The sequence below is a fragment of the Paenibacillus sp. ClWae2A genome (assembly GCF_032452295.1).
Taxonomy (GTDB): Bacteria; Bacillota; Bacilli; order Paenibacillales; family Paenibacillaceae; genus Paenibacillus.
The window spans coordinates 1,095,760-1,153,430 of sequence record NZ_JAULSQ010000001.1 but is presented as its reverse complement, the minus strand read 5'-3'; the positions used below and the strand labels follow the sequence as shown (position 1 = coordinate 1,153,430).

Annotated in this window: 45 protein-coding genes and 1 other annotated feature (2 of these 46 only partly in view); of the genes, 31 read left to right on the top strand and 14 right to left on the bottom strand. The window is 44.9% G+C overall.

The genetic code is table 11. The features are described 5' to 3' along the window. Together QVE09_RS04775 and QVE09_RS04770 are read left to right on the top strand one after the other, a co-directional pair. Positions 1 to 8,866 carry the 3' portion of a non-ribosomal peptide synthetase gene (locus QVE09_RS04775; protein ID WP_315935894.1) on the top strand. It extends 956 nt beyond the left edge of the window, so the window shows 8,866 of its 9,822 coding nt (coding positions 957–9,822); its start codon lies beyond the left edge, outside the window; the stop codon is at positions 8,864 to 8,866. A gap of 306 nt (positions 8,867 to 9,172) precedes the next feature. Next, positions 9,173 to 9,355, top strand: a complete 183-nt coding sequence (locus tag QVE09_RS04770) for a YjfB family protein (protein WP_017687885.1) — start codon at positions 9,173 to 9,175, stop codon at positions 9,353 to 9,355. A gap of 144 nt (positions 9,356 to 9,499) precedes the next feature. Here the strand turns inward: QVE09_RS04770 and QVE09_RS04765 are convergent, their stop codons facing one another. The 5 genes from QVE09_RS04765 to QVE09_RS04745 form a co-directional block, all read right to left on the bottom strand. Next, entirely contained in the window at positions 9,500 to 10,237 is a 738-nt protein-coding gene (locus tag QVE09_RS04765) for an HAD family hydrolase (protein ID WP_315935893.1), read from the bottom strand. A 71-nt stretch (positions 10,238 to 10,308) separates the two neighbouring features. Further along, positions 10,309 to 11,358 (bottom strand): zinc-dependent alcohol dehydrogenase, encoded by a 1,050-nt coding sequence (locus tag QVE09_RS04760; protein WP_315935892.1) that lies wholly within the window; start codon positions 11,356 to 11,358, stop codon positions 10,309 to 10,311. 202 nt (positions 11,359 to 11,560) lie between these two features. Then, a complete protein-coding gene (locus QVE09_RS04755) occupies positions 11,561 to 12,799 on the bottom strand; it encodes an aspartate aminotransferase family protein (protein WP_315935891.1) in 1,239 nt (412 codons plus the stop codon). Between the two features lie 90 nt (positions 12,800 to 12,889). Beyond that, entirely contained in the window at positions 12,890 to 14,098 is a 1,209-nt protein-coding gene (locus tag QVE09_RS04750; protein WP_315935890.1) for an MFS transporter, read from the bottom strand. A gap of 343 nt (positions 14,099 to 14,441) precedes the next feature. After that, positions 14,442 to 15,074, bottom strand: coding sequence for a DUF1963 domain-containing protein (locus tag QVE09_RS04745; protein ID WP_315935889.1), 633 nt, complete (start codon positions 15,072 to 15,074; stop codon positions 14,442 to 14,444). 204 nt (positions 15,075 to 15,278) lie between these two features. Here QVE09_RS04745 and QVE09_RS04740 point away from each other — a divergent pair, with 204 nt between their 5' ends. Then, positions 15,279 to 15,980, top strand: a complete 702-nt coding sequence (locus QVE09_RS04740; protein ID WP_315935888.1) for a pseudouridine synthase — start codon at positions 15,279 to 15,281, stop codon at positions 15,978 to 15,980. A 71-nt stretch (positions 15,981 to 16,051) separates the two neighbouring features. Here QVE09_RS04740 and QVE09_RS04735 read toward each other — a convergent pair whose 3' ends face one another. The 3 genes from QVE09_RS04735 to QVE09_RS04725 form a co-directional block, all read right to left on the bottom strand. Further along, a complete protein-coding gene (locus QVE09_RS04735; RefSeq protein ID WP_315935887.1) occupies positions 16,052 to 16,981 on the bottom strand; it encodes a DMT family transporter in 930 nt (309 codons plus the stop codon). Then, a complete protein-coding gene (locus QVE09_RS04730) occupies positions 16,978 to 17,829 on the bottom strand; it encodes an AraC family ligand binding domain-containing protein (RefSeq protein WP_315935886.1) in 852 nt (283 codons plus the stop codon). Before QVE09_RS04730 ends, QVE09_RS04735 begins: the two co-directional genes overlap by 4 nt. 226 nt (positions 17,830 to 18,055) lie before the next feature. Continuing rightward, positions 18,056 to 19,171 (bottom strand): NADH:flavin oxidoreductase, encoded by a 1,116-nt coding sequence (locus QVE09_RS04725; protein WP_315935885.1) that lies wholly within the window; start codon positions 19,169 to 19,171, stop codon positions 18,056 to 18,058. A 223-nt stretch (positions 19,172 to 19,394) separates the two neighbouring features. Between QVE09_RS04725 and QVE09_RS04720 the strand changes: the two genes are divergently transcribed. From QVE09_RS04720 to tyrS, 7 genes are all read left to right on the top strand, one after another. Beyond that, on the top strand, positions 19,395 to 19,976 hold the full coding sequence (locus tag QVE09_RS04720) for a TetR/AcrR family transcriptional regulator (protein WP_315935884.1): 582 nt from the start codon (positions 19,395 to 19,397) through the stop codon (positions 19,974 to 19,976). A 53-nt stretch (positions 19,977 to 20,029) separates the two neighbouring features. Beyond that, on the top strand, positions 20,030 to 20,329 hold the full coding sequence (locus QVE09_RS04715; RefSeq protein ID WP_315935883.1) for a Dabb family protein: 300 nt from the start codon (positions 20,030 to 20,032) through the stop codon (positions 20,327 to 20,329). Positions 20,330 to 20,374: 45 nt separating this feature from the next. Continuing rightward, positions 20,375 to 21,154: an NRDE family protein gene (locus tag QVE09_RS04710; protein ID WP_315935882.1), complete on the top strand. Its 780-nt coding sequence runs from the start codon at positions 20,375 to 20,377 to the stop codon at positions 21,152 to 21,154. Between the two features lie 323 nt (positions 21,155 to 21,477). Then, the gene (locus QVE09_RS04705) at positions 21,478 to 22,794 is read left to right on the top strand and encodes a nucleobase:cation symporter-2 family protein (RefSeq protein WP_315935881.1); all 1,317 of its coding nucleotides are present in this window, start codon (positions 21,478 to 21,480) and stop codon (positions 22,792 to 22,794) included. 317 nt (positions 22,795 to 23,111) lie between these two features. Beyond that, complete coding sequence (locus QVE09_RS04700; RefSeq protein WP_315935880.1) at positions 23,112 to 24,581, top strand: protein adenylyltransferase SelO; 1,470 nt, start codon at positions 23,112 to 23,114, stop codon at positions 24,579 to 24,581. Positions 24,582 to 24,673: 92 nt separating this feature from the next. Beyond that, entirely contained in the window at positions 24,674 to 25,417 is a 744-nt protein-coding gene (locus QVE09_RS04695; RefSeq protein WP_315935879.1) for a DMP19 family protein, read from the top strand. 99 nt (positions 25,418 to 25,516) lie between these two features. Further along, positions 25,517 to 25,745: a binding site (T-box leader), on the top strand. Between the two features lie 116 nt (positions 25,746 to 25,861). Continuing rightward, positions 25,862 to 27,124 carry a tyrosine--tRNA ligase gene (gene tyrS, locus QVE09_RS04690; RefSeq protein WP_091011938.1) on the top strand — a complete coding sequence of 421 codons (1,263 nt, stop codon included), beginning with the start codon at positions 25,862 to 25,864 and terminating at the stop codon, positions 27,122 to 27,124. 159 nt (positions 27,125 to 27,283) lie between these two features. Here the strand turns inward: tyrS and QVE09_RS04685 are convergent, their stop codons facing one another. The 4 genes from QVE09_RS04685 to QVE09_RS04670 form a co-directional block, all read right to left on the bottom strand. Further along, the gene (locus QVE09_RS04685) at positions 27,284 to 27,562 is read right to left on the bottom strand and encodes a YxcD family protein (protein ID WP_017687903.1); all 279 of its coding nucleotides are present in this window, start codon (positions 27,560 to 27,562) and stop codon (positions 27,284 to 27,286) included. Positions 27,563 to 27,567: 5 nt separating this feature from the next. Then, complete coding sequence (locus QVE09_RS04680) at positions 27,568 to 28,065, bottom strand: hypothetical protein (RefSeq protein ID WP_315935878.1); 498 nt, start codon at positions 28,063 to 28,065, stop codon at positions 27,568 to 27,570. A gap of 98 nt (positions 28,066 to 28,163) precedes the next feature. Continuing rightward, on the bottom strand, positions 28,164 to 28,730 hold the full coding sequence (locus tag QVE09_RS04675; RefSeq protein WP_253437997.1) for a PadR family transcriptional regulator: 567 nt from the start codon (positions 28,728 to 28,730) through the stop codon (positions 28,164 to 28,166). A gap of 172 nt (positions 28,731 to 28,902) precedes the next feature. Beyond that, positions 28,903 to 29,478, bottom strand: coding sequence for a beta-class carbonic anhydrase (locus QVE09_RS04670; protein WP_315935877.1), 576 nt, complete (start codon positions 29,476 to 29,478; stop codon positions 28,903 to 28,905). 349 nt (positions 29,479 to 29,827) lie between these two features. Between QVE09_RS04670 and QVE09_RS04665 the strand changes: the two genes are divergently transcribed. From QVE09_RS04665 to glnA, 19 genes are all read left to right on the top strand, one after another. Continuing rightward, entirely contained in the window at positions 29,828 to 31,342 is a 1,515-nt protein-coding gene (locus tag QVE09_RS04665) for a carboxypeptidase M32 (RefSeq protein WP_315935876.1), read from the top strand. A 159-nt stretch (positions 31,343 to 31,501) separates the two neighbouring features. After that, positions 31,502 to 32,506, top strand: a complete 1,005-nt coding sequence (locus tag QVE09_RS04660; RefSeq protein WP_315935875.1) for an ABC transporter substrate-binding protein — start codon at positions 31,502 to 31,504, stop codon at positions 32,504 to 32,506. A gap of 29 nt (positions 32,507 to 32,535) precedes the next feature. Then, entirely contained in the window at positions 32,536 to 33,330 is a 795-nt protein-coding gene (locus tag QVE09_RS04655) for an ABC transporter ATP-binding protein (protein ID WP_315935874.1), read from the top strand. Positions 33,331 to 33,368: 38 nt separating this feature from the next. Next, positions 33,369 to 34,160, top strand: a complete 792-nt coding sequence (locus QVE09_RS04650) for an ABC transporter permease (RefSeq protein ID WP_347388738.1) — start codon at positions 33,369 to 33,371, stop codon at positions 34,158 to 34,160. A 349-nt stretch (positions 34,161 to 34,509) separates the two neighbouring features. Next, the gene (locus QVE09_RS04645) at positions 34,510 to 35,487 is read left to right on the top strand and encodes an aromatic acid exporter family protein (RefSeq protein WP_315935873.1); all 978 of its coding nucleotides are present in this window, start codon (positions 34,510 to 34,512) and stop codon (positions 35,485 to 35,487) included. Positions 35,488 to 35,562: 75 nt separating this feature from the next. Then, positions 35,563 to 36,123, top strand: coding sequence for an outer spore coat protein CotE (locus QVE09_RS04640; protein WP_315935872.1), 561 nt, complete (start codon positions 35,563 to 35,565; stop codon positions 36,121 to 36,123). A gap of 201 nt (positions 36,124 to 36,324) precedes the next feature. Beyond that, on the top strand, positions 36,325 to 37,575 hold the full coding sequence (locus QVE09_RS04635) for a putative amidoligase domain-containing protein (RefSeq protein WP_315935871.1): 1,251 nt from the start codon (positions 36,325 to 36,327) through the stop codon (positions 37,573 to 37,575). 204 nt (positions 37,576 to 37,779) lie between these two features. Next, complete coding sequence (gene mutS, locus QVE09_RS04630; RefSeq protein WP_315935870.1) at positions 37,780 to 40,584, top strand: DNA mismatch repair protein MutS; 2,805 nt, start codon at positions 37,780 to 37,782, stop codon at positions 40,582 to 40,584. Between the two features lie 21 nt (positions 40,585 to 40,605). Continuing rightward, complete coding sequence (mutL, locus tag QVE09_RS04625) at positions 40,606 to 42,822, top strand: DNA mismatch repair endonuclease MutL (protein ID WP_315935869.1); 2,217 nt, start codon at positions 40,606 to 40,608, stop codon at positions 42,820 to 42,822. 17 nt (positions 42,823 to 42,839) lie between these two features. Next, entirely contained in the window at positions 42,840 to 43,625 is a 786-nt protein-coding gene (locus QVE09_RS04620) for a class I SAM-dependent methyltransferase (RefSeq protein ID WP_315935868.1), read from the top strand. Then, positions 43,606 to 44,562: a tRNA (adenosine(37)-N6)-dimethylallyltransferase MiaA gene (gene miaA / locus QVE09_RS04615; protein WP_260632777.1), complete on the top strand. Its 957-nt coding sequence runs from the start codon at positions 43,606 to 43,608 to the stop codon at positions 44,560 to 44,562. The genes QVE09_RS04620 and miaA overlap by 20 nt, the downstream gene beginning before the upstream one ends. Before the next feature lie 373 nt (positions 44,563 to 44,935). Then, positions 44,936 to 45,178 (top strand): RNA chaperone Hfq, encoded by a 243-nt coding sequence (gene hfq / locus QVE09_RS04610; RefSeq protein WP_017687918.1) that lies wholly within the window; start codon positions 44,936 to 44,938, stop codon positions 45,176 to 45,178. Between the two features lie 168 nt (positions 45,179 to 45,346). Continuing rightward, entirely contained in the window at positions 45,347 to 48,007 is a 2,661-nt protein-coding gene (locus QVE09_RS04605) for a transglycosylase domain-containing protein (RefSeq protein WP_315935867.1), read from the top strand. A 289-nt stretch (positions 48,008 to 48,296) separates the two neighbouring features. Continuing rightward, a complete protein-coding gene (locus QVE09_RS04600; RefSeq protein WP_036672757.1) occupies positions 48,297 to 48,860 on the top strand; it encodes a ribonuclease FAU-1 family protein in 564 nt (187 codons plus the stop codon). Positions 48,861 to 48,970: 110 nt separating this feature from the next. Continuing rightward, positions 48,971 to 49,942 (top strand): AAA family ATPase, encoded by a 972-nt coding sequence (locus tag QVE09_RS04595; protein ID WP_062834999.1) that lies wholly within the window; start codon positions 48,971 to 48,973, stop codon positions 49,940 to 49,942. A gap of 119 nt (positions 49,943 to 50,061) precedes the next feature. Further along, entirely contained in the window at positions 50,062 to 51,348 is a 1,287-nt protein-coding gene (hflX, locus tag QVE09_RS04590; protein ID WP_315935866.1) for a GTPase HflX, read from the top strand. Positions 51,349 to 51,431: 83 nt separating this feature from the next. After that, the gene (locus tag QVE09_RS04585; RefSeq protein ID WP_315935865.1) at positions 51,432 to 52,685 is read left to right on the top strand and encodes a methionine gamma-lyase family protein; all 1,254 of its coding nucleotides are present in this window, start codon (positions 51,432 to 51,434) and stop codon (positions 52,683 to 52,685) included. Positions 52,686 to 52,767: 82 nt separating this feature from the next. Next, positions 52,768 to 53,181, top strand: coding sequence for a MerR family transcriptional regulator (locus QVE09_RS04580; protein ID WP_056689944.1), 414 nt, complete (start codon positions 52,768 to 52,770; stop codon positions 53,179 to 53,181). Between the two features lie 129 nt (positions 53,182 to 53,310). Then, positions 53,311 to 54,639: a type I glutamate--ammonia ligase gene (gene glnA / locus QVE09_RS04575; RefSeq protein WP_315935864.1), complete on the top strand. Its 1,329-nt coding sequence runs from the start codon at positions 53,311 to 53,313 to the stop codon at positions 54,637 to 54,639. Between the two features lie 17 nt (positions 54,640 to 54,656). Here the strand turns inward: glnA and QVE09_RS04570 are convergent, their stop codons facing one another. After that, positions 54,657 to 55,022 carry a tyrosine-type recombinase/integrase gene (locus QVE09_RS04570; RefSeq protein ID WP_315936097.1) on the bottom strand — a complete coding sequence of 122 codons (366 nt, stop codon included), beginning with the start codon at positions 55,020 to 55,022 and terminating at the stop codon, positions 54,657 to 54,659. Beyond that, on the bottom strand, positions 54,991 to 55,467 hold the full coding sequence (locus QVE09_RS04565; protein ID WP_315935863.1) for a site-specific integrase: 477 nt from the start codon (positions 55,465 to 55,467) through the stop codon (positions 54,991 to 54,993). The genes QVE09_RS04570 and QVE09_RS04565 overlap by 32 nt, the downstream gene beginning before the upstream one ends. Before the next feature lie 936 nt (positions 55,468 to 56,403). On the opposite strand from QVE09_RS04565, the gene QVE09_RS04560 reads away from it, so the two are divergent. Continuing rightward, a complete protein-coding gene (locus QVE09_RS04560; protein ID WP_315935862.1) occupies positions 56,404 to 56,550 on the top strand; it encodes a hypothetical protein in 147 nt (48 codons plus the stop codon). Between the two features lie 277 nt (positions 56,551 to 56,827). Continuing rightward, a protein-coding gene (locus QVE09_RS04555; RefSeq protein ID WP_315935861.1) for a phosphotransferase enzyme family protein crosses the window boundary here: on the top strand, positions 56,828 to 57,671 show its 5' portion. The gene runs 176 nt beyond the window's last position; 844 of the gene's 1,020 nt are visible here — the first part of the coding sequence; the start codon lies at positions 56,828 to 56,830; its stop codon lies off the right edge, out of view.

The following is a 57,671-nucleotide window of genomic DNA, read 5'->3' as shown; positions in this document are numbered from 1 at the left end:
GCGCTCGCTTGAGATGATCGTAGGTTTATTCGGTATTTTAAAAGCCGGGGGAGCTTATGTTCCAATCGATCCGGAATATCCGGCAGACCGTATTCACTATATCCTTGAGGATTCAAAAGTGGATTGGCTGCTGCATCAAAGTCATATACAGAAACCTGAACATTTTGCAGGGGAATGTGTCATTCTGGATTCTGAAATAAATCACTATGAGGATCATTTAAATTTGGTAGATGGAGCGATCTCCAGTGATTTGGCATACATGATCTACACGTCTGGAACAACAGGCCATCCAAAAGGCGTGATGATTGAACATGCCAGCATTGCGAATTCCCTGCAATGGAAATCGGATTTTTATCATTTTACCGGAGATGATCGGGTATTAATGCTGAATCCTTTCGTTTTTGATTCATTTATTACTCATTTCTTTGGTCCGATGATATCTGGCTCGACAGTGTATTTGTTAAACCAGCAACAGTGTAAAGATGCTGTAGCCATCAATATGATGATAAACCAACAGGAGATCACGCACATCCAAAGCCCACCCAGTTTCCTGATGACCCTATTGGAACAAGTAAACGCAGAAGATTGGGCATCCATGAAAAATGTGGTTGCTGCGGGAGAGAAGATTGTTCCTGCATTAATACACAAATTGAAGCGCATCAATCCACTCATTGAAGTTTGTAATGAGTACGGGCCAACCGAAAACAGTGTCGTATCCACCGTTCTGTCGATCAACTCCGCAGATCAAAATATCTCAATCGGGAAGCCTATCGCGAACAATAGAGTCTACATTTTAGGAGAACGGAATGAATTGCAGCCTATTGGAGTTCAGGGACAATTATGTGTAGCCGGAGCAGGGATATCCAGAGGTTACTTGAACCGTCCAGATCTGACGGCGGAGAAGTTCGTAGATGATCCATTTGTTTCGGGAGAGAAAATGTACAAGACGGGTGACTTCGCAAGATGGTTGCCCGATGGGAACATTGAATATATGGGAAGAATGGACCATCAAGAGAAAATTCGTGGATACCGGATTGAACTTGGTGAAATAGAGACAGCTCTTTTGAACATGACCAACATACAAGAGGTCATCGTTCTGGCCAGAGAGGATGAAACGGGAACAAAGCAATTATGTGCATACCTGGTAGGAGAGGATGTACTCACGATTGGGGAACTGCGGGAGGAACTGTCCCAGCAACTGCCAAACTACATGATTCCGTCCTATTTTGTACAATTGGATCAGATGCCGCTCACGTCCAATGGGAAAATCGATCGCAAAGCGTTACCTGCTCCGAAAGAACATATGTTGAAGGGAATGGAGTACGAAGCACCCCGAACGATGGTGGAACAACAACTCGTATCCATCTGGGAAGAGGTACTTGGCGTAGAGAACATCGGGATTTTGGATAATTTCTTCGAGCTAGGTGGAGATTCGATTAAATCCATTCAAGTTTCTTCAAGATTATATCAAGCAGGCTACCAGGTACAGATGGATCATCTGTTTAAAAATCCAACCATTGCAAGCTTGGTTCCCTATGTTCAACCCATAAGTATCATGTCAGAACAGGGAATCATCACTGGAAAAGTGATGCTGACTCCAATCCAGCATTGGTTTTTTGAGCAGTACAAGGTGGACGCCCATCATTATAATCAGTCCGTGATGTTGTATCGGAAAGAAGGTTTTCACGAAGCCACCCTTCGCCGTGTATTCGATAAACTGAGTGAGCATCATGATGCACTTCGTATGGTATATCGCCATACGGAGCAGGGGCATGAAGCGTGGAATGAAGGGTTGGCAATGGAACCCTTATATACACTTGAAGTGATGGATTTTAAGTCATTAGCAGATCCGTCTCAACAGATCGAGAAGAAAGCAAATGAAATGCAAAGCACGTTCACTTTGGAACGTGGACCCTTGATGAAGCTGGGTGTATTTCAATGTGCAGACGGAGATCATCTATTGATCGTTATCCATCATCTAGTCATCGACGGGGTTTCATGGCGAATTCTGATCGAAGACCTATCGAGAGGTTATGAACAATTAAGACGTGGAGAACCCATTCAACTACCGCAAAAAACGGATTCCTTCCAATTATGGGCAGAACATCTCCAGTTGTATGCGAACAGTGATGCGATAACACAAGAGCTTGCATTCTGGAATGAAATTGAACAGACATCCTATACGCCGTTACCTACAGATTTTAAAGCGGATCATGCACTGGAAAAAGAAATTGAAGATATCACGGTGGAATGGTCAGCGGCAGAAACGGAGCAATTATTAAAACAAGCGAATCGTGCTTATAAAACGGAGATTAACGATTTGCTGCTCCATGCATTAGGCATGTCTATTAAGCAATGGACTGGCATGGATAAATTGCTGGTCAATCTGGAGGGACATGGAAGAGAACAAATTTTACCGGATCTCGATATTACACGAACGATCGGATGGTTTACGAGCCAGTATCCAGTTGTACTTGAGCTGGAAGCAAGCTCAAATATGTCTCTTCTCATCAAGACAAACAAAGAAATGATTCGTCAAATCCCTAAAAAAGGGATTGGTTATGGTATTTTAAGATATTTAAGTGCACATAAGCAAGAAACTCCATTTACCTTAAATCCTGAAATTAGTTTTAACTATTTGGGACAATTTGATCAGGATCTTCAGAATAGCGGGATGCAGATCTCTCCCTATCCAGGCGGAGCAACAGCAAGTGACAATCACAGAAGAAATGTTCTTATTGATATGAATGCCTTAATTGTGGAAGGGAAATTGACGTTGTCACTTCGGTATAGTCGCACCCAATATCGAAAAGAAACGATGGAGCGAGTGGCAACATATTTTAGAGATCATCTGCAAGAAATCATGATGCATTGTGTGACAAAAGAGAAGCCGGAATGTACACCAAGTGATCTAACGTTAAAAGGAATTACCATTCAAGAATTAGAAGGATTTGTTCAAGAATCGGAACATATTGGTGAAATCGAAGATATATATGCTTTGTCACCGATGCAAAATGGGATGTTCTTTCATCATTTGCTTCATTCAAAATCTGAAGCGTATTTCCTTCAAACGACGCTCGATCTTCATGGCTCGTTAGACGTGGAGGCTTTTACGAAAAGTCTGGATCAGTTGATGCAACGTAATTCGATTCTCAGAACGAATTTCCACAGCAAATGGAAGAATGGACCTCTGCAAGTCGTATACCGTCATAAACGGAATGGGCTAATATACGAAGATTTGCGTGAGATGAATGAAGAAGATCGTGAAGCATGCGTGGCAGAATATACAAGAGCAGATAAAATAAAAGGTTTTGACCTGTCTCAGGATGTGTTAATGCGTATCTCTATCTTGCATACTCATGATCAAACCTATCGTTTCATTTGGAATTATCATCATATTTTGATGGATGGCTGGTGCCTGTCTCTTGTAATCCAGGAGTTGTTTGATGGATACTTTGCTATTCAGGAACAACGAAAACTGGAGGAAAAGAGTACGATTCCATACAAACACTATATTGAATGGCTGGACAACCAAGATCATGAAGAATCCCTGAAATACTGGCGTGACTATTTGCAAGGTTATGATGAACAAACCACATTGCCAAAAGAACATATAATAACGAAGAGTGATGAATATCGTTCAGAGCATATGATTTGTACACTTAGTCAGGAATTAACCGGACAAATCGCACAAGTTGCCAGTCAGAATCAGGTGACGCTGAATACGTTCATGCAGACAGCCTGGGGAATGTTGTTACAGATATATAACGGTAGTGAGGATGTCGTATTCGGAAGCGTGGTATCGGGCAGACCCGCGGCGATTGTCGGAGTGGAGCGAATCATTGGTTTATTCATCAATACCATTCCAGTACGCGTTCAGACTCAAGGTAACGAGACATTTGCAGCGGTTATGAAGCGGAATCAAGAACAAGCTGTCGCTTCGCATCCACATGACACGTATCCGTTATACGAGATTCAAGCGGAAACATCGCAAAAGCAAAATTTGATTGATCATATCCTGATATTCGAGAATTATCCTGTACAGGGTATTATGGAACAGTTTGGGGATCAGGAGGAGACAGCTCTTCGGATTACGAATGTAGAAGCAGATGAACAAACGAATTATGACTTTAACCTGATTATCAAACCAGGCCAATCGATGAAATGCATGTTCTATTACAATGCTAACGTCTATGATCGGGCAAGCGTAGAACGCATTCAAGGTCACTTGATTCGAATGCTGGAGCAGGTGGTTGACAATCCGAATATTTCGATCCATGACATTGACTTGACTACAACACAGGAGAAAATACAAATTTTGGAACAGTTTAATGATTCCATGGCTGATTATCCTAAGGATAAGACGATTCATGGACTGTTTGAGGAACAAGCGGCAAGGACTCCTGAACACGTTGCGGTTGTATCTGAGGATCAACACTTGACCTATCAAGGGCTGAACGAAAAAGCCAATCAATTAGCAAGAACGCTGAAGGACAAAGGCATTCAAAATGATCATTTAATCGGAATCATCGCTGATCGTTCGCTAGACATGGTTATAGGAATCCTTGCGATTTTGAAAGCGGGTGGTGCATACGTACCGATTGATCCCGATTATCCAGAGGATCGTGTAAACTACATGCTTGAGGATTCGGGCGTACATGTATTATTGCTGCAAAGTCATTTGCAAGAACGCATCTCTTTTGCAGGAGAGGTCGTGTACCTGGATCAACCTGAATCCTATCATGAAGATCATTCCAACTTGGGAATGACTGCTGCACCAACAGGCCTGGCATATGTAATTTATACCTCAGGAACGACAGGTAAACCAAAAGGGACCTGTATTGAACATAAAAATGTGGTGCGATTGTTGTTCAACAATAAAAATTTGTTTGATTTTAATACATCAGATACATGGACCTTGTTTCATTCCTTTTGTTTTGATTTTTCGGTATGGGAAATGTACGGGGCATTGCTCTATGGCGGAAAACTGGTTATCGTACCTCAAATGACGGCAAAAAGTCCGGAACAATTCCTACAATTGTTAAAAGACAAGCAAGTGACGATTTTGAATCAAACGCCGACATACTTCTATCATCTTCTTCAGGAAGAACTGTCAGGTCATGCAGCAGATCTGAAGTTAAGAAAAGTGATTTTTGGAGGAGAAGCCCTCAATCCCGTGTTATTGAAGGAATGGAAGCTGAAATATCCATTCATCCAGTTAATTAATATGTATGGGATAACCGAAACAACGGTTCATGTAACGTACAAGGAAATAACCGACATTGAAATACATGCTGGAAAGAGCAATATTGGCAAACCAATCCCGACGTTACAGACCTATATTTTGGATCAACATCAACGCATTCAACCAATCGGTGTTCAGGGAGAATTAGTTGTAGCAGGTGAGGGGCTTGCCAGAGGATATCTGAACCGGCCTGATTTAACCGCAGAGAAATTTGTTGATCATCCCTGGATTACAGAAGGGAAAATGTATCGCACAGGAGATGCCGCAAGATGGCTGCCGGATGGAAATATTGAATATCTGGGACGAATCGATCATCAAGTGAAAATTCGCGGTTACCGAATTGAGCTTGGCGAAGTGGAAACAGCGCTTTTGAAAATAGACTCCATTCAGGAAGCGGTCGTTATTGCCCGTGAGCATGGAGATGGTTCGAAGCAGTTGTGTGCGTATTGGAAAGGCGACAGCTCACTGACAGCGAAGAAAATTAGAATGGCATTATCTCATGAAATTCCGGATTATATGATCCCGTCTTATTTTGTTCAATTAGAGCATATACCGTTAACATCCAATGGAAAGGTTGACCGAAAGGCATTGCCCTCTCCACAAGAACGTATGCAAAAAGGGACCGAGTATATGGCGCCACAAAACGCTGTAGAACAAGCGATCGTCTCTGCCTGGGAAGCTGTGCTTGGTGTTCAAAAGGTTAGCACATCAGATCATTTCTTCGAACTCGGGGGCGATTCAATTAAATGTATTCAAGTTTCCTCACGACTGCTTCAAGCAGGCTATAAAGTGGAAATGAAGCATTTCTTCGCCTATCCGACAGTAGCAGAGTTGAGTGAACACGTTACATCTGTGAGCACTATTTCTGACCAAGGGGAAGTTACGGGACAAGTGATGCTGACACCTGTTCAGCGCTGGTTCTTTGAACAACATATGGTGGACGCACATCATTACAATCAAGAAATGATGTTCTTTCGTGAAAAAGGGTTTGATGTCCGCTTCATTCACAGCATCATGGATAAGATCGTTAAACAGCATGATGCTCTCCGCATCCTTTATCGTAAAGCGCCTGAAGGCGGATATGAAGCGTGGAATCGAGGGGCAGACGAAGATGGATTATACAGCCTTGAAATCGTTGACCTCAAAACAGAAGCAGATCCTGCATCATTCATTGAAAATAAAGCAAAAGAAATTCAGAGTGGTATGGATCTGTCTCATGGACCTTTGATCAAACTTGGGTTGTTCCAATGTGCTGAAGGGGATCACCTGCTTATTGCCATTCATCATTTGTTGGTAGACGGGGTTTCATGGCGTATTTTATATGAAGATATTCAGACAGGGCAAGATCAGTTCTTAAGAGGTGAAGAAATTCGTCTTCCGCAAAAAACGACCTCGTTTAAACAATGGGCAGAACAATTATCTACGTTTGCAGACAGCGCGGCGATGAAGCAAGAGGATCCATACTGGAGCCGTGTGGAGCAGGCCCAGCTAAGCCCGCTGCCTAAAGATATGGATTGTGATGAGACGATTGGCAAAGATAGTGAAACGATCACCATTCATTGGACAGCAGCGGAAACCGAGCAATTATTAAAACAGACACATCATGCGTACAATACGGAAATTAATGATTTATTGTTAACGGCATTGGGAATGGCTGTTCATGATTGGAAAGGCACGGGAGAAATTCTTGTAAATATGGAAGGACATGGTAGAGAAGACATCCTGCCAGAGCTGGACATTACGCGTACAGTGGGATGGTTTACAAGTATGTACCCCGTTATGATTACGATGGAGTCCGGGGCTGACTTATCAAGGAAGATTAAGACCGTCAAGGAAGGACTGCGCCAGATCCCAACCAAGGGCATTGGTTACGGGATTTCGAGGTATTTGTCACATGGAAATGAAGAATTCAAGTTAGAGAAAAATCCCGAAATTAGTTTCAACTATATGGGACAGGTGAATCAGGATTCGGGCCATGATGGCATTAAATTCTCGCCTTATTCCAGCGGACCATCCGTAAGTGAAAACAACAAGAGACCTTTTGTGCTTAATATCAATGGCATCGTTACAGAGGGGCGCTTGTCACTGTCCATTAACTATAGTTCAAAACAATATCGCCGGGAAACGATGGAGCAGCTGGCTTGTCTCTATAAGGAAGGTCTGAATAGAGTCGTTGAACATTGTGTAACGAAGGAACAAACCGAGCTTACGCCAAGTGATATTTCATGCAAGTCATTAACCATTGATCAATTGGATCAAATCGTGGAACAAACTGGGCACATCGGTCGAATCGAAAATGTGTATCCACTTACACCATTACAGAAGGAAATGCTGTACGAAAGTGAACGGAATCCAATTTCGGGCGCTTACTTTGTACAAATCATGTTTGATATGCGTGGAGATTTGGATGTTACCTCTTTTGCGCAAAGTTTGGATCAATTAATGCAAAGGCATGCGATACTAAGAACTAATTTTTACAGTGATTTCGTGGACATCCCTCTTCAAATCGTGTATCAAGAGAAGAAATTTGAATTTCACTATGAAGATGTAGCTGGCACAAGTGAGCTGCAACGTAAAACGTATGTTGACGAGTATATCGAGCAGGACAAGGCAAGAGGATTTGACTTACAACGAGATTCGCTAATACGCATGTCTGTTTTACGAACAAAGCGAGAGGAATACCGCGTCATATGGAGTTTTCACCATATTTTGATGGACGGCTGGTGTATGTCTCTGGTAAGCAAAGAGATATTTGAGAATTATTTTGCGATTCGGGAAAATAGAAAGCCTCAAGTGACTTTATTAACACCTTATAGTCAATTCATTGAATGGCTGGAACAGCAGGATCATCAAGGTGCAATAACGTATTGGAGTCATTACCTGGAATGTTATGAAGGGCAAACGAAATTGCCTGGAGAAAAAATCAAACCGAAGCATGAAAGACAGGACTCCAGAACATTAAACTGTTATTTGGATGATGTACTAATCGAGCAAATGAAACAGATTGCGGAACAGCAGCATGTAACGCTCCATACGTTAGTGCAGACTGCCTGGGGTGTATTGTTGCAGCAATACAATGAAAGCAATGATGTTGTATTCGGAAGTGTTGTATCGGGCAGACCGCCTGTCATTCCTGGGATCGAAAGCATGATTGGATTATTTATCAATGCGATTCCTGTTCGTATCCAGGCTCAGGCCGATGAGTCATTTATATCTCTAATGAAAAGGAATCAGGCACAAGCTGTGGAGTCACATGCATATGATACGTATTCATTATATGATATTCAAAATCTGACCAAGCAAAAACAATCTCTGATTAACCATGTTGTTGTATATCAGAACTTCCCGGTGGATCATCGAATGGAGAGTTTGGGGCAAAAGGGCGAAATACCGCTTGAGATTATGAATGTTGGGGGTACAGAACACAATAGTTTTGATTTTACTTTGATCGTCAAGCCTCATGAGAACATGAAAATCATATTGATGTACAATGCCAATGTGTATGACCTATCCACCGTTGAACAGATTCAAAGACATTTTATTTCCATGATTCAACAAGTGGTAAGTAACCCGGAAGTCAAAATAAACGAACTTGCATCGATTGCGTCGAACATTTATTAGACGTGAATAGCAATCTTTAACGAACCTGAGTAACGTTATTTCGTCATATCAGAGTGAATAGCGTGTGCTAGGTTCATTAGAATAAAATAACGTTAAAAAGGGGTGTCCTCAGTCATGCTCATGACTTATGGCATCCCCTTTTATGCTCCGTTAATGATGCAAGGAACTGCCTGAAGCTGAGGGAGGGTATGAATGAATGGAATGGATTTCCGTATACATTTTGATCGACCTTTTAACAATTCCTCCCTTCTGACCGATATATAATAAGTACATCTATGTAATCAGAAAGTGAAAGGAGTGCAGAACATGGATATTGCAGCATTATCAATGGCGATGAGCCAAGCTTCAGTAGTGCAGTCGGCAAGCTTGCAAGTGATGTCGATTACAAAAGACATGGCACAGCAGCAAGGCCAGCAGATGGCGGAAATGTTGAAGTCAATGCCTGCTCCTCATCCCAATCTGGGTGGAAGTCTCGATCTTTCGGTTTAGTTGAAATTACAGCATGTGTCCTCATGTAACACCCATTGCAGCAAGCAAAACCCAAACAGCTCCAATTCGAATGAATTGAAGCTGTTTGGGTTTTTTTTTCTATAATATTCATTCCGAAATTACGATCTTTTTATTACGATCTTCTCAGCGAATCTTTGACAAGCTTGGCAATCTGCCTTCAAAGGGCAGTGTACCCTTCAATGTCCATAACTCATCGTAACTGGAAATCTGAAGATCGGCTTTGGACAAGTCCTGGTTCCCTGATCCCGGATTGCGATATCCGATGCAGCGCATGCCTGCACTTTTGGCTGCTTGAACACCATTGCGCGAGTCTTCGATCACCAGACAATTCGAAGGAGATGCACCAATCATCTCAGCTGTGGTCAGGAAAATATCTGGTGCCGGCTTGCCATTTTTGACTTCTTCTCCGGTCATTCGTACTTCAAAATAGCGCCCAAGTCCGGTCTTGTCCATGATCAAATCAATCAGTGCACGTGGAGAGGAAGAAGCAACGGCTATTGGTACGTGCTGCTCATGCAGCCAGCTTAACCAGCGTTCCACGGAAGGCATTGCCGTCAGATTCGGATGGGCAAGCATGGTTTGCATCACATTATGCTGATGATAAGCAAATATTTCTTCCAGCGTAGCTGTCAGTTGATGTTTGTCCAATACTTGCTGCCACATGGACTCCAGCGTAACGCCAACATAAGTGTGGTGTTCTTCTTCCGTCATCACTGCGCCAAAATGGGCAAAGGAGCTGCGCTCAATCTCGAAATAAATCGGTTCGCTGTCAATTAGTACACCATCCATGTCAAAAATGACCGCTTGAATGATGTCATCATTGGGCGCTCCCAGTCCGTTAGATTCTTTGTTTGCTGCCATGTTGTATTCCTCCTCCAGGATTGTGTAAACATATATCTCTAATGTAGTCCATTCATGCTTAACGTTCCACTTTAGAAACTGGAACCGCTGGATTGCAGTACAACTTTAATGGCATGTGAAGAGGCTTGAAGTGTGCGTCCCTGAATATCGCAGCCAAGTGTGCGGAATGCCTCTTCGTAATCTTCCAACGGGAAGGAGTGGGTGATGATTTTTTTTGCCGGAATAATCCCTTGTTCAATCATATAATGCGCGGTAGCAAATGTCCCCAGAGAATCGATGGAACCAATAATTTTTAGACTGCGGTCCACAACTTCCTTGGGATTGAAGGATGTGTTTCCATCTCTCAGACCAACCAGCATCAGGTAACCTCCGCTGGCAAGTTGGGAAAGCACTTGTGTGCCCACAACACCTGTTGTGTCCACGATCATATCAACCTGATGGGTTGCGGGTGACAGTGATTCTATTGCATTTTCGAAGGATGAATGAACCTCCCAACGGTCTGGTGCAATGGAGCCAGCAATGACTAAGCGTTCTTCGGAGATGTCGACCAGACAGCCGGTAACCCCTTTGGAAGCGAGCGCGTAGCTGTACAGAATGCCAATTGGACCTGCGCCGAGGATGATCGTTCTGAAATTAGGCAGTAAATGAATCTGATTAATCCCCGTCAGCATACAGCTAAGCGGTTCTGTCAAAGTCGCTTCCTCATAGCTCACATGATCCTTTAATTTGTACAAAAAGCGATCTTCGGTCACATAATAATCTGTAAATGTTCCGTCAGCACTCACACCTGTCTCGGTAACAGACTTGTGTGTGCAATGATTTTGTCTGCCTGTTCTGCACATGTCACATTGTCCGCAATAGTAGGTAGGGTCGATCACAACACGATCACCCGGTTGTAAGGTCGTTACCGCAGAGCCAAAATCAATGACTTCCCCGGCAGACTCATGACCGAGAATGACAGAAGGAACCGCATGATATTTGCCGCTGACAATGCCTAGGTCGGTACCACATACTCCGGTTGCTCGAATACGAACCAACACCTGATTATCTCTTGTAATTTCCGGGACAGGCCGTTCCTCAAGAGCCACATCCCAAGCCGATTTGTATACCAATGCAAGCATGATATAACCTCCTCATAATAATAAAAATTGTATTTCAGATTACACGATAACGAAGAGAACAGAACAAACATGGAGAAGCGGAGCGTTCGCCTTTATCCACGGATTTTTCCCTTGGGAAAGGGGAATAAAAAAAATCCGGGGATAACAGCGATCGAAAGGTTGTTCTGTTTGCGTAGTGTTCGAGTGTAATATGAATCCCTTACTAATGAACGCTGGCAAGCACTGAATCCAGCCGCTCTACAATCTCGACCAGTTCGTCTTCGGTTGTGGTCAGGGAAGGCCGGACCTTAACAACGTTGCCGAAACCATATCTTGAACTTCTCAAGATCAGATGTTCATCTGTAAAAGCACGGTCAACAATGGCATTGGTTTTTAGTGTATCCGGTTCATTACCGTCACCTATGATCTCCAACCCCCACATTAATCCGACACCACGAGCTTCCCCGATACTTGGATATTTCATAGCCAATTCATGCAGCAATTCACCCAAAATTTCACCTTTGCGTTTCACCGCATCGAGGAATCCGGGTTCGGATACCACTTCCAAGGTAGATTTGGCAGCGGTTACGGAGATCAGATTACTTCCGGAGGTGAAGGAGTGTTCGTGCTTTTCGAGCACATTCAGCCGGGATTGCATTAATACCGCAGCAACAGGTACGCCGATCCCGCCAAGACCTTTTGCAAGGGTAATCATATCAGGCTGGATATCAAACAGTTCGCTGGCAAACATGGTTCCGGTACGACCGATTCCGGTCTGTACTTCGTCGGCAATAAGAATAATATTGTACTCATCACACAGTTTACGCAGACGTTTGAAATATCCGGCGGGAGGAATGATATTGCCGCCATTCCCGAGAATGGGTTCAATGATCATGCAGGCGACTGAGCCGGAACTTGCATATTCTATTGCATCAGATATAGCTTCAACGCATTGATAGTCGCAGTCTCCATTTGAGGATTTGAATGGGCAGCGATAACAGTATGGGGCAGGTACATGGACAGCGTTAGCCACAGCCGAATTGGGGAAGCGTTTCCGCCTGAAGGCATTCCCCGAAATCCCGGTAGCAAATTGGGTCTGCCCATGATGGGACAGATACAGGCTGATGATGTCTGTCGATTCGGTATACTTCTGTGCAATTTTGGTTGCACATTCGTTTGCAGTTGAACCAGTGATATCCCGCATCCATCCGGCATTAATGTCGTTTGGAGCATATTCGATTAAGTGATCAAGCACTTCATTTACGTACGGTTCGGTGAAGGAGGAAGACATATGCGTCAGATTGCCGACTTGTTCCTGAATTTTGCTGACTACATGTGGGTGATTATAGCCCAGTGACAGATTGAACGTGCCCGACACGCCATCCAGGTATTCAACACCTGAATCGTCAATCAACTTAATCCCTTTTCCGGCTATGAAGCGGTTGTTGGTTAAAGTTTGCATACGATTTCCTCCAATATAATGGTGTACTAGCTCGAACAAAGCTCAACAATCCCGGATGATGCGGGCATCACCTCCCTTAAGAAACGATGTTTACATTTCCTTGCTATGTTGTGCGAGAGCGGCACGTACTGCATTATTTTTTACAGTCCATAGATGAGAGACCATCAATGTGAGCAGCAGGATCAGACAGAATCCGGCCAAAATCCAGATCGTATTCACGACAGGCCCTGTGCTCATACTCCATCCAGTCACATACTGCAAGATGGCACCTCCAATGCCACCCGATGCGATCAGGATACTGGTTGTCCGCTCGGTCATACCGGGAATCAGAACATTTGCGTAGACAAGTGCGATACAGAACAGCCCTGACATGAACAGACCGGTTCCGAAGATAAGCACATACGTTGCCCACTGTCCAGTTACAAATACCATAGCAACTGTAAACAAAAACGTGCCAACCGTGCTCCAGATCAGGAAAGGCATATAGTTGACGGCTTCCGCTATTTTCCCGGAGAAAAGACGACCGATGATCATCGCAATCCACAGGATGGAGACACTCAGCGATGCGACAGATTCCTGGAGCTGCAGTCGTTCTACAAGAATGGAGGGCAGGAAGTTCATCAATCCCAGTTCCAATCCCATGTAGATGAAAAAGAAGATGACGAAGATCGTCAGCAGACCCAGATTTTTTCTTGAATATCGGGCTTTACCTGCTGCATGTGCCACTGTATTCTCACCAGCCTGTTCCAGATACAGTGCGGCTGGCCGGGGCATAGTGATCCACAGCAGCATGAGAACCAGTGACAACACGGCCACTGTGTAAAAAGTAAGATGCCACAGATCCATCCAGATGAATAAAGCAGCGACAGCCGGGATGAGAAGTGCTCCAAGAGCAAAGAAGACATCCAGCTTGGACATGGCGACCGCCTTTTGATTCTCAGTGAATTCGATCGTGAATGCACCTACAGAGGGTTCGATGATACCTGAACTGAAACCTACGATAATCGTGAGAAGAAGAACTACAGACCAGGATGGCAAAAAACCAAGTAATGTATAGGCGGCTACAATACAGATCAGGGCAAGGGTCAGCATAGCTTTTCTTCCAATACGGGCTGTCAGGGCAGGAGATACAAGAACACCGACAAGAAATCCAAGAAACTGCAGAAACAACAGAAATCCGCCATCACTGTAACCGCGCTCATAATATGACAGTAAAACAGGGAGAAGTGCACCGAGCACAACGCTGGTTATGCCGATTAACAGATAAAAACCGCAGCTTAGAGCGAATATTCTTTTCAAAAGCCTACCTCCTAGTTGGATGAAAATTTTATATTATGTAATTAATGTTTATTTCATATATAACTTATACCATAATTATGCAAATGTACATGCTTTTTGTTGTAAAATAATGTTAAATATTGATGGGTGGAATTATTTCTCGTGCAAAATTTTTTCTAAAGCGATTTCGTGTCGAAAGGATAGATATGATCCAATCAATATGACCTTTTAACAGTGTTTGGCATTGGTTTTGATCGAGGATTGTAGAACGTGCATATATATAAAAAACGTCCCCTGTCTGATTAGACGGGAAACGTTCTGATTAGCCGTTTTATATGATGATCCCTGACCTCAACGTTCGCCATTAAGCAGTCTGTACAAAGAAAATTCCATCGAATGGTGCGTGAGCAGACGCGGGACCACTTCGCAAAAATAAATAACCGTTTGCATCGGGAAGACCCAATATATCCCGATAAGGCTCAGGAAAATCTCCGGAATATATTTGACACACCAGTTGATGTTCATCTAGCAAATGGTCAATTCCTTTCACACCGTTTGGTAAAGTAGGAGAGAAAAATGAAAATGCAGGGAAATCCTTTTCGTCTAACTCTATTTCAATCAAACGTACGCCGCTTAACGGAATGGGTGGAACGGGACATACGGAAGTTAGTGGATGCGAAGATACCGAGACATAAGTGCATCCGGCAAGAATATTCTCGTTCCATTCCAGCTCATCTCCCGTATAGGTTACCTGATCCAGAAAGTATTCGGAGGCGGAGTAGGTCGAGAAGACCGAGATATATTTATTTTGTGGTAAAGAAGGGATATGGACCTGCTGTGAAAGTGTATTGCAATTGATGGAGAACAGATGTAATAAAGGTTGGCCCTCAGGGTTGAGCGGCCAGTCAGAAACGTATGCAGTTTCTCCACCAATCCATATGCCAGAGTCTTGGTTTGGATCATCGGGGTCAACTGTAAATCGAGTAACTTTGTACATGAGAGACTCCTTTCAGAGTGTATTTTGGCTTTCCTATATACCGTTGTATGTGTTTCCATATAACCAATCATTGCTTCGTTTCAGTATAAATGAGATGATGTGGAATGAGAATCAGTACAAGGTACTAACTCTTACATGAACTGAATGAATGTATCATTAATTCAATGAACCAGCAGATATATTACAGATGAGAAGCGGTGACACATGTTAATTAACAAATACATAAGTGAAACGGGATTCTGCTCCCGCAGGGAAACGAATCGTTTAATTGCAACTGGACGCATAACGATCAATGGCAGGGTGTGTGAAAAAGGGGCGGATGTTGAACCTCATGATGTGGTACTCATTGATGGCAAGGAGATTCCTCGTAATGACAGCGAACCTGTCTACATTGCTCTGAATAAACCCATCGGTATTGTCTGCACAGCAGCAGAACATGTGGAGGGGAACATCATTCAATATATGAATTTTCCTTCTCGCATATTTGCGATAGGCAGGCTGGATAAGGCATCTGAGGGGTTGATTTTGCTTACGAATGACGGAAGCATTGTGAACAAGATGATGCGTTCGGAGCATAATCATGATAAAGAATATATAGTGACTGTAGACAAACCCATAACCGACGAATTTGTAAAGTCCATGTCTGAAGGTGTTGAAATTCTGGATGTGGTGACCAAGCCTTGCGAAGTGTATAGGCAAAGTGACAATGTATTTCGTATTATTCTGACACAGGGTCTCAACCTGCAGATCCGCAGAATGTGCAAAGCCTTGGGGTACCGAGTCCTGAAGCTGGAGCGCGTGCGAATTATGAATATTACGCTGCATCAACTGGAGCGGGGGCAATGGCGTCATCTGGAGCAAGAGGAGTTGGGAATTCTGCTGTCTCAATTGAATGAGATAAAATGAATGAATTCTGCTGCATGTCAACGTTCGTCAACCACGATGTCCAGTTATATCAGTAAAAAATGAAGCAAACACTAACCCCTATGCGGATTAGTGTTTTTGTTGTTAAGCTTGTGTCCTTTTCGCTCTGAAATGTAAGAGCCAAATAGGGTTAAGAACGCACCGAGTACAATCACCAAGGTTATCTGCTCTTGAAGAATCAGTGCAGATGACACAACAGTAATGACAGGCACCAGATAGATATATACACTCGTTTGGATAGCTCCGAGAAGATTCACGGCCCGGTTCCAGGTCACGAAACACAACGCGGAGGCACCCAGACCGAGGTAGAGAAAATTGGAGAGATTGGTCATGTTCGTGAAGCGCCTGAGTTCCCAATGGAATTCAAACAGGAAAAGAGCTGGCAGCATGAAGATCAGGCCATAGAAGAACACTTTGCGGGTCGCACCAATGTTGTGATAGCGAAGCTGGCCAATTTTACGCATTAACACAGAATAAATCGCCCATACCGCAGGTGCTATGAAAGCAAGCAGATCACCTACCGGATTCAGTTGCAGAACGAAACTGCCGTTCAGTGCGATGAGCAGGATGCCGCTCAAGGCAATCCCAAATCCGATAAGAAAGAGGCGAGTTAACTTCTCACCATCCAGGAAGAAATTGGCGAGCACGGCAGTGAAGAACGGAGCGATGGAGACAATAACACCCACGTTGGAAGCGGTTGTGTACAGCAGCGCAATATTTTCAATGAGAAAATATAGAGTCACTCCACATACTCCTGCTCCGATAAATAACCATTCTTCTCTGAATGAGGCGGTCCGCAGTGAACGTGGATAGATCAATAACAGTACCAAATACCCGATCAGGAAACGGAAAAATAAAATTTCTACAGGAGTAAAATCAATCAACAGAACCTTGGTCGAGACAAACGTAGTGCCCCAGATCAATATGGTAAATAAAGCGAGCATATGTCCGGTAGCGGCATTGGTGTTATGATGGCTCGTCATACGATGTTAGTGGTGGTTCGTTTCAACTCCGTATCATGATTGAAGATACGTCTGTATTGATTGGGCGTCAGGCCGATCAGTTTTTTGAAAAAATTCGTGAAATGGCTCTGGTCACTGAATCCTGTCTGTGCGGCTACTTCAATGGGAAGCAGACCGTGTTCCAGCAGACGTTTGGCTTGATTAATGCGAATTGTTTCCAGATAACGGTAAGGTGATATCCCTTTCTGGCGGGTGAATAAACGCAGCAGGTGGTACTTGCTCATCTCCGTCAATTCGGCTAACTCGTTCAGTGAAATGCTTTCCATGTAATGAGCTTCTATGTAATCACATATGCGTCTGATCTCCAAGGTAACATCCTGTGTTGATACAGGTGGTTCAGCATCCGAATAATCTCGCAGCAATTGATCCAGTAGTAAGAGTAACAATTCTTCTTTGCAGAAATCCGATTGCTCTTCCAGAATCATCTGATGCAGCTCGTGCAGGGAACCCACAAGTTCACTTTGGTAGAGAACGGGGGATGTAAACCGTGGCAAGTAAGCTTGTCCAGTAATCTCTCTCGCATACTCACGCATAATCTCAGGCTTGACGTTGATACAGCGATAATCGAGGGTTCTGCCATCGACCTGTTCGCAGGCGTGCGGATCATGTGGATTAAAAACAATCATGTCACCACTATTCAGAATGTATTCTTCGTTGTTGCAGACGAGGTGACGCTTGCCTTGCTCAATGAATCCAATGACGTAATAGTCATGAAAATGATTGGGAAACTTCTGCATAATGCCTTCAAATTGATAAGCTTCTAGCTGTAGATCGGTATCAAAAACGACAGTCCGGACTTCCCGAGTCATGATGCACCTTCTTTCTGGTATGTTAAGGTCATTATAGGTTGCAAAGAAGGAATTTTCTTGAACGATATTGCTATCGCTCGAAGTGTTTGGTTGGTCAGATATCTCCAAAAAACAAAATACCCGCAATCCCTTAGGGAAAGCGAGCCCTTTGCTTAGTATAGTTGATTCATGAGTTCAAACCTATATATAGGGGAGAAAAAATGTCTGGAACAATAAGTAATTGTTCTTAGTGTAACGTAGCGAGTGCTTCAGGTGTAAAAGCCTGTATCTCGGATACGCGTCCTTCACGTATTTTGGCAGCCCATGCCGGATCACCAAGGAGTGCACGTCCCACAGCTACCAGATCAAACTCCTGTTGCTCATATCGCTTCATGAGTTCGCCCATACCTGGATGTGTTGTTTTATCTGCTCCTGCTTCAGGCTCATCTGGCATACCCACAGAACCGACTGTAATGGTGGTTTGTCCACTTAGCTTCCGCACCCAACCTGCAAATCCCAGATCAGATCCTTCAAACTCGGGCTCCCAGAAGCGTCGTGTCGAGCAGTGGAAGATATCTACACCTGCGTCAACTAGCAAGCTAAGGAATTGTTCCAGTTGTTCCGGTGTGTCGAACAGTCTGGCTTGATAGTCATTCATCTTCCATTGAGAAATCCGCATCGCAATAGGGAAATCAGGACCTACCGCAGCACGAACTGCCATGACAAGTTCAACCGCGAATTGAGTTCGTTTTTGGAGGTCACCGCCATAGCGGTCCGTTCTCCTATTCGTTGTTTTCCAGAAAAACTGATCGATCAGAAAACCGTGTGCACCGTGAAGCTCAATTCCGTCAAAACCAATACTTTGCGCATTAAGTGCTGCATCAGCATAAGCTTGAATCACAGTTGCGATTTCTGCCTCCGTCATGGGTGCACCTACTTGAGTACCTTCCATATCAACTCCCGATGGACTCAGTGATGCAGCTTCCGGGTGTGGGTTAGATCCTGAAGGACGAACGATTCCCATGTGTAAAATCTGAGGGAAGATTTTGCTGCCGGCTTCATGGACTTGTTCGACTACTTTAGCCCACCCTTGAAGAGCTGCTTCCCCATACATATGTGGGATTCTAGGCTCACTTGATGCAGACGGATGCTCGATGGTTGCACCTTCGGTAATAATGAGTCCAACATCATGCTCGGCACGCCGACGATAATATTCGGCTACGTCGGGGCCCGGGACACCGTCCGGGGAAAAAGCACGAGCCATGGGGGACATGACGATGCGCGAGGACAGGGTTAACTTTGAAACGGTGTATGGTTGGAACAGAAACTCCGTAGAAATAACGTTATGTTGTTGATTACTCAAACTAAGCACCTCCATTATTATGCACCTTCAAGCGGGTACGAGTGCAATCTTAACAAGGTGTATAGGCATGCTCAACCAACAATCGAAGCATTTTGTTGCTTAAGCGAAAGACACTGATTATTGTATGGTGTCTTTGCACTTACTTTCACTTGTTGAACAAATAACACTTATCTATAATGAAGGAGTCTAACCAAATATTTTGTGTACAAAGGAGGATTGGGACATGTCTGGTGTATTGTCTCCAAACTCGAATGATCCGCGTGTAATCCGCACGCGTCAATTAATTCTTGATGCGTTTTTAAACCAATTGAATCTTAAAAATTTCAACAGCATTACGATTCAAAACATCACGGAACAAGCCACAATTAACAGGGCTACATTCTACGCCCATTTTCAGGATAAATATGCACTGCTTGAAGCCTTGTTATCGGATGCTTTTATGGAATATGTAACGAAAAGGGTGGACCCGGATGCCCGGTTATCAGCCGGAACCATACAGCAGCTTATATTTTCATTATGTGATTATCACGTCTCAAGTAATGGATGCATCAAAAAATATGAGACGGTTGCACCAATTATTGAAGAGAACATCAAGACTCAACTGGAGCAATTCCTTCTTGAATTAATGAGCAAAGTAGCGGGGGATGTAGATCCTAAAACGCTGAAAATTACTGCAACCATGCTAAGCTGGTCGATCTATGGAATGACATATCGATGGAATATTGAAGGTGGGCAGGAATCCCCGGTTGAATTAGCCAACAGAGTAGTCCCCTATATGATGGGCGGATTGGAATTGTTGAATTAACTTCATTTAACGAAATTACATTTACTATTAATGGACATAGGAGGAGTAACAAGATGTTTGAACATTTGGTTGTTTTTAAATTTAACGATAAAACCACGCTAGCCAAACAGAAGGAATTGGTGGATCAATTGCTCGCGTTACAGAAACAAATCCCGGGGATTGTCACGCTGACCGCAGGGATCAATGCAACGGAAGAAACGGACCGTATTCAAGGTTATACCATTGGATTGAGAGTGACGTTTGAAGATCAGGAGGCATTGCGTGCCTATGGTCCACATCCTGCTCATCAAGCATTTGTAGCTTCCCTGCATGGTTGGGTGGAAGATGTAATTGTAGTTGATTATGCTACTTAAAGGCGCGAAATCAGAGGTTTACGAATATAGGAGTTGAAGATTCCCATGTGTTTAATTTTATTTGCTTACAACATGCATCCAAAATATCCGCTTATATTGGGATCAAATAGGGATGAATTCTATCACAGACCTACGGCTCAAGCACACTATTGGGAAGATCATCCTCAAATATTGGCAGGACGAGACTTGTCGAAAATGGGAACCTGGATGGGCGTAACCACAGAGGGGCGTCTGGCTGCTGTCACGAATTATCGTGATCCCAATGAAGATGTACATGCCAAGGGCTCAAGAGGAGATCTGGTTGCTGATTTTTTAAAGGGAACGTCCACACCCAAGCAATATATGCAACATGCGGAGAGAAGTCGCAATGATTATCCGGGCTACAATTTGTTAGTGGGTGACCCTGACGACCTCTATTATTATTCTAATGTGGGTAATGTTGTGATGAAATTGAAACCGGGAATATACGGGATTAGTAATCACTTGATTAATACAGATTGGCCCAAGGTGAAACGTGGGAAAGAAGGGCTGGAGAAAATCATCCACGGGGAGGACGAATCTACCCTGACAGAACAAATATTAGGTTTGCTGCAAATGGCAGATCCTTCAGTGGATGAACTTTTGCCTCATACAGGCGTTCCATTGGAGTGGGAACGATTGCTTTCTCCCATATTTGTTAAAAGTGAGAAATTCGACTATGGAACCAGAGCTTCATCCGTTGTTCTGATGAATAGAGAAAAAGTGTTTTTTACGGAAATGGTTCACCAGAACGGAGAGGTCATGGAGCAGCGTTTTAACATTAAGCCTCTCAACTGGACAAGCTGAGAATATGCAACAAGTGATAGTCAGACATTATGCATTAACATGAATCACTGAATCACTGAAGTTAAATCCCACGTGCATGTTTCTTTTCTTCGGAGTGTCAAAGAGTTTTTTCAAATCTTTTGTGTCAACTAATATGACGCGATATAAACGGTTTGAGAGTACCTTTTGTACAACACGCCCAATTTAAGTTAGGCTTTTTATCTCTTATCACAATTCTATGTTATGAATCATGGAACTCCCCTGATTAGTTTATATAATGTGAATCAACATAACATGATTTTGCAGCGGTTTGGTTGATTCTAATTTCAGGGGGGCAACGTGGGATGAAAGAAACCAAAAAGATGAGAGTTTTTTCACTGGGGATTCAGCACGTACTCGCGATGTATGCGGGAGCAATTCTGGTGCCTTTGCTTGTGGGCAGAGCACTAAATCTGACTGCAGAGCAGTTGGCGTATCTAGTATCCATTGACCTGTTAACGTGTGGGATTGCAACATGGCTTCAGGCTCGGAAAGGAAAGTACTTGGGTATTGGTTTACCAGCGGTGCTCGGAAGTTCTTTTGTAGCGGTGACACCCATGATTGCGATTGGATCGCAATACGGAATTCCCGCCATTTATGGGTCGATCATCGCAGCCGGGTTATTTATCGTCATCTTTGCCGTATTTTTCAGCAAAATCGTCAAATTATTTCCGCCAGTTGTGATCGGTACAGTGGTAACCATCATCGGTCTTGCGTTAATCCCAACCGGCATTAAAAACATGGCGGGTGGAGCAAACAGCGAGAATTTTGGAAGTTTGGATAATTTGGCGCTTTCATTTGGTGTATTACTTTTTATTCTAATCCTGAATCGATATGCTCGCGGGTTTGTTAAATCCCTGGCTGTTCTCCTTGGTATTATCGTGGGGACCCTCATCGCAGCCATCATGGGAAAAGTGAATTTTGCCTCTGTACAGGAATCCTCCTGGTTCCATTTGCCCCAACCCTTCTACTTTGGATGGCCTACCTTTGAAATCGGCCCAATCATTACAATGATTATTGTAGGTACGGTGGTTATCATCGAATCAACAGGTGTATTTATGGCTTTGAGCAAAATCTGTGATCAACCGATCAACGAAAACGATCTGGCACGGGGATATCGTGCAGAAGGTCTCGCGTTTGTCCTGGGCGGCATATTTAATGCTTTTCCATACAATACATTTGCACAGAATGTTGGTTTGGTTCAGCTCTCCAAAGTGAAAACGACCAATGTTGTTGTTGCAGCCGGAGGTATTCTGGTCTTTCTGGGACTCATTCCGAAGGTAGCTGCTTTTGCAACCATTATTCCAAGTGCTGTCCTCGGAGGTGCGACTGTTGTCCTGTTTGGAATGGTCGTCTCATCTGGGATCAAAATGCTGCAAAACGTCGACTTTGGCAAACAATCCAATCTATTGATCGTGGCTTGCTCCGTTTCTCTTGGGCTCGGTGTTACTGCTGTACCCGATCTTTTTGCCCAGCTTCCTCAAAGTATTCGGATTATTGTTAGCGATGGTATTATCACGGGAAGCCTGTCAGCTATCCTGCTTAATGTGTTCTTTAACCTCGCTTTGAAAAAAGAGAGCTTGCCAGTACAGCCTGTACAGGCTCAGGAAGCACATACGTAATCTTTGTAATAACAGACGTGTCATCTGGTAGTAAGTAAGCGGAATAGATCCAAGATGGTTTTCTGGGAAGTGGGATGATAGGGGATGACTCCACTTGGCAAAGAAACCTCTTGGATTTTTTTGTGCTTACGATTCATGAGGAATGCAAAAGGAATGCAAATATGCTAAAGTTTCATCAAGAACATTTTAGATGTTCGTTTAAGTCAACAACCTCTTGAATTGAATTTCCATGCGACTACATAAATGAGCATTGGTTCACAAGGCTAAAATAAAATCAGGGGATATCCCTTGGGTACAGAAAAGGAGTTGTGATCACCATGCAACAAGAAACGTTGAACAAAGGCTGGAACTTGGAGAATAGTTATGCGCAGTTACCGCAACCCTTTTTTACAAGTCAGGGCGCGGTGCCTGTTGAATCACCAAAGCTGATCATTTTCAATAGACTGCTTGCATCCAGCTTGGGACTTGATTTGGAGTCTCTTGACAGTGATGAAGGAGCGCAAATTTTTGCAGGTAACCTGATTCCGGAAGGAGCCGAGCCTCTGGCTCAGGCCTATGCAGGACATCAATTCGGCAATTTTAACATGCTTGGTGATGGACGGGCTTTGCTGCTGGGTGAACAGATTACGCCACAGGGCGAGCGAGTGGATATCCAGCTGAAAGGTTCAGGGAGAACACCCTACTCTCGTGGAGGAGATGGACGTGCTGCTGTAGGGCCCATGTTGCGAGAATATATTATTAGTGAAGCGATGTATTCACTAGGTATTCCAACGACACGCAGTCTGGCGGTGGTGTCTACAGGAGAAAATATTATTCGCGAAACAGAGCGGCCTGGGGCTATCTTGACCCGTGTGGCTTCCAGTCACATCCGGGTAGCAACCTTTCAGTACGCAGCCAGATGGGGGTCTATTGAAGATCTTCGGGCGTTGGCTGATTACACGTTGCATCGACATTTTCCTGATGTTGCTCAAACTGAGAATCGCTATCTTTTGCTCCTTCAGGAAGTGATTAAACGGCAGGCGGCTCTCATTGCCCAGTGGCAGCGTGTTGGTTTCATTCATGGCGTGATGAACACGGATAACATGGCGATCAGTGGTGAGACCATCGATTATGGTCCGTGCGCCTTTATGGATGTTTACAATCCTTCAACCGTATTCAGCTCCATTGACAGGCAAGGTCGCTATGCTTATGGTAATCAACCATATATTGCCGGGTGGAATTTGGCTCGCTTTGCCGAGACGCTTCTGCCGTTGTTGCATGAAGATGAAGAACAGGCCGTGCAACTCGCTCAGGATGCTATCGCACAATTTTCTGAATTGTACCATCATCATTGGCTCAAGGGAATGCGTGCCAAACTGGGCTTGTTGGATGAAGAGGCCGAAGATGAAGCCCTGATCAAGGAGCTTCTTGAACTCATGGAGAAGCATAGTGCAGATTACACCAATACGTTCCTGGCTTTGACCTTTGATACATTGGAAGGAACAGCTTTGTTTGGCACGACAGAATTTGCTGAATGGCATGAGTGGTGGCAAGCAAGATTGGACAGACAGCAAGGGGAGAAGGAAGTCTCTCAGGAGTTGATGAAAACAAGCAATCCAGCCGTCATTCCCCGCAATCATCGGGTTGAGGAAGCCCTTGAGCGAGCGGAGAACCACGGAGACCTTAGCGTGATGCAGAAACTTTTGGCAGTTCTTTCAGATCCGTTCGCGCATTCACCTGAACAGGCTGAATATGCTGAACTGCCTGCACAGTGCAATACTTCGTACCAGACTTTTTGTGGAACCTGATTGAACAGTATGGAATGAAGAGGCTGCCTTGGGCAGCTTTTTTATTTTTTCATTCTGTCATTGATGTTAGTACATCTTTCCCTAGGGAACAGATGCAGAACTATGTTAACCGCTTGTTTGAGAGCTTTAAATGGGACGGGGTCCCCTATGTAGAGAATGGAGAAGATGCGTATATCGTTCGAATCTACGAACGTGGTCTCTTCTCGTTAGAGAAACGGGTGAAACAGCCGGATGAAGTCATCTATTGGCTGCTGGAGGATATTATTTTCACCGCGACGCATGTAGGGTTGTTAGAACGACATGGCGTGGATAATAAAGATACGCATTGGAACTATACAAATGAAGTGATGAAGGACCTGAACATAAAGAAAAGTGAGGTGTGTTACGTGAGCGAGCAAGATATTAATAATGTATGGTATGACTATGCTGTGTTATTTGTCGAAAAAAAGAATAAATCTGAACAGGGCTGGGCTTCGTTGACTTTGAACGAGCAGGACATTGCTGCTTTATGGCTGTTAGAGGCGGATGTCTTTAATGGCGGTTTTATTCAGTTTTTCTGCAACTGGGGGGAAGGGGTGTACCGTTACGCGTTGCGGGCATTACATATCATTGGTGCGACTAAAGTCGTGGAGATTATAACGTCAGCATGCGGCTGCATTGAGCATCTGAAAGAGGATGAGAGGCTTACTGAACTGTGGGATATTCCTAAATTCCTGACAAAGGAACAAGAGCAGAAGTTAGATGCGCTAGATCAGCAGTTTTGGAACAATGAGGATCAGATTGCGGAGAAAGCCTATGGTTATTATCACGGAAAATTGAACATGATGATTATATAATCTGGTTTCAACTATGCATCCGTTGTTCTGTTCAAAGATTGCATACTTGGTCTTGCAATGACTGAAACGTTCGGCTATACTTGCTATAAATTGAATACATGAATCACGTTGATAGAGCGCAGTAGCGGCTTTGTCCCTGTTACAGAAAGTCAGGGGTTGATGGAACCTGATACATACAAGGGCTGCGAATTACACTCTGGAGTACTTGGGTAATGCCAAGCGGATGGGCAAACGATATATTGCCAAAAGTGGTATGGATAACGTGTTAAGGTCACGTGTTGTCCATGCAATTTGGGTGGTACCACGGTTAATGATAATCGTCCCTGTGTCTAATGAAGACAAGGAGGCGATTTTTTTGTGTCCAAAAAAGCCGTTCCAGCGTGTGATTTCGTAATTTGACGTAGATCATGACTGAATACTGAGGATAGAAAAGGGGTTATACAAATGAATATCATTGATGAACTACAGTGGCGTGACGCCATTAACCAGCAGACGGATGCAGAGGGATTACGTGAATTGACCGAAACGAAATCAGTCTCATTGTACTGCGGCGTTGACCCTACGGGGGATAGCATGCATATCGGACATCTCATTCCATTCATGATGCTGAAACGTTTTCAACTGGCAGGACATCGTCCAGTCATTTTGATTGGTGGAGCTACAGGCACGATTGGTGATCCAAGTGGTCGTCAGGCAGAGCGTTCTTTGCAAACGATGGAGCAAGTGCAGGAGAATGTGGATGCACTGACCGCGCAGATGAAGAAGTTGTTTGTAACAGATGGTGATAATCAGGTTCGCATGGTCAACAACTATGATTGGACGCACAAAATCAATGTCATTGAATTCTTGCGTGACTACGGCAAAAACTTTAATCTCAACACAATGTTGGCTAAGGATGTAGTTGCGAGCAGACTGGAAGGCGGAATCTCGTTCACCGAGTTTTCTTACCAGATCCTTCAATCACTCGACTATCTGCACCTGTTCCAGAACGAAGATGTACAGCTTCAAATCGGCGGTTCGGATCAATGGGGGAATATCACGAGTGGTCTTGATCTGATTCGCAAAAAAGAAGGATCTGAAGCGAAGGCGTACGGTCTGACCATTCCGCTCATGCTCAAATCCGACGGAACCAAATTCGGTAAAACAGCTGGCGGCGCAATATGGCTTGATCCGAACAAAACGACACCATTTGAATTTTACCAGTTCTGGGCGAATACAGATGACCGTGATGTGATCAAATACTTGAAATACTTTACCTTCCTGAGCAAAGAAGAAATTGAAGCTTTGGCTGAAAAGGTAGAGACAGAGCCGCACAGACGTGAAGCACAGAAAGCACTCGCGGAAGAAATGACAAAATTCGTTCACGGCGAAGAAATGCTCGAACAGGCTAAGCGTATTACAGCGGCGCTGTTCAGTGGTGATATCCGTTCCCTGACGGCGGATGAAATCGAGCAGGGCTTCAAGGAAATGCCAACGTTTGAAACAGACGGCGAAGCCAAAAATATCGTGGACTGGCTCGTAGATCTGGGTCTGGAGCCATCTAAGCGCCAGGCGCGTGAGGATGTCACCAAAGGTGCAATTTCCATGAATGGTGAGAAAATCACGGAGCTTGAATTCACGGTGTCAGCAGAGCATGCTATTGGCGGTAAATTCATCATTATCCGTAAAGGTAAAAAGAATTACAGCCTGGTTAAACTTCAGTCGTAGTTTCCACGACGAAATATAACGTAACACAGACACGTCTAGAGACTACAATATAGACACTAATCAAGCCACAAATACAGAAACAAAAAGACCGTCTTCCATCTCTGTCAGGCGACAGAGCGGAGACGGTCTTTTGTATAACAGGTCATTGCTTGACCTGTTTTATTGATTAACAATCGCTGTGATCTCTTCATCCAGATCAAGTCGTACATTCTCACGGTACGCCCGGATGTTGTATTCACTGTGCAGGTAACGAAGAATCGCTTCAATCATATTGGACTCCACCAGATATTGACTACGGCCTTGAATCCAAACTTCAGCGGAATAACCTGTATCTTCTTCCCAACTCAGTTCTACGTTCACATCGGTTGGACGTACACCCTTACGTTCTGCCATATGAATACAGATTGCATTCACAATTTCATCCATGCTCAGAACCATAGAGATTAGTACCGTCCGTTTCTGTTACGGTCATCATCACGATCATTGCGGCGGTCATAACGGCCATCCGCTGCAGGTTTACGACGATTGGAGATGGCTCTGAAGAGTGCCATAGCCAGCATAACAATCAACATGATAGCTGCAACGTTAACGAGCAATCCAAGGATGTTACCCAGGGCGCCCATGCCACCGAACAATCCGCCGAACATCATACCAGCAAGACCACCAAGCATCATGCCTTTCATGAATCCGCCGCCACCGCCGAAGAATCCGCCACGGTTCGTTGTAGCTGCTCCATTGCTGGAGTTGTTATTCGTATTCGATTTGCTTACATTGCTGTCGGATTTCTTAGGTGTATTGCTATAACTTTTTGTACCGGATTTGAATCCGCCACCACGTCTTGCATCTGCAGAATCCGGATTCGTTACTCCCACTGTTGCGAACAATAATGTAAAGGCCATAAATACCATCATTAGATTTTTAACTCCGAATTTTTTCTTCATTGTAAAGATCGTAACCCCCCGATTAATTTGTTTGAATCGCCCAAAAATGGGCCTTACTCATGTAATACGGTCAACTTGCAGGAACGTTTCAAATTTTATTAAATTTCTGAAACGCTTGGACTTGGGTCTTGAATTGCAGCTTGGCCATCAAGCAATTGGGTAACCCAATGACACCATTCCAGGCCTGTTTGTGCGTGCATTAACCCTTTTTGTACCAGGATGTAGCTTCCAAAATCTCGGTTGCCTACACGAAGATTATCCAGAGGTATACGTGATTTCAGATCCTCGAAATAACGTATGCGTTCCATAAACCAGCTTTTACGCTCATTCAGAATGCGTCTCATGCTTCCGTCTTCCGCTATGCCAACGCACAAAATACGCAAATTAAATTCATCGCGTGTAACCGGTGCGGTAACAGGAGTAATCATCCATTCCAAGAGTTTCTCAATGCCTTTTTCCGTAACTGCGTACATTTTCTTGTCCGGTTTGTCAGACTGTTGTACCCAGCGTGAGGCCAATAACTCATCGTTTTCCATCTTGGACAGGAGTGGGTAGATCTGGCTGTGTTTCGCCTGCCAATGAGGCTGGATTTTCAGCATCAGATCATAGCCCGATGACTCCTCGCGGGTAAGCAGCCCGAGCAATCCGTAGGAAAGTATGTTCATGCACATGTCTCCTTAATATTAGGGCTAGGTCAGAGAAAACAAACGATTTTAATTTCTTTGACCGCTTTCATAAAAGTGTACACTGAAACTGTATGGTTTGACAACCTGACAGAACAACTGCCTTAATTTAGACAAAAAAAGTGCGAACCATAAGGTCCGCACTCCAAACCATTTAGAGAGATGCCTGTTGTCCATACCCCTGAGCGACAAGATCAAGCTCACCTGTGGCAGAATCGATAACCATGCCGTGGACGGGTACATTGGGAGGAAGTAAAGGATGCTTCTTGATCACTTCCACAGTATGTTTTACCCCTTCTTCGACGCTGTCAAACCCACGCAACCACTTTTGCAAACGGATGCCAGAGTTCTCCAAGGTTGTCATGACTTCTTCAGATACGCCACGCTCAACCATATGTCCAATCATGGTTTCTGCGTGAAGGGAAGCCATACCACATTCTGTATGCCCGACAACCAGGACTTCATCTGCACCCAGTTCATAGATGGCGACAAGTACACTACGCATTACACTCCCGAAAGGCTGAGAGATAATTGCGCCTGCATTTTTGATGATTTTCACATCACCGTTTTTCAGGTTCATGGCCTTGGGCAGCAATTCCACCAGACGTGTATCCATACAAGTGATGATAACCATCTTTTTGGTTGGAAACTTGCCAGCCGTATACTTTTCGTATTCTTTGGTCTCGACAAATGATTTGTTGTAAGCCAAAATCTCTTGAATGTTGTTCATGTCTATTGCCTCCTGTTATCCAATACGACGAGCACGGCCACTTGCATATGATGCAGCTTGTCCTACGCGCCTTTGCTTTGATAGTATTTCACGGTCAGCAGATGGCATTACTCCAACCTTTTAGAGGTTGTTCAAAAAGTCCACTTTTGATTACAAATCATGCTTGAGGGCATCATCAGCATCGAAGTTGAACGCCATTTCTCTCTTCGCGGTAATGAAAACCAGACTTTTTGAACACGTATCTTTAGGAGAACAATGCAATTTTCATCTGTTAAAAGTTGATTATACGCAATGCAAAAAGTATCATCAATAGGGTATAACATTTTTTTTGAAGAGGTGAACGATAACAATGGATAAACAAACACAGGAACATTTGGAATCCTTCCGTAATCTGGCTCGTAAAATTAAGAGCTATCATGAAGCCATTGGTTTGCTTCACTGGGATCTGCGCACAGGTGCGCCGAAAAAAGGCGTTCCGACTCGTTCGGAGACGCTGGGTATGTTGTCCACCGAAGCATTCAAGCTGCAAACCTCGACCGACATGAAGACTTACCTGGATGCATTAACGACTCCAGCGGTATTGGAACAGCTCGAAGATATAGATCGTCGTCAGGTTGAAGATTGCAAGAAAGAATATGATCGCAGTCAATCCGTACCACCGGAAAAAGTACAAGCTTATACCGTGCTAACAGCCAAGTCGGAAACGGCATGGGAAGATGCCAAGCATAACAGTGATTTTGCAGGGTTTTCACCTTATCTGACAGATATCGTTAAGCTCAAACAGGAGTTTATTGATTATTGGGGTGTAAAGGATACGCGTTATGATACGCTGCTTGATATGTATGAACCGGATCTGACGGTTGAGAAAGTGGACGCTGTGTTCGCCCGCCTCAAAGCACGTTTGGTACCTTTGCAAGAGAAGATTAATGCTTCAGAAAACAAGCCTAATACAGAGTTTCTGAATCAGTTGTTTGACACCGAACAGCAGGAAAAGTTCAGTCTGTTCATCTTGGAACAAATGGGCTATGACTTTGAAGCTGGACGATTGGACGAGAGTGTTCATCCTTTTGCAACGGGCCTTAACCCGGGTGATGTGCGGATCACAACACATTATCTGCAAGATGATGTAGCAAGCGCAGTCTTCAGTTCACTGCACGAGGGCGGACATGCCCTGTACGAGCAAAATATTGATGACGGTCTGGCGGGTACACTGCTTGCCGAAGGAACGTCCATGGGGATTCATGAGTCCCAGTCCCGTCTTTGGGAAAACATGATTGGTCGCAGTCTGCCATTCTGGACACGTTATTACAAAGATTTGCAGCAACATTTCCCGCAACTGAGCGAGGTTGAACTGGAAGATTTCTATCGTGCAATCAACCGGGTGGAGAGTTCACTCATTCGGATTGAAGCGGATGAACTGACCTATAACCTGCATATTATTATCCGATATGAGATTGAGAAAATGTTATTCAACGATGGTCTGGAAGTGAAAGACCTGCCAGAGACCTGGAATGCAAAATACAAGGAATACCTCGGTATTATGCCAACGAATGATGGAGACGGCGTTCTTCAGGATGTTCACTGGTCTGGTGGTGACTTTGGTTACTTTGCTTCGTATTCTCTGGGTAATATGTATGCAGCTCAAATTCTACATACATTGCGCAAGGAAATGCCGGAGTTTGATACCCTTATTGCCGAAGGTAATCTGGTTCCAATTAAGGAATGGCTTACAGACAAGATCTATCGGTATGGCAAAAGTCGCACACCTTCTGAATTGATTGTTGCCGTAACGGGTGAAGAATTGAACCCGGATTATCTTGCCGATTATCTGGAAGCCAAGTACGCTGAGATTTACAAGTTGTAGGTATCCCATAAATAACATATTGAAAAGCATTTCGAAGAGCTAGAGAGTCGGGCATCATTGCCCGGCTCTTTTTTGCATTTAAGTTCTTAACCTTTTGTTGGGCATCGGCATATCCATAATAGAGAGAAACTGCTGAAACCAGTGAAGGAGGGAAACAACATGAAATACACGCCATGGTTCGTCCGGGGCATCGTTATTCTGCTGATTATCATTGTGGCGCTCACCAGCTGTAATAAGGAAGAGAATGAAGCCAAAATTACGATTGGCGAAGTGACTCGTTCGGTATTTTACGCACCGGAGTATGTGGCTGTGGCTCAAGGTTTTTTTGAAGAGCAGGGACTTGAGGTGGATATTCAAACGACTGCTGGTGGTGACAAAACGATGGCGGCATTACTCGCAGGTTCGGTGGATATCGCACTGGTAGGAGCGGAGACGTCCATATACGTCTATCAGCAGGGAGCGGAAGATCCGGTCATTAACTTTGCCCAACTCACCCAGACGGATGGTACATTTCTGTTCGCTCGTAACACAGAAGGTAGCTTCGATTGGGAACAACTGAGGGATTCCACATTTCTCGGTCAACGCAAAGGCGGCATGCCGCAAATGGCAGGGGAGTTCGCACTGAACAAACATGGCATTGATCCTCAAAGTGATCTGGAGCTGATTCAAAATGTGGACTTTGCCAACATTGCGTCTGCTTTCGCCTCAGGCACGGGGGATTATGTTCAACTGTTTGAACCCCAGGCATCCATCTTTGAACAAGAAGGTCGGGGCAAGGTTGTTGCATCTTTTGGAACAGAAAGTGGTCGTCTGCCTTACACCGTCTTCATGACGAAACAGAGTTATCTTAACGACAATAAGGATATCGTCGAGAAGTTTACGAATGGTCTGCAAAAAGCGCAGTCATGGGTAGATTCCCACAGCGCTGAAGAGATTGCTGAAGTCATTTCTCCTTTTTTCAAAGACATCGATCCAACCATTTTGGTAAGCAGTGTGAACCGTTATAAGGAACAGGGCAGCTATGCAACGGACCCGATCATTGATGAGGAAGAGTGGAATAATCTGCTCGATGTCATGAGTGCCGCCGGAGAATTGAAAGAACGCGTGAATTTGAATGCAATTGTGGATAATGCCTATGCGGAAGAAGCTACGATATCGAAGTAATGGGGTATTCAGGAAAGGAAGTGAGCAGAATGCCTGAATCCGAAAGTGTGATCCGACTGGAGGGGATCTCTCAAGTATACGTCAGCGAGCGGGAAGCTTCATTGGTGATTGAAGACTTGAGTCTGGAGATCCAAAAAGGAGAGTTCGTCAGTCTGGTTGGACCGAGTGGATGCGGTAAAACGACATTGTTGTCGATCATCGCCGGGCTGCTCACACCCACCCGAGGAGAGGTTAAGGTTAAAGGCAAACCCGCTCTCGGCCCTTCAGCACAGATTGGTTATATGCTTCAACAGGACTATCTGTTTCCATGGCGGACCATTTTGGATAATGCATTGATCGGTCTTGAACTGACAGGCAGACTGGATGAACGGAGCCGTGAGCGTGTAAGGGAACTGCTTGTAAGTATGGGTTTGGCCGGAACGGAGAATCAGTACCCATCAGAGCTTTCAGGAGGCATGAGACAGCGAGTGGCTCTGGTGCGCACGTTGGCAACCGACCCGGGAATTTTATTGTTGGATGAACCGTTCTCAGCACTCGATTATCAAACCAAGCTGCAACTGGAGGATTTGGTCTCGGACACGTTGAAACAGTTTGGCAAAACATCTGTTCTCGTCACCCATGATTTGTCTGAAGCCCTTGCGGTCAGTGACCGCGTCATTGTGCTTGATCGCAATCCCGGCCGCATCCGTCGTGAATTCATCATCCCCGATGGAATTCGGAAGGCACAGCCATTCCATGCCAGGGAGCAAGAAGGATTCAATGCGTTGTTTCAGGCGTTGTGGAGTGAACTGGATCAGTCCGGGGGAGGTGAGGAAGACGCGTGAATCCAATGAATCCGAAGCAGGAAAAGCGTGACGAATGGATGGGGCAGCTGCATCGGAATCATATTCAGCAGGTGGCCAGATGGCGACATCAAGTGCTTGCCGTACAGTTATCTATGCTCGTATGTATGTTTTTGCTATGGGAAGTGGCAGGCAGACTCCGTTGGATTGATGTACTGTTATTCAGTTATCCGAGTAAGATTTTTGCCCAGATCGGCAAGGACATCGCTAGTGGCGAGTTGTGGGCACATGTTGGGGTAACCGTAGGGGAAACGGCAGTTGGTTTTTTACTGGGAACACTCGTTGGAACCTTGCTTGCGGTTTTAATTTGGTGGTCTCCTTTTTTGTCCAAGGTGCTTGACCCCTATATGGTTGTGTTCAACAGTATGCCAAAGGTAGCACTTGGCCCGATCTTTATCGTTATGTTTGGCGCTGGTTTTACGGCAATTGTTATGACTACGTTGTCCATCACGGTTATTATCACAACATTGGTCGTGTATAACAGCTTCAATGAAGTGGATCCCAATTATATTAAAGTCATTCGTACGTTTGGTGGAGACCGTTCCGAGATTTTTACGAAAGTTGTATTACCTGCTTCTTTTCCGGCGATTGTCTCTACCTTGAAAGTGAACGTTGGCATGGCTTGGGTGGGTGTAATTGTGGGTGAGTTTCTGGTCGCCAAACAAGGGCTCGGTTATCTGATTATCTACGGATTCCAGGTATTCAACTTCACGCTTGTATTATCGAGTCTGTTAATTATTGCAGCCGTTGCAACAGCTATGTATCAACTTGTTGTCTATGCAGAACGCAAAATGCTGGCTGGCCGCAGGTGATCCGGAAGTGTTTTACTCGTAATGTGACCGGGTATGATATGTATACAATTTCACAAGGGGTGTCACGTTGCCCGATACCGTAAAATCAAGTACCATATTTAGTATGAACATTCCGCGCAGATCCGGAATGAATGCGATGATTGGAGAAGAGGGCCTTGAGGTTCTGTCGCAACGATCTAACTTGCCAGCGTCCCTCATTCGGGGCGTGTTGCTGTGACCGGCATGCATGCGCATGTCGGTTGATGTCGTCTAGTTTACATTTGGATGAGACATACTAGTCAAGATAAATGAATGAGGCGACGAGCTGGCTAAGAATTTTTTTTGCAGCTTAGAGGAGATGGAATGTTAAATGGGTTTTAGGGTAATTAAAACCGCAATCGCCGCATTAATGGCCGTACTGATTGCAGACTGGTGCCGCTTGCCGGGACCAACATCAGCGGGATTGCTTGCCATTCTTGGCGTGGATGTAACGAGAAAACGAAGTATTCGCACCATATCGGCGCGGTTTTTTGCTTCCGTAGTTGGGCTTTTATTTGCAAGTGTACTTTTTCACTTTCTAGGCTTCCATTATTGGGTGCTGGCCGTATACATATTGATCGCATTCCCGGTTATTGTCCGGGTAGGCTTCAAAGAAGGTATTGTAACAGGTTCAGTTGTGGTGTTTCGGGTGTTCGGCGGCGGGGAGATGGACGTGCATGTCGTCCTCGTACAAATTGCTTTGCTTCTGATTGGTCTTGGTTCCGCAATGGCGGTTAACCTGGCCTATATGCCGGCAGCGGATCCACAGATGCTGCGCATTCGCAAACGAATTGATGAACTCTTCTCGAAGATTTTCAAGGAATTCGCGGCCACGCTGCGTAATCCCAATGAAGCGTGGGCGGGGAGAGAGCTGATTGAAGCAGATAAAGCGATCCTTGGCGGTATCGATGCAGCCAAGCGTTCTCTGGAGAATCAGGTGATTCATCCAAATGAGGAATGGAGTGTCTACTTCTATATGCGTAAAACGCAGCTGGACTCCATCCAGCACATGATGCATCTGGTGTCCCAGATCTATCAGAAGATGCCACATGCGGAAATGGTATCGGAGCTGTTCGATCAGCTTAGTCAGGATGTACTTACTGAATCCTACACCGGACGAACTGAAAAACTTCTTGCGGATGTGCAAGAAGAATTCAAACGTATGGAGCTGCCGGATACAAGGGAAGAATTCGAGATTCGTTCCGCAATTCTCCAGTTGTGCCGCGAACTCGCGCTGTATCTGAAAGTCGCGAAGAAGGACAAAGCACCGTCCCCAATCTCGGACCGGTCCCAATCTACAAACGAATAATAGAAAATAGTTGTCACCCTAGACGAATGCCCTGCATACACTTGTAGTGAATGATTGTATGGAGGAGGTTTAAAGATGTCATTGAGTCATAAACATCAATGTAGAGAGATTATCACGAAGGCGATCTGCGGCAAAGGTCGTAAGTTCTCTACCGTAACACATACCGTGACTCCGCCAAATGGTCCGACAAGTATTTTGGGGGCTTGGATTATCAACCACCAATATGAAGCCGTATCAGCGGGTGACGGAATTGAAGTTATTGGTACTTACGATATCAACATTTGGTATTCCTACGACAAGAATTCGCAGACGGATGTAGCCAAAGAAACGGTCTCGTATGTAGAACATGTGCCTTTGTCTTATCTGGACCCGAAACACCGGACTTCCACAGTGGAGGTATCTGCGGATGCAACGCAGGAACCTAGCTGTGTGGAAGCCACAGTATCAGCAGGTGGAAGCAGTGTAATTATCCGGGTAGAACGGGAATTCGCTGTGGAACTCGTTGCCGAAACCAAAGTTTGTGTGAAGGTCTGCACAGAGGGTTGCGGTGATTACGAAGACAAGGACTATGACTTTGGCAGTGGCGATGGAGATTATGACGATCTCGATCCCGATCTGCTTGACGATGAGCTGTGAGTTTGACGCCTGTATTTGATAACCTAAGGTATCATATGCGCCAGAAGGCGCGTTGAAGAGGGCGTAAGCCCTCTTTCTTCTTAAATATTGAAAAATGGGTGGTAACGAGCCTCGCAATGTGCCTGGAATACCTTTCACGGGAAGGCTCCGCATTGCGGGGTTATTTTTATTTTAGTTGCATGATCCGGGAGGGGGGACGTAATGAATGTGATGGAACAAGCGGAGGAAGCGCTACGTCGATATGAAAGGATGACTTCTGGAGAACGAACAGCGCGGTTGAAACAGGCAGGCATTGAAGTATTGTCATTGCACGATCGGCGCAAACGTGAACCAGGCTTGCGTGTACGCTATGATGTAGAGATAAGTTGTCTGCAGGCGATCCGGATCAAGCGCAAGGATACTAGTGGCATGGGAGGGGCACAGGAAACTCTGTTGGAGCGTGAAGCGAGTTCAACCTTGTTCAAGCGCATAGAACGACTTGCGATCAAAACGCTGTATACGCTAGGACTGGATCATGGAACTGTTCGAATGGAATCCTCAGGGAATGGCGGATGTGCAGTCATTTCGATCGATCCGTGTCCCTGGAAAGGGGTGACCAACCTTGCTGCTATCTATAGGGAAAGCTGGAAGCAGCATCAGGAACTGCTGGATGATGAGGCGATTCACAGACCCACTCCGATACTCGGCATGGACCCGGAGTTTCTTCTGGTGCAGATGCCGGAATCCAAAATCGTACCCGCCTCCAGATTTCTTGAACGTACAGGAATGGCAGGCTGTGATTCCGTTACGATTGGTGGACGGCGCATATATCCGGTTGCCGAACTGAGACCCGCTCCCAGCTCCGAACCACGAGAACTGCTGGCTCATCTGATGAGGGCATTCGCAGCAGCTTCCCGCAGCATCAGTGATCACTCGCTCATCTGGCAGGCAGGAGGGATGCCACAAAGGGGGTTACCTCTGGGTGGTCATATTCATTTTAGCGGCGTGAATCTTAACGGGGAACTGCTCCGTGCACTGGACAATTATCTGGCATTGCCATTAGCATTACTTCAAGACCCCCGTGGATCGGGAAGACGCCCCCGTTATGGAGCACTTGGTGATTTTCGCCTGAAATCCTATGGTGGTTTTGAGTATCGTACGTTACCCAGCTTTCTTGTGTCGCCCCTTGTTGCGAAAGGTGTTGTGGCCTTGGCAGGTCTGATCGCGAGCGGGTATACTCAATTACGGCAGCGTCCGTTGGCGAAAGCTGAGGTTCATACCGCTTTTTATGAAGGAAAGCGCGAAGTGATCAAGGAACACATTCCAGCTCTGGTAGATGATCTGAAGAGGTTGGAGGGATATGCACGTTATGAACGGTATGCGTCCCCGCTAATCCTTCAATTAAAACTGGGAAGAACTTGGGATGAGAGCCGAGATATTCGCAAACTCTGGAATATTCGGGCAGGTTCATGAAGAACGGACGTTTTTTTGATATAATAAGAAGTAAGTCTTTTATAAGTAAAAGCTACGGAAGAGTTGAAGGTAGCAACCCTTGAAGGAAGTGGCGAATAGCCAACACATAAGGCGGAGGCGCAAACACAGTGCCTGACCGTCTTATTGTCCTTCCAGGAAGCGTTTCTTCCTGACATTATAGGAACAGGATGGAGGATATTCATCATGGCTCAGTATACGCCAATGATTCAACAATATTTGCAAGTGAAGGCCGAAGCACAGGATGCTTTTCTATTTTTTAGACTGGGTGACTTCTATGAATTGTTCTTCGAGGATGCGATTAATGCTTCCCGTGAACTTGAGATCACGCTGACCGCACGCAACGGAGGCACGGATGACAAAATTCCGATGTGCGGTGTACCTTATCATTCGGCTGACAATTACATACAGCGTCTGATTGAAAAAGGATATAAAGTTGCGATATGTGAACAGATGGAAGATGCAAGTGTAACCAAAGGTATGGTACGACGTGAAATTGTACGTGTGGTTACACCCGGAACGGTGATGGAAGGCAAGACGCTGGGCGATAAATCCAACAACTACATGGTGTGTCTTACAGGTAATCAAAATACGCTGGCGCTGGCGGCCTGTGATCTGTCAACGGGTGAGTTGTATGTTACATCGGTGCCCTATTCCAAGGAATGGCTCAAGGATGAAATCGGCATCTACGAACCATCGGAGCTGGTAGGGGATGCAGTGCTGCTTGAAACGGTAGAAGCCGAGGCGTCTCCAATCGGTCGCCCTGTGGTCTACACGTCGTGGACAAAGAATAAGGAAGATCTGGTCCGTCAGCAGTTTGGCGAGGCTGTGTGGGCAAGGTTGGAGCCTGAACGTCAAGCGTGCATTGCACGTCTTTTCTCCTATCTGAGTGAGACACAGAAACGTTCTCTTGGGCAATTAACTCAAATCTCAACGTATGAGCCAGATCATTACATGATCTTGGACCCGTTTACCCGCCGGAACCTGGAATTGGTGGAAACCGTTCGTGAACGCTCCAAAAAAGGTTCATTACTCTGGTTGCTTGATCGGACCGAGACGTCCATGGGTGCAAGAATGTTGCGTCGCTGGGTCGATAAGCCATTGTTGCAAAAAGGGAAGATTAATGAGCGTCTTGAAGCAGTGGATACGCTGTACAACCAGTTTATATTGCGTGAGGACCTGCGGGCAGAACTCAAAGACATCTACGATCTGGAGCGCTTGGTAGGCCGGATTGCGTTTGGTAATGCCAATGGTCGTGACCTGAATGCGCTCAAGTCATCGCTGGAGAAAATCCCAGGACTTCGTCAGCATTGCGCAGGATCATCTTCCGCAACATTGCAGCATATTGCCGAAACGATGGATGATTGCAATGATCTGCGTGAAGCTATCGGGCAAGCCATTGTGGACGAGCCGCCGGTATCGGTAAGGGACGGAGGTCTGATTCGTGAAGGGTATCATGAACGTCTGGATGAATTACGTGAGGCTTCGGTCAACGGGAAACAGTGGATTGCGGAGCTGGAAGCGAGAGAGCGTGAGGCGACAGGCATTCGATCGCTGAAGATTGGATATAACAAAGTGTTTGGTTATTATATCGAGATCACCAAGTCGAATCTGTCCTCGTTGCCAGAGGGACGTTATGAACGTAAACAGACACTTGCCAATGCAGAGCGTTATATCACGCCGGAGTTGAAGGAAAAAGAAACTCTGATTCTCGAAGCTCAGGACAAAATGGTTGATATTGAGTATGGGCTGTTCGCAGAGCTGCGTGAGCGATTGAACAAAGAGATTGCAAGACTGCAGAAGTTGGCCGAACAGGTTGCCGAAATTGATGTGTATCAATCTTTTGCGGTGATTAGTGCTGAGCGAAACTTTGTACGGCCTACGCTGACCGACGGTTATGATCTGGTTGTGGAAGAAGGACGTCATCCCGTAGTTGAAGCGGTCATGCGAGATGGTGCATTTATTGCCAATCACACCGCTATGACCAAAGAAGAGGCGCGTATTCTGCTGATTACTGGACCAAATATGGCTGGTAAGAGTACGTATATGCGACAGGTTGCTTTAATCTCCATTTTGGCGCAAGTAGGTTGTTTTGTACCTGCGGGTCAGGCAGAGGTGCCGATCATGGATCGTATTTTCACACGCATTGGTGCCGCGGATGATCTCATTGGTGGACAAAGCACATTCATGGTGGAGATGGCTGACATTCAGGTCATGACGGACAAAGCGACACCACGCAGTCTGATTATTATCGATGAATTGGGACGAGGAACGTCCACCAGCGAAGGTATGGCGATTGCTCAATCTGTCATTGAATATGTACACGATATCATCGGCTGTAAAGCTCTTGTATCAACTCATTTCCATGAACTTGCTCATCTGGAGGAGAGTCTGGACAAGCTGGCCAACTACTCTATGGCGGTACAAGAGAGCGGTGACAAAGTTAATTTCCTGCGCAAATTGATTGCCGGGGCAGCCAGCAGCAGTTATGGTATCTATTGTGCACGCCTTGCAGGTCTGCCTGATAGTATTATTGAGCGGGCGAATGGACTATTGCATGGGTTTGAACATGCGGCGGCGCAAGTAGCTGTAGGCAGTGAATATACCGGAAACGAAAAGCAGGAAGCAGGCCTGAAGTTAAAAGGTGTAGAATTCCAGCACACGGATTCAGAAACATTGATTCGGGAGCATGAAACTGCGGAGAGTACAGAGTACACACCTTCTATTGAAGATTCGGCCGGGAAGCAGCATGCTAAGAAAGCAAACAATAGCAAAGTACAGTCCAGTGCAAGCCATTCGGATGTGGTTCAACTGTCCATCTTTGGGGATGATGAGCCGAATGTGGCAACGAAACCGGATGTAGTTGCGGTGGATAAACCAGCGCGAGAATTCATCCGTACGATGAAAGATATCGATGTCATGAATATGACGCCTCTTCAGGCGATGCAGATATTGAATGATCTCAAATTGAAGGCACAGCAATTATCCTGAGTATAAGGGAGGGGAAAACCTGTGGCGAAAATACATGTGCTTGATGAACATATTGCCAACCAGATCGCGGCGGGTGAAGTGGTCGAACGGCCTGCTTCAGTCGTCAAGGAGTTGCTCGAAAACTCGGTGGACGCAGGCGCCACCAAGATTGAAGTAACAGTGGAAGAGGGCGGACTCCTCAGTATTCGTGTCAAAGACAATGGTTCAGGTATCGAGCCAGAGGATATGGAAACCGCCTTTTATCGTCACGCGACCAGCAAAATAGCTCATGGCCGAGATCTGTTCCAGATCACAAGTCTTGGATTCCGTGGAGAAGCCTTGGCGAGTATCGCCGCAGTATCCAAGGTAGAGGTGTTGTCGGCAAGTGACAATGATGGGCGGGGGCGCCGTATCGTGATTGAAGGCGGGAATCTTGTCTCTCATGAAGATGCAACCTCACCCCAAGGTACAGATTTTGCAGTGAAAGAATTATTTTACAATACACCAGCGAGACTCAAATATATGAAAACGATTCAGACGGAACTGGGACATATATCAGATGTCCTTTACCGGATGGCGATGTCTCATCCAAACATTTCCTTCAGACTGCGTCATAATGAGAATGTGTTGCTTCAGACATTGGGCAATGGTGATTTACTGCAAGTGGTTGCAGCGATCTATGGGACAAGTGCTGCCAAAGCGATGCTTCCCATCCAGGGAGAAAGTCTGGATTACCGGGTGAGCGGGCTGATCAGCCTGCCTGAATGGACACGAGCGAATCGTGGTGGTATGTCGACGATTGTTAATGGGCGATTTGTTCGCAATTATGGTCTCAATCAGGCTATTCTCAAAGCCTACCATACCTTGCTGCCGATTAATCGCTTCCCTCTTGTCGTGGTGCAGCTGGAGATGCATCCGTCCCTTGTGGATGTGAACGTGCATCCGGCCAAGCTGGAGGTTCGCTTCAGCAAGGAGCCAGAACTGTATGAATTCATAGAGACGACATTACGGGGGATTCTCCGCCAGGAGGTATTGATCCCACAGGTCAAAAAACAGCAGATTCGACGCGGAGACGATAGTTCCTTTATCCAGGAGCAATTCCTCTTTCCACGTGGTCCTCTGAAAGATGCATCTGATGAAGAAGGATATGGTCAACAAGGGCCACTTGGGAAACCTGCTGCTGCACCGCTGAAGTTGACTGCCGAAGATGATGACCTGGATTTGGATGCTCCGGCGGATGTGTCCACAGCACAGCCGGTATCTGAACAGGGACAGACAGTGCCGTTGCCCGAAGCTCCACCTGAGATTACACACCCCCCAGAGCAGTTAGAAAGTTGGAACGGGGATATTTTGCAGAAGATTGCTAGTCATGATGGGGGGCAGACAACCGCTAACGTGCAGGGAGGTACTAAGGATGTAAGTACTAGTTCTTCCGAAGCTTTTTCCAAAACTGACCTGTCTTCTCAAGATGGTGGAGGTCGTGGAGCAACAGAGAACCCGCTGGGTGAAGGCAAACCAGCTACGTATCGCTCCGATTCTGTATATTCACCGGTTAGGGAAGCACGTTCATCGTATAACCCGTCTCCAGTTCCGAGAAGCGAACGGACGTGGAAAACTTCAGGTCTGCCTGATGCCACTAAACTTGCTGCTGCCATTAAATCAGATGCATCCATGCCCGCATTTCCGGAGCTGAGTCTGATCGGACAGCATCATGGTACGTATTTGATCGCGCAAAATGACCAAGGTTTATATTTGATTGATCAGCATGCCGCTCATGAACGCGTGAATTATGAGTACTATTACGAGAAATTTGGAAATCCTGCCCAGGCCTCACAAGAGTTACTGCTGCCGATTACGCTGGAGTTCACACCTTCGGAGACGGAAAAACTGAAAACAAGACTGGCCTGGTTCGAGCAGGCGGGTGTATATTTGGAGCATTTCGGTGGACAGACGTTCCGTGTGCGCTCCCATCCGTTCTGGTTCCCCAAAGGGGACGAGAAAGACATTATCGAAGAGATGTCTGAATGGGTGCTGAGTGAACGCAGCATTGATGTCGCCAAGATGCGAGAAGCTGCATCGATCATGTGCTCCTGCAAGGCGTCTATCAAAGCGAACCAAAAGCTGACGGATCTAGAAGCAGAAGTGCTGATTCAGCGTCTCGGTTCATGTCGTCAGCCCTACACTTGTCCACATGGTCGGCCGATTGTGGTGTCATTTTCAACGTATGATCTGGAAAAATTATTTAAACGAGTGATGTAGCTATTTAGGGGGACATTATGTACATTACAACCGGTGACAAGGAGATTGCCTCTCAGGTGGAGCGTGCGCGTAAGCTCGCCGAAACGACAGGAGGTACCTACGTACCGCGCAATAGAACGTCTTTACCCAAACTGATTGAACAGTATGGTATCAACGAAATACTCGTCGTGCTCAATGGCAGAGCACGTTTGTTTCGCAAGGATGCGACGGAGCTTGAGTTTCACCCCAGTATGGGATTTGTTCGCGCTAAACGTGTTCTAAGGGGGGAAGCCGATCCCATGCTTGAAGCTGGTGCGGTACTCAAAGGGGACACCATTGTTGATTGTACCGCTGGACTCGGTTCAGATGCGCTGGTATTTTCGGTTGCTGCTGGTAAGAGTGGAAGGGTCATCGCATGTGAAAGTTCTCAACCGCTCTATACCTTGCTGCTGGAGGGCATGTCTCATTATAAGAGCAATCAGCCCTTGGTGGATGAGGCTTTCCGGCGCATAGACCTGCGGCATGTGGATCATCTTGAGTTACTGCGTTCCATGCCGGATCAGAGCTGTGACACTGTATATTTTGACCCCATGTTCCGTGAACCAATGATGGATTCAAGTGCTATACAGCCCTTGCGAGATTATGCGAATGCTCACGCGCTGGATGAACAGAGTATTGTGGAAGCGAAACGGGTTGCCCGTAAACGGGTAGTGATGAAAGAAAAGCGCGGCAGCGCGGAGTTTGACAGGCTCGGATTTGAAATACTTGATCGGGCGAATGCAAAAACCCTGTACGGAGTGATTAATGTTGAAAGTGGAAGTTAAACCAAAACCTAAACTGCTTGTGCTGGTTGGACCAACAGCAGTAGGCAAAACAAGAATGAGCATCGAGCTTGCCCAAGCTTTCAATTGTGAGATTATCTCGGGGGATTCGATGCAGGTATATCGTGAAATGGATATCGGAACAGCCAAGATTACATCTGAAGAAATGAAGGGGGTACCTCATCATCTCATTGATATCCATGAACCGGAATACCCGTATTCTGTGGCCGAGTTTCAGGAGAGTTGCACTCGATTGATTAGTGAAATCCATGAACGCGGTAAAATGCCTTTTATTGTAGGTGGCACCGGTCTGTATGTGGAATCAGTATGTTACGGCTTCCAATTTTCGGATAGTGGTTCAGATGAAGCGTTCAGAGAGGAACAATTCAGCTATGCGGAGCAACATGGAGCACAGGCCCTTCATGATCGTTTGAGGGAAGTTGATCCGGTTAGTGCGGATCGTCTGCATCCGAATGACCAGCGGCGAATTGTACGTGCGCTTGAGATCCATCACCTCACAGGCGAGAAGTGGTCTGATCAGCTGGCAGTACAGAAGAAAGAGTCGCCTTATGATCTTCTTATTGTTGGTTTGACAATGGATCGCCAGAAGTTGTATGCCCGGGTAGAAGAGCGGATTGATTTGATGATCGAACAAGGTCTGGTAGATGAGGTGAAATCCTTGTTGGAACGGGGAGTGGCCAGAGGTCATATTTCCATGCAAGGACTGGGGTATAAGGAGATTGCAGCGTTCCTGCAAGGGGAAGTGAGTTGGGAAGCTGCGGTGGAGTGGTTGAAGAGGGATACGCGCCGGTTTGCCAAAAGGCAGCTTTCCTGGTTCCGCCATATGAAGGATATTGAATGGGTGGACATGACGGATACCCAGGATTTTGAAGGGAAATACAAGCAGATAAGTGAATTGATTACACGGAAATTTGATTGATTTGAGCGATTATTAGTATTCTTCTGACAGGCATCGATTAGATCAAGATATGTAAACCTCTACCTTTTAGTCATCAAAAGGATAGAGGTTTTTACTTATCACTAGAACAGATGCTAGAAATTAAAGATTCGCTAAACAACGAATAAATGTGATTTAAAATGAAGGATTTGTCCCTCTTTTGCAAAACTGACAAGCGGTGTATAATGGATAAGTCTTCTATTTGTTCACGACGCCAAGAATGGGGGTAAAATAGCAGACAAGGGGTTTTTGTGGATTATATGAAACTGTTCATGATATAATAGCACGAAAGCTACTCAGCGATATTGAATATTACTTGAACACGAATTCAAATGAACCAATGGGGGTACGGCTAATGAACAAGTCCATCAACATCCAAGATACGTTCTTGAACCAACTGCGGAAAGAAAATATTCCTGCTACGGTCTATCTGACCAACGGCTTCCAAATCCGCGGGACGATCAAGGCATTTGACAATTTTACGATCGTCATTGACAGCGACGGACGCCAGCAAATGGTCTACAAGCATGCCATCTCCACGTTCACGCCGCAACGCAGCGTATCGCTGATGCAGCAAGATAACAGCGGCGAAGCTTAAAAATTACGAAACCTTTTCACCAACCATTTCGTCTACTAGTATAGGTATTGAAACAGAGCAACCTGAATAAAGGGTTGTTCTTTTCATTCCGGGCAAAATATGTTTAATGTATGCCTGAGCCTACAGACGATTAGAAATTATGCATCCGAAAGGGAGTCAGGAGGTAACATGCCAAACGATCCGTTGTCGAGGTCTAACAATCGCAACAACAATAATAAGTCACCCAAAAAAGCGAAGCCAAAGACCTCTAAAAAGAAAAAAATTACGGGTAAACGCGTTGGATGGACACTGTTTTTCACAATGGCAATCGCCATATTCTGTGCACTAGGCGGATATTTATTTATTATGGTGAGTGGTGAAAATCTGCTCAAAGCCAACAAGGACAAAACCACAATTAATGAAACTTCAAAAGTATATGATCGCAATGGCCAATTAATGGGGGAGTTGTCCATTCAGAAGCTGGACCCCGTCAAAGAAGACGATATTCCTGAGCTTGTGAAGCAAGCCTTTGTTGCGACGGAGGATAAACGCTTCTACGATCACCAAGGTGTGGATATCTGGTCCATTGGGCGTGCGGCGGTTAAGGACGTCATGGCTCGTTCCATGGTGGAAGGTGGTAGTACATTAACCCAACAGCTTGCCAAGAACATGTTCTTGTCCCGTGACAAAACGTTCTTCCGTAAAGCAACGGAAGTATCGATAGCCATGGCATTAGAGCGCAAGTACACAAAAGACGAAATTCTGACGATGTATCTGAACCGGATTTTCTTCGGTCATCAGCGTTATGGGATTAAAGCAGCATCTGAATTTTATTTTGGAGTTACCGATCTCAAGAGGTTGAAGTTGTGGCAAATTGCAACATTGGCAGCTATGCCGAAAGGGCCATCTGCCTATAACCCGGTAAGCAATCCAAACGACTCTAAAGCACGCCGTGGTGTGGTATTGCAGCTGATGTATGAACAGGGCTACATTACTAAGGCGGAGATGGATGAAGCAAAAGAAGTTAACTACAACTACAAGCGACCTGAGAAAGACATGAAGTATCAAGCCTTTATTGATTATGTGCTCCGTGAAGCTGAACGAGTAACAGGTAAAACGGAAGATGATCTGAATATTGGCGGATACAAAATCTATACAACCATGGATGCTCAGGCTCAAACGGCCATGGAAACTGCCTTCACAGATGATAGTCTGTTCGAGGCAAGTAAAGATGATCAACAGGTTCAAGGCTCCATGGTTATCATGAATCACGAGAATGGCAGTCTCGTTGCCCTCTTGGGCGGACGTGATTATCAGACTAAAGGGTATAGTCGTGTAACGCAGAGTCGAAGACAACCAGGTTCTGCTTTTAAACCGATTGTGTCTTATGCACCGGCTCTTGAATCAGGAAATTACAGTGCCAATTCGGCGCTGAGTAATGCGAAGCAATGTTTTGGTAACTACTGTCCTGGTAACTTGCATGGATATTCTTCGACGATCAGTATGACGGAAGCCATTACGAAATCGGAAAATATTCCTGCGGTTTGGCTACTTGATAAAATAGGCGTTAACACAGGCATAAAGTTTGCCAAGAGTGTAGGTATACAGCTGACAGATGAAGACAAAAACTTGGCGATTGCCCTCGGTGGTCTAAGTAAAGGTACAAATACACTGGAAATGGCGCAAGCCTATAGTGCATTTGCCAACCTCGGAGAATACCGACAAGCCTATTCGATTAAGGAAATAAAGGATAGCGCAGGCAAAACTACGTACAAACACGATAACTCTGACACAACACGTGTCATGAGCGAGCAAAATGCGTATCAGCTTACACAGATGCTGCAGAACGTTGTTAATGACGGTACGGGACGTTCAGCGCGTCTGGATCGTCCGGTAGCGGGTAAAACAGGAACTGTTCAAAGTGGTATCTCTGGCAACAGTGCCAACCGTGATGTATGGTTCGTTGGATACACACCGGAGTGGACTGCTGCAGTCTGGATGGGCTATGACAATCCGGATGCCAATCATATGCTTAAGAACAGCAGTAAGCTGTCGGCAGCTTTCTTTGCCAAAGTCATGGGAGATGCTTTAAAAGGCGTTCCAGTGAAGCAATTCAAAGCACCAGCTGGAGGGCAGGCACCTCCGCCAGTAGAAGAACCAGAAAAGCCGGCTCTGTCCGTTAGTGGGCTGAGTGGATCATACGATCCAAATGCACAAACCGTCTCCCTGAGTTGGACTGGAACGGGTGACGCGAGTACGCAATATCGGATTTATCGGAAAGAAACCTCCGAAGCCCAGTTCACGCATCTCATTGATGCAATAGGAGCGACCAATGCACAGGATTTAAGTGCGTTGCCTGGTCTAACCTATGAGTACTATGTGACAGCTTACGACTTGGCATCAGGACTTGAGACGGATCCTTCCAACACCATCTCCTTGATGATTGAAGCGCAGGAAATGCCGCGGGAAGAACCTGATCCTGGTATAGATCCTGGAACAGAGATAGATCCTGAGCAGCCAGGTACGGAGAATCCGGACAATGGTTCACCGGATAATGGCAACTCGAACGGTAATAACGGTAATGGAAATGAAAATGGCAACAACGGAAATGGTAATGGTAATAACGGAAACAATGGCAACGGTGGTAATAACGGCGGAAACGGTCAACCTGGGGAAGGCAATACGACCCCACCCGGTCAGGGCACAACAGATCCTGGCGGAAATGGTGAAGGCCCCGATGATGGGGCCGTAACGACGCCAGGCGAGGTTGTAACTCCGGACAGCGGAACGAGTGGGGATACTGGAGGGACAGATGCACCTGCAGATTCTCAAGCTGGAACCGGCGGCTAAGCCATTGAATCACTAAATAGCTACATTATAAAAAACTGCTTCCCGAAATTTCGGTGAAGCAGTTTTTTTGTTATACGTAACCATCTGTAAAGGGAGCTGATTTGATGAATAGGTGGGACAAAGCTTGATTTTGAGTGTAGAACTTAAATATGGTAAGCTGTAACTATTCGTAATACGTTGTGCAAGGGCGGGCCCAGAGCGCTGGAATGCATCATGCGGACGTTATTACATTGTTCACCAATAACATCAGAGCAGGTCACGGACCTGTAGTCGGCAAAGAGGGGTTCGTATGAAACGGAAATTCGGGGATCGCGCGAACTGGCGCCGGATTACGAACCGACAATTCACATGCCGGTTCGTTCAATCCAAAATTTTTACAGGTTATATTACGTTGTACACCATACAGGATTTGAAAGAACCTCTGTGGAAAACTTATGGAGGCAGTACCTTTTGTATCGCAGATAAAGGTTATTCCTGGCTGCAATACTATCCGAAGGGAGAGCACTTTGTTGTTACAGCGATGTTTGACGATCAGGAACGAATTGTAGAGTGGTATATTGATACATGTCGTAGTCAGGGGATAACCGATCAGGGTGTTCCTTGGTTTGATGACCTGTATCTGGATGTCGTTGTACTGAAAGATGGAGAAGTATTTTTGCTGGATGAAGATGAGCTTGAAGACGCACTGTCACGGAAGCATATTACAACGGGTGATTATGACTTGGCTAACAAGACGGCTAAGGAACTGCTGCATGCCATTGATGCACATGTATTCCCATACTTTCAGTTATCACTGAAGCATAGGCCGAGTTTGTTTGAGAACGGAGAGTTTCGAAAAAACATTCAGATTTGAGACATCTAATTATCCGTAGAATTCTTCATGATCCTTCTAATATTGGAGCACCTGATAGAATACATTAATAATCAGGAGAGTTCAGCCCGATAAAATAGAGGTGATGGCGAATGAACGGACGGGTCATGGCTGCAGGAGAGCAACCAGGAGGCAGACCATCCAGACAAATTAATATTGTGTTGCGTAACCAGGAACCTCAGATGTTGGTCAAAGATGAAGCAGCGGCAGTACAGGCAGCCAAGAGTATAACCAAACATGCGCACTTCCAGGAGATACAGGGTGAATTGGAGCAACTGGTTGGACTTGAAAATATCAAAGACTTGGTATTTGAGATCTATGCTTTCCTACAGATTGCTCAGATGCGTACCGAAGCAGGCTTACTTAGTGGTGCGCACGTGTATCATATGATCTTCAAAGGCAATCCGGGGACCGGTAAGACCACCGTAGCGAGGATCGTTGCCAAACTCTTTCAGAAGATGGGTGTGTTAAGTAAAGGTCATCTTATTGAAGTAGAGCGTGCGGATCTGGTTGGAGAATATATCGGTCACACGGCGCAGAAAACAAGAGATCTGGTTAAGAAGGCACTCGGTGGGATATTGTTCATTGATGAAGCTTACAGTTTGGCCCGCGGGGGAGAGAAGGATTTTGGCAAGGAAGCTATTGATACGCTTGTAAAATCAATGGAAGATAACAAAAATCAGTTTATACTGATTCTTGCCGGATACTCGGAAGAAATTGATTTTTTTCTTCAGACAAATCCCGGATTACCTTCCCGCTTTCCCATTCAAGTGGAGTTTCCAGACTATAGCATTGATCAGTTGATTCAAATCTCTGAGATTATGGCCAAAGAGCGTGATTATATTCTAATGCCACAGACCATACTCAAGCTAAAGCAGCATTTGCTTCAGGAGAAAAATGATTCGCTGCATGCGTTCAGTAACGCCAGATACGTTCGTAATGCCATTGAGCGTTCGATCAGGCATCAGGCGGTTCGTTTGTTGGAACAATACTCAGAAGGCAGTCCAGGGAAACTGGAGCTGATGACAATCCGGACAGAGGATTTGAACTTTGAGCGAAAGTAAGCGATAATATAGTTTTTACACTAGCCGGCCGGGCCAACCGGTTCGGCTTAAGGCATGCCATGGCATATTCGTGGCAATGTATATCAATGGATTAGTAATTAGAGGGAGTGAACATATACATGACAAATGGCACGCATGATACAGATATGGTCAAAAAAGATCGCGCCGTCTTGGTGAGTCTTGTTACGGATGATGTAAAACGTACAGGTATCAATCCTGAGTACTCTTTAGAGGAATTGGTGAAACTTGCCGAGACAGCTGGAGTCGAAGTGCTAAGTGTACTTTCTCAGAACAGGGAAAAACGTGATACCAAATGGTTCATTGGTAAAGGTAAGGTGGAAGAGCTTCGTGCGATTGCGGAGGAACTCGGAGCAACTACAGCTATTTTTGATCAGGAATTGTCAGGTGCACAGGTTCGGAATCTGGAAGAAACCCTCGATCTCAAAATTATTGACCGCACCCAATTGATTTTGGACATCTTTGCACAACGTGCCAACACTAGAGAAGGTATTATTCAAGTGGAATTGGCTCAACATAGCTACTTGCTGCCACGTTTGTCGGGTCATGGCAAGAACCTGTCCAGACTCGGGGGCGGAATCGGAACAAGAGGCCCAGGTGAAAGCAAGTTGGAGACAGACCGCCGTCATATCCGTGGTCGTATCGATGATCTAAAGCGTCATCTGGAAGAATTGACTCGTCATCGTAAGTTGCATCGTGAACGCCGTAAAAAAACAGGTATTGTTCAGGTGGCCCTAGTTGGTTATACCAATGCTGGCAAATCAACCTTGCTCAAACAGTTGACGGCTGCAGATGTGTATATTCAAGATCAGCTATTCGCTACATTAGATCCGACATCACGTACGATGGAACTTCCAAGTGGTAAAGAAATCGTACTTACCGACACGGTTGGATTTATTCAAAATCTCCCGCATGATCTGATTGCAGCATTCCGGGCAACGCTGGAGGAAGTGAATGAAGCAGACCTGATCCTTCATGTTGTGGACGCCTCATCGGCTATGCGTGAAGATCAGATGCGGACGGTTAATACAATTTTGCAAGAACTTGGTTCAGGGGACAAGCCGCAGTTAGTCCTGTATAACAAAAAAGATGCATGTACACCAGAGCAGCTTGAGATGCTTCCATTGGATAAAGGCCATATTAAAGTAAGCGCACTAGACTCGGAGGATCTGCTTAAAATCCGTGAATTCATTCAGACAGAGCTGACAGGTGATACGAAGCGATTCCGTATTCCGGCAGAACGTGGTGATCTTACGTCGGTACTCTACAAAATTGGTGATGTAGTGGATACCAGCTTTGAAGAAAATGATGTAATTTATGAAGTTGAATTGCAGAAAGGTGAATATGAGAAATTTGGTTATATGCTTCAAGATTTCATTGAATTGTAATACTCATGACATATTGATGTGATAAGTTACACGATATTGGATATTCAACGTCAGATTCGTGCTATGAAGGGGAATGAAGTAAGATGGTAAGCTTTGATTCAGAAATATCTGAACTTCAACGTCAAGTGGAGCGTCAGATTGAAGGACAACTTCAACAGATTGATCGGATCACAGATCACAATCAATGGAAGGTGATTAATGCTTTCCAACAGCGAAAAGTAAGTGATTTTCACTTTGCAGGTTCAACAGGTTATGCCTATAACGATCGTGGGCGTGAAGTGCTTGATGAAGTATATGCTGATGTTTTTGGCGCGGAAGCCGCGTTGGTGCGTCCTCATTTTGCTTCAGGTACTCATACGATTAGTACAGCTCTCTTTGGCGTTTTGCGTCCAGGTGACGAATTATTGTACATCACGGGTAAGCCTTATGACACATTGCATAAAGTTATTGGCAAACCCGGTGATGGCACAGGTTCATTACGCGATTTTGGCATCGGTTACCGTGAGACGGCCTTAACTGCTGAAGGTGGAGTGGACTGGGCAGCAGTTGAAAAAAGCATTACACCGGCTACAAAAGTCATTGGGATTCAACGTTCACGTGGTTATGACTGGCGCTCATCCTTCTGTGTTGCTGAGATTGCTGAGATGGTTACACGTGTTAAAGGGCTTAAGGAGGATGTCATCGTATTCGTAGATAATTGTTACGGTGAATTCACGGAGGAACGTGAACCGACAGAAGTCGGAGTTGATCTGATGGCAGGATCACTGATCAAGAATCCTGGTGGAGGCATTGCGGAAACCGGTGGATACATATGTGGGAAGGAACAGTACGTACAGCTGGCAGCTTATCGTTTGACAGCCCCTGGAATTGGGGGAGAGGTTGGAGCGATGCTGGGGACAACACGTGGCATCTACCAAGGACTTTACATGGCACCGACAATTGTAGGACAAGCTATCAAAGGAAGTACGTTTGCTGCTGCGATGTTTGCTGAATTCGGATTTGTAACCAAACCCGCCTGGAATGAAGCTCGCACAGATCTGATCCAGGCTGTTCAGTTTAGCTCTGCCGAGCATCTGATCGCCTTCGTGCAGGGGATTCAGCGGGCAGCAGCTGTGGATAGTCATGTGGTTCCTGAACCGTGGGATATGCCTGGTTATGAGCACCCTGTCATTATGGCGGCAGGTACGTTCATTCAGGGTGGAAGTCTGGAATTATCAGCCGACGCGCCTATTCGGGAGCCGTATATCGGGTATATGCAAGGCGGATTAACGTACTCTCATGTCAAATATGGCGTTTTGATGGCATTACAGACTATGAAAGATCGTAAATTATTGTGAGTTTATCTAACACGTCATTGACACTTGGTAATAACTAAATGTACAATAGGGTGAAGAATAGATGACTGGAAGGTTGATGAACATGGGTGATGAAATCCGCAGAAATATGGCCTTATTCCCGATTGGTATTGTAATGAAACTTACGGATCTGTCTGCACGTCAGATTCGTTACTATGAGCAGCACAGCTTGATTGTTCCTGCGAGAACGTCAGGTAATCAACGTTTATTCTCTTTTAATGACGTAGAGAGATTGCTAGAGATCAAGGCTTTGATTGAAAAAGGAGTTAACATCGCGGGCATCAAACAAGTGATGAATCCTGTTTCAAAAGAATCCGAGGAAGCGACAGTTATCACACCAGATACTGAAGTTAAACGCAGAGAGCTGTCCGATACGCAGTTGCACCGCTTGCTGAAGCAGCAGCTTGTATCAGGTAAGAGACCAGGACAAGTATCTCTCATTCAGGGAGAGCTTTCCCGATTCTTTAATAAAAAGTAAATTCGCATAACTTGGCGAGTGAGGGGAAAACATACACTTTTGGTGTGAGACTCCTTGACCCGTGGAACTTTCTAATGTACAAATATAACAGGCAAACCAAATACGCAGATAAGAAAGGGAGAGGTTATAGTGAGTTATACAAAAGAAGACATTCTCCGCATTTCGAAAGAAGAAAACGTACGATTCATTCGATTGCAATTTACTGATTTGCTTGGAGCTATCAAAAACGTTGAGATTCCTGTGAGTCAGTTGACTAAGGCTCTGGATAACAAAATGATGTTCGATGGATCTTCCATTGAAGGTTATGTGCGTATTGAAGAGTCCGACATGTACCTCTATCCAGATCTAGATTCTTGGCTTATTTTCCCATGGGTTGCAGAGAACCGTGTTGCACGCATGATTTGTGACGTATATCTTCCGGATGGTAATCCGTTCCCAGGAGATCCACGTGGCATCTTGAAACGAAACCTGAAGGAAGCCCAAGATATGGGATTCACTTCCTTCAACGTTGGTCCTGAACCCGAGTTCTTCTTGTTCAAAACAGATGAAAAAGGAAACCCAACTAATGAACTAAATGACCAAGGTGGTTATTTCGACCTTGCGCCTACGGATCTTGGTGAAAACTGTCGTCGTGACATCGTTATCACACTTGAAGAAATGGGCTTTGAAATCGAAGCTTCCCACCATGAGGTAGCTCCAGGTCAGCATGAGATCGACTTTAAATATGCTGATGCTCTGAAAGCAGCTGACCAGATCCAAACGTTTAAACTCGTTGTTAAAACGATTGCACGTCAGCATGGTTTACATGCTACATTCATGCCGAAACCGCTGTTTGGTATGAACGGATCCGGTATGCACTGTAACCAATCCTTGTTCACAGGCAATGAGAACGCATTCGTTGATGAGTCGGACGAGTTGGGTCTGAGCAAAACTGCTCGTCACTTCATGGCTGGAACTCTGAAGCATGCGCGTGCGTTTGCAGCAATTACTAACCCAACTGTAAACTCATACAAACGTCTTGTACCAGGTTATGAAGCTCCTTGTTATGTAGCATGGTCTGCTAGTAACCGTAGCCCAATGATCCGTATTCCAGCTTCCCGTGGCCTGAGCACACGTGTTGAAGTTCGTAACCCGGATCCGGCTGCTAACCCTTACCTGGCTTTGGCTGTTTTGTTGAAAGCAGGTCTGGACGGCATCAAACGTGAGCTTTCCTTACCAGCTCCAATCGACCGTAACATCTACATCATGTCAGAAGAAGAGCGTGTGGAAGAAGGTATTCCAAGCTTGCCAGCTGACCTGAAAGAAGCATTGAATGAATTGATCCGCAGCGAAGTCATCTGTGATGCGCTCGGCGACCACGCCTTGGCTCACTTCTATGAGCTGAAAGAAATTGAGTGGGATATGTACAGAACACAAGTCCACCAATGGGAACGCGATCAATATATCACGTTGTACTAATCGAAAAAACCTTGTAACTACGGGGTTTTGAAGGAATGAACCGGGGGACGTTTTGAGGGAATTGCACTTCTATTGAGGTTGCGTCCCCCAACGTCCCTCGGTTTTTGATTTTCTGATCCAAAAATACGGGAAGTGTACTCTTCATATTTATCAATGTTACGTTTTTCTAACTTCTTGGAAATATGAGCATACACATCTGATGTGATTTGGGCACTGCCTTGCCCAAGCTGTTCTTGTACAAATTTTATGTCAGCCCCAGCTTCAAGCATGATCACGGCATAAGTATGTCTCAAAGAATGAATTGTTAAATCCTCACTTAAACCAGCTTTTCTTAAAATTCTCTTCGAAGCATTAAAAACTAGATTTAGGCATCGGACTACCATCATTCCTGCACAAGACCAGATTCAAATCGTGTCTGTACATTGACTCCCCTAAATTGATCTTATTTTGATTCTGCCATGAAGCATGGTACCTCAAATCATTTATGATTCCGTTACTTACACTGATTGTGCGTGTAGATTTTTCAGTTTTTGTATCTTCGAAAAGTTCATCCTCGTCTGCCGCTTGAAAATCGAGTGTTTCATCCACGCGGATCGTCTTCTCTTTGAAATTGATATCCGACCATTTTAGAGCGGCAGCTTCGCCTTTTCGTAACCCCGTTTCAATAAGCACTTTGAAGAAAATCCAATAAATGTACGCATCGCCTCGTGCCGTATGAAGAAATTTGGGAATGTCCTCTGAATCGATGAATTGGATAGACTTCTTATTATGCTCTCCTTTAATAATAGACCCCTTACATGGATTGCGTAATATTTTCCCTTGAATCAACGCATGCTCTATGGATGAGTGAGTATACCGTGGAGTTAATGATCTCGACCGTGCGCGTGCTGAGCCCCTTTTTATATAAAGAGTCCAAAAAGACTTGATACATATCTGGTTTCAAATCCTGAAGCATAAGACGCTTGAAAAAAGGAAGAATTTAGAATTATATCAGAAAAAGATATTTTAGAAGAATCGTCAAAAAACGAGCCCTCAGTATCTAAGGCTCGTTTAAAATGCAGGAGTTATATTTACCTCCAAAAGTTATATTTGGATTAGTGCAGAAGTTTCTTGCTCAAAAGTAACTATAACAATTCTACCCTATTTCAGAGAATTTGACCATACTTTAGTTTGAAGTTCTTGTCCTTGGTTCGAGACCAGAACTTGTACCGGTTGCCGAAAAGGACAAGGAAATGATTTGATTACCGATTAAATAAGTATTTAACTACTTGTCACTGCTCTAATTCATTAAGCTGAAGTGCAGTTTAGATTAAACTGCGGTGAACCATATCATCCCTAGTGATAAAGCAGAGAATTGAACTGGATATCGCATCGGCAACGCTGAGTTTGCAGGAAGGAGCTTAAAGTATTCACGTACTCGATACATGTTGAGTATCTAATATTGATGGTTCGTAAGGAATAGATGAGATATGACAGTTTAGCTCAAACGACTTAATTGTATAGTGTTGACACTTCGCCCACTTGGAGTAATATCTTACTATTGAGATAGCATTCTATTTCCGATGAAGACATATTTTAGTTTGAATGTTATTTAGGAAGGAGAGACACTATGACAATGTTCGAGATATGTTCTATGCAAAGTCTATTTTATGAACAACGGCGTAGAGCTAATAATATAAGTAACCGCTTAAATCCGGATAGTGATAATTGTTATAGTGCAGACTTTGCTACCTTGAAATTCAACTATTTTAAGGAGCGGCTATCATGAGATATGTAAATGCCGACATCATCTTTCCGGAAGAATTACTGAATGAAATACAAAAGTATCTAAACGGTGGATTGGTTTACGTCCCTAAATCAAAAGGTTTGCGTAGAAAAGGGGTGAAAATTCAGGCAGTAGAAAAATTTTGAATCTTAGCAATGATGAAATCCGGCAAAAGTTTCTCGATGGGGATACTATCGAGAAACTTTCAGATCGATGTTGTCTTTCAAGCGACAATATTAAAAAGATCGTTTATACAAAATAATTGTTTAACAAAAGTCGCATTGGAAGAAAAACTAATGTGACTTTTTTGTGTATAGTATAGTTTAAATTGTTTACTACATATTTTTAAGCTTTTACTATCGTTACAATAACATATAAGAGAAGTAGTTGATTTACTTCATAAAAACTGCAGGGGGATAACAAATGAATGATTTTTTTAGATTTGATACTGATGAAGAACGGCGGGCGTTATTAATCAGAGCAAGGAAAGTCGCTTTATCTGCAATTCGAAAGTATGACTTAAAATGGGATAACATCCAGTTTATTCAACTATCCGATACGATCACGTATAAAATTGAAACCAGTACAGATAACAATTATTTACTTCGCATTCATTCGGACCGATTAAGCAGAGAGGAAATTCGTTCGGAGCTCCTACTGTTACAAGCCCTGAACAAATCGAAAGATCTAACTGTACCAGAAGGGATGGCAAGTTGTGATGGTACTTATGTATTGGACATCGAAACAGAGATAGGATATAGGCGCCCTTATGTAACGATGATGCGATGGATAGAGGGTGAAAAAGCAACAGGTGACTTTACGGATAGTCATGCATATAATATGGGTGTATTGATGAGCAGGCTCCATGCAGCGGCAAAGGATTTCAATCCTCCTTCTGATTTTGTAAGACCTACTTGGGGAGTAGAAAGTTTTAAACGTGAAATGGCTAAGTTGGAACGTTATTATGAACGTTTTTTATCCGAAGAGGGGTGGAAGCTGTATCAAGATGCAGCTGAGAAGGTTGTATCCCAACTTACCACTATGCATCCAAGTGAACATAACTATGGGCTCATTCATGCTGATTTACATACCGGTAATATGGTTTTTAGAGATAATCAACCCTATCCGATTGATTTTGGAAGATGTGGGTACGGATATTATCTCTATGATATGGCAGGTACCCTATTGGAGCTTTGGCCAAAACATCGATGGATGCTTGTCCAAGGTTATGAGAGCATGAGGAAGTTGGAGAAGGACTATATTCGCG

Coding starts and splice junctions, on each gene's coding strand:
- QVE09_RS04770 (WP_017687885.1), top strand. CDS start 9,173: ATGGATATTGCAGCATTATCAATGGCGATGAGCCAAGCTTCAGTAGTG.
- QVE09_RS04765 (WP_315935893.1), bottom strand. CDS start 10,237: ATGGCAGCAAACAAAGAATCTAACGGACTGGGAGCGCCCAATGATGAC.
- QVE09_RS04760 (WP_315935892.1), bottom strand. CDS start 11,358: ATGCTTGCATTGGTATACAAATCGGCTTGGGATGTGGCTCTTGAGGAA.
- QVE09_RS04755 (WP_315935891.1), bottom strand. CDS start 12,799: ATGCAAACTTTAACCAACAACCGCTTCATAGCCGGAAAAGGGATTAAG.
- QVE09_RS04745 (WP_315935889.1), bottom strand. CDS start 15,074: ATGTACAAAGTTACTCGATTTACAGTTGACCCCGATGATCCAAACCAA.
- QVE09_RS04740 (WP_315935888.1), top strand. CDS start 15,279: ATGTTAATTAACAAATACATAAGTGAAACGGGATTCTGCTCCCGCAGG.
- QVE09_RS04735 (WP_315935887.1), bottom strand. CDS start 16,981: ATGACGAGCCATCATAACACCAATGCCGCTACCGGACATATGCTCGCT.
- QVE09_RS04730 (WP_315935886.1), bottom strand. CDS start 17,829: ATGACTCGGGAAGTCCGGACTGTCGTTTTTGATACCGATCTACAGCTA.
- QVE09_RS04720 (WP_315935884.1), top strand. CDS start 19,395: ATGTCTGGTGTATTGTCTCCAAACTCGAATGATCCGCGTGTAATCCGC.
- QVE09_RS04715 (WP_315935883.1), top strand. CDS start 20,030: ATGTTTGAACATTTGGTTGTTTTTAAATTTAACGATAAAACCACGCTA.
- QVE09_RS04710 (WP_315935882.1), top strand. CDS start 20,375: ATGTGTTTAATTTTATTTGCTTACAACATGCATCCAAAATATCCGCTT.
- QVE09_RS04705 (WP_315935881.1), top strand. CDS start 21,478: ATGAAAGAAACCAAAAAGATGAGAGTTTTTTCACTGGGGATTCAGCAC.
- QVE09_RS04700 (WP_315935880.1), top strand. CDS start 23,112: ATGCAACAAGAAACGTTGAACAAAGGCTGGAACTTGGAGAATAGTTAT.
- QVE09_RS04695 (WP_315935879.1), top strand. CDS start 24,674: ATGCAGAACTATGTTAACCGCTTGTTTGAGAGCTTTAAATGGGACGGG.
- tyrS (WP_091011938.1), top strand. CDS start 25,862: ATGAATATCATTGATGAACTACAGTGGCGTGACGCCATTAACCAGCAG.
- QVE09_RS04685 (WP_017687903.1), bottom strand. CDS start 27,562: ATGGTTCTGAGCATGGATGAAATTGTGAATGCAATCTGTATTCATATG.
- QVE09_RS04680 (WP_315935878.1), bottom strand. CDS start 28,065: ATGAAGAAAAAATTCGGAGTTAAAAATCTAATGATGGTATTTATGGCC.
- QVE09_RS04675 (WP_253437997.1), bottom strand. CDS start 28,730: ATGAACATACTTTCCTACGGATTGCTCGGGCTGCTTACCCGCGAGGAG.
- QVE09_RS04670 (WP_315935877.1), bottom strand. CDS start 29,478: ATGAACAACATTCAAGAGATTTTGGCTTACAACAAATCATTTGTCGAG.
- QVE09_RS04665 (WP_315935876.1), top strand. CDS start 29,828: ATGGATAAACAAACACAGGAACATTTGGAATCCTTCCGTAATCTGGCT.
- QVE09_RS04660 (WP_315935875.1), top strand. CDS start 31,502: ATGAAATACACGCCATGGTTCGTCCGGGGCATCGTTATTCTGCTGATT.
- QVE09_RS04655 (WP_315935874.1), top strand. CDS start 32,536: ATGCCTGAATCCGAAAGTGTGATCCGACTGGAGGGGATCTCTCAAGTA.
- QVE09_RS04650 (WP_347388738.1), top strand. CDS start 33,369: ATGGGGCAGCTGCATCGGAATCATATTCAGCAGGTGGCCAGATGGCGA.
- QVE09_RS04645 (WP_315935873.1), top strand. CDS start 34,510: ATGGGTTTTAGGGTAATTAAAACCGCAATCGCCGCATTAATGGCCGTA.
- QVE09_RS04640 (WP_315935872.1), top strand. CDS start 35,563: ATGTCATTGAGTCATAAACATCAATGTAGAGAGATTATCACGAAGGCG.
- QVE09_RS04635 (WP_315935871.1), top strand. CDS start 36,325: ATGAATGTGATGGAACAAGCGGAGGAAGCGCTACGTCGATATGAAAGG.
- mutS (WP_315935870.1), top strand. CDS start 37,780: ATGGCTCAGTATACGCCAATGATTCAACAATATTTGCAAGTGAAGGCC.
- QVE09_RS04620 (WP_315935868.1), top strand. CDS start 42,840: ATGTACATTACAACCGGTGACAAGGAGATTGCCTCTCAGGTGGAGCGT.
- miaA (WP_260632777.1), top strand. CDS start 43,606: ATGTTGAAAGTGGAAGTTAAACCAAAACCTAAACTGCTTGTGCTGGTT.
- hfq (WP_017687918.1), top strand. CDS start 44,936: ATGAACAAGTCCATCAACATCCAAGATACGTTCTTGAACCAACTGCGG.
- QVE09_RS04605 (WP_315935867.1), top strand. CDS start 45,347: ATGCCAAACGATCCGTTGTCGAGGTCTAACAATCGCAACAACAATAAT.
- QVE09_RS04600 (WP_036672757.1), top strand. CDS start 48,297: ATGAAACGGAAATTCGGGGATCGCGCGAACTGGCGCCGGATTACGAAC.
- QVE09_RS04595 (WP_062834999.1), top strand. CDS start 48,971: ATGAACGGACGGGTCATGGCTGCAGGAGAGCAACCAGGAGGCAGACCA.
- hflX (WP_315935866.1), top strand. CDS start 50,062: ATGACAAATGGCACGCATGATACAGATATGGTCAAAAAAGATCGCGCC.
- QVE09_RS04585 (WP_315935865.1), top strand. CDS start 51,432: ATGGTAAGCTTTGATTCAGAAATATCTGAACTTCAACGTCAAGTGGAG.
- QVE09_RS04580 (WP_056689944.1), top strand. CDS start 52,768: ATGGGTGATGAAATCCGCAGAAATATGGCCTTATTCCCGATTGGTATT.
- QVE09_RS04570 (WP_315936097.1), bottom strand. CDS start 55,022: ATGGTAGTCCGATGCCTAAATCTAGTTTTTAATGCTTCGAAGAGAATT.
- QVE09_RS04560 (WP_315935862.1), top strand. CDS start 56,404: ATGAGATATGTAAATGCCGACATCATCTTTCCGGAAGAATTACTGAAT.